Origin of the sequence: Kutzneria sp. NPDC052558 (assembly GCF_044547355.1) — a bacterium.
In the GTDB taxonomy this organism is placed as follows: Bacteria; Actinomycetota; Actinomycetes; order Mycobacteriales; family Pseudonocardiaceae; genus Kutzneria.
Map to the genome: position 1 here is coordinate 88,080 of NZ_JBIUAG010000013.1, position 55,277 is coordinate 143,356.

56 protein-coding genes and 1 pseudogene (1 of these 57 only partly in view) are annotated in these 55,277 nt (G+C 70.2%); 28 read left to right on the forward strand and 29 right to left on the reverse strand.

Going from position 1 to position 55,277, the window contains the following annotated elements:
* Positions 1–194: 194 nt before the first annotated feature.
* The gene (locus tag ACIG5F_RS23760; protein WP_396520839.1) at positions 195–704 is read right to left on the reverse strand and encodes a hypothetical protein; all 510 of its coding nucleotides are present in this window, start codon (positions 702–704) and stop codon (positions 195–197) included.
* 55 nt (positions 705–759) lie between these two features.
* Positions 760–1,602 (reverse strand): hypothetical protein, encoded by an 843-nt coding sequence (locus ACIG5F_RS23765; protein WP_396520841.1) that lies wholly within the window; start codon positions 1,600–1,602, stop codon positions 760–762.
* A gap of 196 nt (positions 1,603–1,798) precedes the next feature.
* On the opposite strand from ACIG5F_RS23765, the gene ACIG5F_RS23770 reads away from it, so the two are divergent.
* On the forward strand, positions 1,799–2,302 hold the full coding sequence (locus ACIG5F_RS23770) for a hypothetical protein (RefSeq protein WP_396520843.1): 504 nt from the start codon (positions 1,799–1,801) through the stop codon (positions 2,300–2,302).
* 141 nt (positions 2,303–2,443) lie between these two features.
* Complete coding sequence (locus ACIG5F_RS23775) at positions 2,444–3,535, forward strand: HoxN/HupN/NixA family nickel/cobalt transporter (protein ID WP_396520845.1); 1,092 nt, start codon at positions 2,444–2,446, stop codon at positions 3,533–3,535.
* Here ACIG5F_RS23775 and ACIG5F_RS23780 read toward each other — a convergent pair.
* Positions 3,532–4,614, reverse strand: coding sequence for an NAD(P)/FAD-dependent oxidoreductase (locus ACIG5F_RS23780; RefSeq protein WP_396520847.1), 1,083 nt, complete (start codon positions 4,612–4,614; stop codon positions 3,532–3,534). The genes ACIG5F_RS23775 and ACIG5F_RS23780 overlap by 4 nt on opposite strands.
* 67 nt (positions 4,615–4,681) lie before the next feature.
* Positions 4,682–5,557 carry an RNA polymerase sigma-70 factor gene (locus ACIG5F_RS23785; RefSeq protein WP_396520849.1) on the reverse strand — a complete coding sequence of 292 codons (876 nt, stop codon included), beginning with the start codon at positions 5,555–5,557 and terminating at the stop codon, positions 4,682–4,684.
* A 59-nt stretch (positions 5,558–5,616) separates the two neighbouring features.
* Between ACIG5F_RS23785 and ACIG5F_RS23790 the strand changes: the two genes are divergently transcribed.
* From ACIG5F_RS23790 to ACIG5F_RS23815, 6 genes are all read left to right on the forward strand, one after another.
* Positions 5,617–6,372, forward strand: coding sequence for a MerR family transcriptional regulator (locus ACIG5F_RS23790; RefSeq protein WP_396520851.1), 756 nt, complete (start codon positions 5,617–5,619; stop codon positions 6,370–6,372).
* A gap of 131 nt (positions 6,373–6,503) precedes the next feature.
* Entirely contained in the window at positions 6,504–7,289 is a 786-nt protein-coding gene (locus ACIG5F_RS23795) for a hypothetical protein (RefSeq protein ID WP_396520853.1), read from the forward strand.
* Positions 7,290–7,315: 26 nt separating this feature from the next.
* Positions 7,316–7,876, forward strand: a complete 561-nt coding sequence (locus tag ACIG5F_RS23800) for a hypothetical protein (protein WP_396520855.1) — start codon at positions 7,316–7,318, stop codon at positions 7,874–7,876.
* The gene (locus ACIG5F_RS23805; protein ID WP_396520857.1) at positions 7,809–8,450 is read left to right on the forward strand and encodes a hypothetical protein; all 642 of its coding nucleotides are present in this window, start codon (positions 7,809–7,811) and stop codon (positions 8,448–8,450) included. The genes ACIG5F_RS23800 and ACIG5F_RS23805 overlap by 68 nt, the downstream gene beginning before the upstream one ends.
* 32 nt (positions 8,451–8,482) lie before the next feature.
* On the forward strand, positions 8,483–9,808 hold the full coding sequence (locus ACIG5F_RS23810) for a hypothetical protein (protein WP_396520859.1): 1,326 nt from the start codon (positions 8,483–8,485) through the stop codon (positions 9,806–9,808).
* Complete coding sequence (locus tag ACIG5F_RS23815) at positions 9,805–10,509, forward strand: hypothetical protein (protein ID WP_396520860.1); 705 nt, start codon at positions 9,805–9,807, stop codon at positions 10,507–10,509. The genes ACIG5F_RS23810 and ACIG5F_RS23815 overlap by 4 nt, the downstream gene beginning before the upstream one ends.
* A 76-nt stretch (positions 10,510–10,585) precedes the next feature.
* On the opposite strand, the gene ACIG5F_RS23820 is transcribed toward ACIG5F_RS23815, so the two are convergent.
* Positions 10,586–11,149, reverse strand: a complete 564-nt coding sequence (locus tag ACIG5F_RS23820) for a TetR/AcrR family transcriptional regulator (protein ID WP_396520862.1) — start codon at positions 11,147–11,149, stop codon at positions 10,586–10,588.
* An 81-nt stretch (positions 11,150–11,230) separates the two neighbouring features.
* Here ACIG5F_RS23820 and ACIG5F_RS23825 point away from each other — a divergent pair, with 81 nt between their 5' ends.
* The gene (locus ACIG5F_RS23825; protein ID WP_396520864.1) at positions 11,231–12,391 is read left to right on the forward strand and encodes an FAD-dependent oxidoreductase; all 1,161 of its coding nucleotides are present in this window, start codon (positions 11,231–11,233) and stop codon (positions 12,389–12,391) included.
* Positions 12,392–12,455: 64 nt separating this feature from the next.
* On the opposite strand, the gene ACIG5F_RS23830 is transcribed toward ACIG5F_RS23825, so the two are convergent.
* Positions 12,456–13,034, reverse strand: a complete 579-nt coding sequence (locus ACIG5F_RS23830) for a TetR/AcrR family transcriptional regulator (RefSeq protein ID WP_396520866.1) — start codon at positions 13,032–13,034, stop codon at positions 12,456–12,458.
* 187 nt (positions 13,035–13,221) lie between these two features.
* Here ACIG5F_RS23830 and ACIG5F_RS23835 point away from each other — a divergent pair, with 187 nt between their 5' ends.
* The 4 genes from ACIG5F_RS23835 (at position 13,222) to ACIG5F_RS23850 (ending at position 18,833) form a co-directional block, all read left to right on the forward strand.
* Entirely contained in the window at positions 13,222–14,010 is a 789-nt protein-coding gene (locus tag ACIG5F_RS23835) for an SGNH/GDSL hydrolase family protein (RefSeq protein WP_396520868.1), read from the forward strand.
* Positions 14,011–14,089: 79 nt separating this feature from the next.
* Positions 14,090–15,694, forward strand: a complete 1,605-nt coding sequence (locus ACIG5F_RS23840; protein WP_396520869.1) for a carboxyl transferase domain-containing protein — start codon at positions 14,090–14,092, stop codon at positions 15,692–15,694.
* Positions 15,695–15,729: 35 nt separating this feature from the next.
* A complete protein-coding gene (locus ACIG5F_RS23845) occupies positions 15,730–17,679 on the forward strand; it encodes a biotin carboxylase N-terminal domain-containing protein (protein ID WP_396520871.1) in 1,950 nt (649 codons plus the stop codon).
* 5 nt (positions 17,680–17,684) lie between these two features.
* The gene (locus ACIG5F_RS23850) at positions 17,685–18,833 is read left to right on the forward strand and encodes an acyl-CoA dehydrogenase family protein (RefSeq protein ID WP_396520873.1); all 1,149 of its coding nucleotides are present in this window, start codon (positions 17,685–17,687) and stop codon (positions 18,831–18,833) included.
* 235 nt (positions 18,834–19,068) lie between these two features.
* On the opposite strand, the gene ACIG5F_RS23855 is transcribed toward ACIG5F_RS23850, so the two are convergent.
* The gene (locus tag ACIG5F_RS23855; protein WP_396520875.1) at positions 19,069–19,854 is read right to left on the reverse strand and encodes a hypothetical protein; all 786 of its coding nucleotides are present in this window, start codon (positions 19,852–19,854) and stop codon (positions 19,069–19,071) included.
* A gap of 209 nt (positions 19,855–20,063) precedes the next feature.
* Here ACIG5F_RS23855 and ACIG5F_RS23860 point away from each other — a divergent pair, with 209 nt between their 5' ends.
* A complete protein-coding gene (locus ACIG5F_RS23860) occupies positions 20,064–20,732 on the forward strand; it encodes a lysophospholipid acyltransferase family protein (RefSeq protein WP_396520877.1) in 669 nt (222 codons plus the stop codon).
* Positions 20,733–20,918: 186 nt separating this feature from the next.
* Here the strand turns inward: ACIG5F_RS23860 and ACIG5F_RS23865 are convergent, their stop codons facing one another.
* The 5 genes from ACIG5F_RS23865 to ACIG5F_RS23885 are packed head-to-tail and all read right to left on the reverse strand — an operon-like array spanning position 20,919 to position 24,916.
* Positions 20,919–21,569, reverse strand: a complete 651-nt coding sequence (locus ACIG5F_RS23865) for a heme oxygenase (biliverdin-producing) (RefSeq protein WP_396520879.1) — start codon at positions 21,567–21,569, stop codon at positions 20,919–20,921.
* A gap of 33 nt (positions 21,570–21,602) precedes the next feature.
* On the reverse strand, positions 21,603–22,220 hold the full coding sequence (locus ACIG5F_RS23870) for a TetR/AcrR family transcriptional regulator (RefSeq protein WP_396520881.1): 618 nt from the start codon (positions 22,218–22,220) through the stop codon (positions 21,603–21,605).
* A gap of 10 nt (positions 22,221–22,230) precedes the next feature.
* A complete protein-coding gene (locus ACIG5F_RS23875) occupies positions 22,231–22,803 on the reverse strand; it encodes a hypothetical protein (protein ID WP_396520883.1) in 573 nt (190 codons plus the stop codon).
* Positions 22,800–24,245: an ATP-binding protein gene (locus tag ACIG5F_RS23880; RefSeq protein WP_396520885.1), complete on the reverse strand. Its 1,446-nt coding sequence runs from the start codon at positions 24,243–24,245 to the stop codon at positions 22,800–22,802. The genes ACIG5F_RS23875 and ACIG5F_RS23880 overlap by 4 nt, the downstream gene beginning before the upstream one ends.
* A complete protein-coding gene (locus ACIG5F_RS23885) occupies positions 24,242–24,916 on the reverse strand; it encodes a response regulator (protein WP_396520887.1) in 675 nt (224 codons plus the stop codon). Before ACIG5F_RS23885 ends, ACIG5F_RS23880 begins: the two co-directional genes overlap by 4 nt.
* A gap of 390 nt (positions 24,917–25,306) precedes the next feature.
* On the opposite strand from ACIG5F_RS23885, the gene ACIG5F_RS23890 reads away from it, so the two are divergent.
* The gene (locus tag ACIG5F_RS23890) at positions 25,307–25,855 is read left to right on the forward strand and encodes an RNA polymerase sigma factor (RefSeq protein WP_396520889.1); all 549 of its coding nucleotides are present in this window, start codon (positions 25,307–25,309) and stop codon (positions 25,853–25,855) included.
* Positions 25,856–25,911: 56 nt separating this feature from the next.
* Here the strand turns inward: ACIG5F_RS23890 and ACIG5F_RS23895 are convergent, their stop codons facing one another.
* The 5 genes from ACIG5F_RS23895 to ACIG5F_RS23915 are packed head-to-tail and all read right to left on the reverse strand — an operon-like array spanning position 25,912 to position 31,532.
* Positions 25,912–26,718, reverse strand: coding sequence for an SAM-dependent methyltransferase (locus ACIG5F_RS23895; protein ID WP_396520891.1), 807 nt, complete (start codon positions 26,716–26,718; stop codon positions 25,912–25,914).
* Between the two features lie 36 nt (positions 26,719–26,754).
* Positions 26,755–28,524, reverse strand: a complete 1,770-nt coding sequence (locus ACIG5F_RS23900; protein ID WP_396520893.1) for a fatty acyl-AMP ligase — start codon at positions 28,522–28,524, stop codon at positions 26,755–26,757.
* A gap of 49 nt (positions 28,525–28,573) precedes the next feature.
* Positions 28,574–29,425: a carbohydrate ABC transporter permease gene (locus ACIG5F_RS23905; RefSeq protein WP_396520895.1), complete on the reverse strand. Its 852-nt coding sequence runs from the start codon at positions 29,423–29,425 to the stop codon at positions 28,574–28,576.
* 2 nt (positions 29,426–29,427) lie between these two features.
* Positions 29,428–30,315 carry a carbohydrate ABC transporter permease gene (locus tag ACIG5F_RS23910; RefSeq protein ID WP_396520897.1) on the reverse strand — a complete coding sequence of 296 codons (888 nt, stop codon included), beginning with the start codon at positions 30,313–30,315 and terminating at the stop codon, positions 29,428–29,430.
* Positions 30,312–31,532: an ABC transporter substrate-binding protein gene (locus ACIG5F_RS23915; protein WP_396521205.1), complete on the reverse strand. Its 1,221-nt coding sequence runs from the start codon at positions 31,530–31,532 to the stop codon at positions 30,312–30,314. Before ACIG5F_RS23915 ends, ACIG5F_RS23910 begins: the two co-directional genes overlap by 4 nt.
* A 299-nt stretch (positions 31,533–31,831) precedes the next feature.
* On the opposite strand from ACIG5F_RS23915, the gene ACIG5F_RS23920 reads away from it, so the two are divergent.
* A complete protein-coding gene (locus ACIG5F_RS23920; protein WP_396520899.1) occupies positions 31,832–32,098 on the forward strand; it encodes a hypothetical protein in 267 nt (88 codons plus the stop codon).
* Positions 32,099–32,113: 15 nt separating this feature from the next.
* On the opposite strand, the gene ACIG5F_RS23925 is transcribed toward ACIG5F_RS23920, so the two are convergent.
* From ACIG5F_RS23925 to ACIG5F_RS23950, 6 genes are all read right to left on the reverse strand, one after another.
* Entirely contained in the window at positions 32,114–33,037 is a 924-nt protein-coding gene (locus tag ACIG5F_RS23925) for an ABC transporter permease (protein ID WP_396520901.1), read from the reverse strand.
* Entirely contained in the window at positions 33,034–33,978 is a 945-nt protein-coding gene (locus ACIG5F_RS23930; RefSeq protein WP_396520903.1) for an ABC transporter permease, read from the reverse strand. Before ACIG5F_RS23930 ends, ACIG5F_RS23925 begins: the two co-directional genes overlap by 4 nt.
* Positions 33,968–35,461 (reverse strand): sugar ABC transporter ATP-binding protein, encoded by a 1,494-nt coding sequence (locus ACIG5F_RS23935; RefSeq protein ID WP_396520905.1) that lies wholly within the window; start codon positions 35,459–35,461, stop codon positions 33,968–33,970. Before ACIG5F_RS23935 ends, ACIG5F_RS23930 begins: the two co-directional genes overlap by 11 nt.
* A gap of 72 nt (positions 35,462–35,533) precedes the next feature.
* A complete protein-coding gene (locus ACIG5F_RS23940) occupies positions 35,534–36,592 on the reverse strand; it encodes an ABC transporter substrate-binding protein (RefSeq protein WP_396520907.1) in 1,059 nt (352 codons plus the stop codon).
* A gap of 83 nt (positions 36,593–36,675) precedes the next feature.
* Entirely contained in the window at positions 36,676–39,129 is a 2,454-nt protein-coding gene (locus tag ACIG5F_RS23945) for a LamG-like jellyroll fold domain-containing protein (RefSeq protein ID WP_396520909.1), read from the reverse strand.
* 584 nt (positions 39,130–39,713) lie between these two features.
* A complete protein-coding gene (locus ACIG5F_RS23950; RefSeq protein WP_396520910.1) occupies positions 39,714–39,854 on the reverse strand; it encodes a hypothetical protein in 141 nt (46 codons plus the stop codon).
* Here ACIG5F_RS23950 and ACIG5F_RS23955 point away from each other — a divergent pair.
* Complete coding sequence (locus ACIG5F_RS23955) at positions 39,847–41,253, forward strand: LCP family protein (RefSeq protein WP_396520912.1); 1,407 nt, start codon at positions 39,847–39,849, stop codon at positions 41,251–41,253. The genes ACIG5F_RS23950 and ACIG5F_RS23955 overlap by 8 nt on opposite strands.
* Positions 41,254–41,302: 49 nt before the next feature.
* Here the strand turns inward: ACIG5F_RS23955 and ACIG5F_RS23960 are convergent, their stop codons facing one another.
* Positions 41,303–41,641 (reverse strand): hypothetical protein, encoded by a 339-nt coding sequence (locus ACIG5F_RS23960; protein WP_396520914.1) that lies wholly within the window; start codon positions 41,639–41,641, stop codon positions 41,303–41,305.
* A 16-nt stretch (positions 41,642–41,657) separates the two neighbouring features.
* Complete coding sequence (locus tag ACIG5F_RS23965) at positions 41,658–42,068, reverse strand: hypothetical protein (protein WP_396520916.1); 411 nt, start codon at positions 42,066–42,068, stop codon at positions 41,658–41,660.
* A 133-nt stretch (positions 42,069–42,201) separates the two neighbouring features.
* Between ACIG5F_RS23965 and ACIG5F_RS23970 the strand changes: the two genes are divergently transcribed.
* From ACIG5F_RS23970 to ACIG5F_RS23980, 3 genes are all read left to right on the forward strand, one after another.
* Positions 42,202–43,740 carry an alpha/beta hydrolase gene (locus ACIG5F_RS23970; RefSeq protein ID WP_396520918.1) on the forward strand — a complete coding sequence of 513 codons (1,539 nt, stop codon included), beginning with the start codon at positions 42,202–42,204 and terminating at the stop codon, positions 43,738–43,740.
* A gap of 187 nt (positions 43,741–43,927) precedes the next feature.
* Complete coding sequence (locus ACIG5F_RS23975; protein WP_396520920.1) at positions 43,928–44,038, forward strand: FAD-dependent oxidoreductase; 111 nt, start codon at positions 43,928–43,930, stop codon at positions 44,036–44,038.
* Between the two features lie 47 nt (positions 44,039–44,085).
* A complete protein-coding gene (locus ACIG5F_RS23980; protein ID WP_396520922.1) occupies positions 44,086–44,793 on the forward strand; it encodes an FAD-dependent monooxygenase in 708 nt (235 codons plus the stop codon).
* Positions 44,794–44,795: 2 nt separating this feature from the next.
* Here the strand turns inward: ACIG5F_RS23980 and ACIG5F_RS23985 are convergent, their stop codons facing one another.
* On the reverse strand, positions 44,796–45,020 hold the full coding sequence (locus ACIG5F_RS23985) for a hypothetical protein (RefSeq protein ID WP_396520924.1): 225 nt from the start codon (positions 45,018–45,020) through the stop codon (positions 44,796–44,798).
* Between the two features lie 92 nt (positions 45,021–45,112).
* On the opposite strand from ACIG5F_RS23985, the gene ACIG5F_RS23990 reads away from it, so the two are divergent.
* Positions 45,113–46,033 (forward strand): helix-turn-helix domain-containing protein, encoded by a 921-nt coding sequence (locus ACIG5F_RS23990; RefSeq protein WP_396520926.1) that lies wholly within the window; start codon positions 45,113–45,115, stop codon positions 46,031–46,033.
* Here ACIG5F_RS23990 and ACIG5F_RS23995 read toward each other — a convergent pair.
* Positions 46,018–46,353, reverse strand: a complete 336-nt coding sequence (locus ACIG5F_RS23995; protein ID WP_396520927.1) for a hypothetical protein — start codon at positions 46,351–46,353, stop codon at positions 46,018–46,020. The genes ACIG5F_RS23990 and ACIG5F_RS23995 overlap by 16 nt on opposite strands.
* A gap of 151 nt (positions 46,354–46,504) precedes the next feature.
* Between ACIG5F_RS23995 and rarD the strand changes: the two genes are divergently transcribed.
* From rarD to mtnC, 6 genes and pseudogenes are all read left to right on the forward strand, one after another.
* Complete coding sequence (rarD, locus tag ACIG5F_RS24000) at positions 46,505–47,449, forward strand: EamA family transporter RarD (RefSeq protein ID WP_396520929.1); 945 nt, start codon at positions 46,505–46,507, stop codon at positions 47,447–47,449.
* A 4-nt stretch (positions 47,450–47,453) separates the two neighbouring features.
* Positions 47,454–48,287: an LLM class F420-dependent oxidoreductase gene (locus ACIG5F_RS24005; protein WP_396520931.1), complete on the forward strand. Its 834-nt coding sequence runs from the start codon at positions 47,454–47,456 to the stop codon at positions 48,285–48,287.
* Positions 48,288–48,530: 243 nt separating this feature from the next.
* Positions 48,531–49,517: pseudogene (gene mtnA / locus ACIG5F_RS24010) on the forward strand (S-methyl-5-thioribose-1-phosphate isomerase); the annotation flags it as partial.
* Positions 49,494–50,087 (forward strand): methylthioribulose 1-phosphate dehydratase, encoded by a 594-nt coding sequence (mtnB, locus tag ACIG5F_RS24015; protein WP_396521207.1) that lies wholly within the window; start codon positions 49,494–49,496, stop codon positions 50,085–50,087. The pseudogene mtnA and the gene mtnB, both read left to right, overlap by 24 nt.
* Positions 50,088–50,097: 10 nt before the next feature.
* A complete protein-coding gene (locus ACIG5F_RS24020) occupies positions 50,098–50,661 on the forward strand; it encodes a 1,2-dihydroxy-3-keto-5-methylthiopentene dioxygenase (protein ID WP_396520932.1) in 564 nt (187 codons plus the stop codon).
* Entirely contained in the window at positions 50,658–51,293 is a 636-nt protein-coding gene (gene mtnC / locus ACIG5F_RS24025) for an acireductone synthase (protein WP_396520934.1), read from the forward strand. Before ACIG5F_RS24020 ends, mtnC begins: the two co-directional genes overlap by 4 nt.
* Positions 51,294–51,454: 161 nt before the next feature.
* Here the strand turns inward: mtnC and ACIG5F_RS24030 are convergent, their stop codons facing one another.
* Positions 51,455–53,632, reverse strand: a complete 2,178-nt coding sequence (locus ACIG5F_RS24030) for a 3-hydroxyacyl-CoA dehydrogenase NAD-binding domain-containing protein (protein ID WP_396520936.1) — start codon at positions 53,630–53,632, stop codon at positions 51,455–51,457.
* A gap of 11 nt (positions 53,633–53,643) precedes the next feature.
* The gene (locus ACIG5F_RS24035) at positions 53,644–54,858 is read right to left on the reverse strand and encodes an acetyl-CoA C-acetyltransferase (protein WP_396520938.1); all 1,215 of its coding nucleotides are present in this window, start codon (positions 54,856–54,858) and stop codon (positions 53,644–53,646) included.
* A gap of 131 nt (positions 54,859–54,989) precedes the next feature.
* On the opposite strand from ACIG5F_RS24035, the gene ACIG5F_RS24040 reads away from it, so the two are divergent.
* On the forward strand, positions 54,990–55,277 hold the start of the coding sequence (locus tag ACIG5F_RS24040) for a GNAT family N-acetyltransferase (RefSeq protein ID WP_396520940.1). It continues 462 nt past the right edge of the window; the window shows 288 of its 750 coding nt (coding positions 1–288); it begins with the start codon at positions 54,990–54,992; the stop codon falls past the right edge of the window.

Genomic DNA, 55,277 nt, shown 5'->3' on the forward strand with positions numbered 1-55,277 from the left:
TGAGTGGAGGAGAGCCCCCTTCCTGCACTTGGAGTGGAGGAGAGCCCCCTTCCTGCACTTGGAGTGGAGGAGAGCCCCCTTCCTGCACTTGGAGTGGAGGAGAGCCCCCTTCCTGCACTTGGAGTGGAGGAAAGCCCCCTTCCTGCACTGGGGGGTGGAGGAAGGGGCTGGGGGTGGGGTGGCCTGGGGGTGGGTCAGGTGTCCTCGTCGGCGTCGAGGGAGTCGGAGATCCAGGCGGCGACCGGGAGGTCGCGGTTGGCGCATTCGGTGGCCAGCCGGATGGTCCAGCGCAGGGCCTGCATGACCACCGCCGCCACCTCGCTGGGGGCGGCGGTGCTCAGCGCGATGTCGATCTGGGCGCGGGCCGCGTCCTGGTCGCCGTGGACCTCGGCGAGCAGGGTGCGGACCGCGGTGCGCACCGGCGGGTCGGCGTCGTCGATGGAGACTTCCTGGCCGTCGGCGTCGTAGACCTGCATCTTGACCGGGGTGGCCCCGCCGGAGCCGAGCGCGGCGACCATCTCGCTGCACTCGCGGAACAGCATCAGCACGAGTTCCTTGCCGTCGACGTCGCCGGCCGGCGAGGTGTCGACGAAGGTGGTCAGCAGGCTGATCGCGGCGCCGTCGTCGCCCGCCTGGGCGGCGGCGAGCGCCTCGCCGGCCGTGCTGACCATGCGCTGTCGTCGCTCCGGATCCTGTGGGTCCACCGGCCCATCTTGCAACACAACCGGGACCGGCGGTGATCCAATCGGCCGTCCGGGTTCAGGAGTGCTTGAAACGCCAGGTCTTCGAGTCGGTGAGCACGCAGAACCCGGGCGACATCACGATCACCCGCAGGGTTGCGTCCCGCATGTCGTAGTCCATGCCCTCGACCTCGAACGTGCCGGTGCACGAGCTCTGCAGCGGCAGCTGGCCGAGAGCGCTCACATGGGCCGACACGTCGGAGCCGCCGAGCGCGCCGGCGAGATCCAGTTGCAGCAACGGCTTCGTGACGCCGAACAGCGACCCCTCGGGGTCGTCGGAGGCGCACAGCAGCTGGGCCGACGAGGTGAAGTCGCAGCCCTGCACGTCGCGGACCGGGTGGTCCAGCCGGATCGCGAAGGCGTACGGCAGGTTCTGGCTCGGGGTGGTGAACCGGATGCCGGGCATCGGGTACACCAGCAGGCGGTCCATGGTGCCGTACTCGCCGGCCACCAGCCACTGCCCGTCCGGCGAGACCGCGGCGAACGAGTTGTTCAACGCCTCCCAGGACTCCAGCTTGTGGGTGTACTCGGCCCAGCTGCCGTCGGGCGACTGGACGCGGAACATCTTGGCCCCGTTGTTGTCGCTCTGGTACGGCTCGATGTAGTAGCCCAGCCGCGAACCCGGGTCGCCGACGTGGTTCCAGCCCTTGACCGAGTCGGCGACCGGGATGGTCGAGATGCCGGTGTACTGGATGAAGCTGGAGTTGGGCCGCACCACCGTGGCCAGGCCCTGGCTCTCGTCCAGCGCCCGGGCGTGGTCGGAGCCCTGGATCACCCAGGCCCCGGTGTCGGCGTGCGCGAGACCCGGCGCGATCACGGCGACGGCCACGGCCAGCGCGGCGGCCAGCGTCTTCCTACCCATGTGCACCCCTTCGTCGAGGACGGCCGCGCACAGACGTACCAGTCCCGGGCCAGAATCTGAAGAATTTTCGCGATCGACCGCGTGACGGGCCGGATAACTGTGAACGATCCGGGGCTTCTCGGCGTGGAAGCGCGCCCATACCCTCGGCTGTGTTAGGGAACTTTCCTAATCATATAGGTGAATCCAGGAGGTGTTCATGAAAAGCAAGCTGCTGGTCGCCCTGCTCGGCATCGGCTTGCTGGTCGCGGTCGCCGCCCCTGCCCAGGCTGCCGTCACGCCGCACGCGACCACGTACACGATGTACGTGACGCTGTACGGGGCCCTGGACAACGACCCGCCCGGCACGGCCGCGATCGCCTACCCGCAGATCCACTCGCAGGCGGGCGGCGTCGGCACGTACAGCAACCCGGTCACGTTCGCGACGAGCAAGTCGGAACTGGCCCCCGGCACCAAGGTCTACTACGCGTACCTGAAGAAGTACTTCATCATGGAGGACAGCTGCGCCGCCTGTATCTCCGACTGGAACAGCGGCAAGCGCCACATCGACCTGTGGGCCGGCAACTCGACCAACTCGGCGATCATCGCCTGTGAGAACAAGCTGACCCGCAGCGGCTCGGTGATCGTGAACCCGGCGTCCAACCTGGCCGTGGACACGACGCCGATCTTCAACACCAGCAGCCACGTCTGCTACTCGCCGTGATCGCACGGTGACGCAGCGGTCCGGTAACGCCGCGCCGGGCCGCCCGATGTGAGAATTCTCCGCTGACCAGCGCTGTCGCCAAAGGGTTGCAGGTACCACAATCTTGCCTGTTGTTTCCCCCAGCTCGAAAGAGGCGGCGACATGGTGGACACCCTGCGTCCCGAGCGCGCCCGGCCGCTCAGCCGGCCGGAGTGGCTCAGCATCGGCGGCATGGCCGCGTTCGTGCTGGCCCTGCACGTGATCGGCTGGGGTTCCCTGATCTTCCTCATCTCGCCGGCCAACTACCAGATCGGCAACGGCCAGGTCTTCGGCATCGGCCTGGGCCTGACCGCCTACACCCTCGGCCTGCGGCACGCCTTCGACGCCGACCACATCGCGGCCATCGACAACACCACGCGCAAGCTGATGTCCGAGGGCAAGCGGCCGCTGTCGGTGGGATTCTGGTTCTCCCTCGGCCACTCCAGCGTGGTGTTCGGCCTGTGCGTGCTGCTCGCGCTGGGCGTGCGGGCGCTGGCCGGCGAGGTCGCCGACGACAGCTCGGGCCTGCACAGCTGGACCGGCCTGGTCGGCACGCTGGTGTCCGGCACCTTCCTGGTGCTCATCGGCGTGATCAACCTGGTGGTGATGGCCCACATCATCACGGTGTTCCGCAAGATGCGCGGCGGCGAGTTCGACGAGGCCGAGCTGGAGCGCCGGCTGGACGAGCGCGGCTTCATGAACCGGATCCTGCGCGGGCTGACCAAGGCGATCAGCCGGCCGTGGCAGATGTACCCGACCGGCCTGCTGTTCGGCCTCGGCTTCGACACCGCCACCGAGGTGTCGCTGCTCGTGCTCGCCGGCGGCGCCGCCGCGTTCTCCCTTCCCTGGTACGCCATTCTGACGCTGCCGGTGCTGTTCGCCGCCGGCATGAGCCTGTTCGACTCGATCGACGGCTGCTTCATGAACTTCGCCTACGGCTGGGCCTTCGCCAAGCCGGTGCGCAAGGTCTTCTACAACATCACCGTCACCGGCCTGTCGGTCGTGGTCGCCCTGGTGATCGGCGTGGTCGAGCTGCTCCAGCTGCTGGCCGAGAAGCTCGACGTCAGCACCGGCCTGCTCGGCTGGATCAGCGGGCTGGACCTGAACCTGGTCGGCTACGTCATCGTCGGCCTGTTCGTGGTGACCTGGCTGGTGGCGCTGGCGGTGTGGCGGTTCGGCCGCATCGAGGAACGCTGGGAGGTCAAGGCTTCCTAGCGGCGCAACGCCGACCATCCCGCCCCACGCACGATGCCCTCCTTCACCAGCGCCGCGACCCGGCCGGTGATCACTGTCTCCTTGGGACGGTCGTGCGCGTCGACCAGTTGCACCAGGCCGTCCTTGCGGCCCAGGCTGATGCACTGGAGGAAGTAGCGGTAGCTGAACGGTTTCGGCTCCTCGCCGCGGAGCCGGGTGGCGATCGCCCTGGCGGCGTACTCCGCCATCGGTTCGGCGGTCGCGCAGGCCATGCGCAGCTCCTGGCCGTCGATTTGGACCGCGGCGCTGTCGCCGACCGCGTAGATGTCGGGGTGCGACACCGACCGCAGCGTCGCGTCGACCACGATCCGTCCACTGTGGGCGGTCCGGACGCCGGCCTGCGTGGCCAGCGGTGACACCCGGAACCCGGTCGCCCAGACGGTGATGTCGCTCGCCAGCTCCTCGCTGTCGGTCAGCACCACGCTGTCCGCCAACACCTTGGCCACCCGCGCGCCGGTGCGGACCTCGATGCCCAGCCGGTCGAACACCCGACCCAGGTGCCTACGCGCCTTGACCGACAGGCCGCTGCCCGGCGCGTGACCGGCGACCATCCGGACGTGCAGATCCGGATGCTGTTCGGCCAGCTCGGTCGCCGCTTCAATCCCGGTCAGGCTGCCGCCGACGATCGTCACGGTTGCCTTGGCCGGCACCAGGTCCCGCAGCCTCGTGGCCTCGGCGAGGCCGGCCACCGGGTAGGCGTTCTCGGCGACGCCCGGAATCCCGTGGTCGTCCGAGACGCTGCCGAGTGCGTACACCAGCGTGTCGTAGCCGATCCCGCGGCCGTCGACGTCGATCTCCTTGGTGGCCGGGTCGATCGCCCGCACCCGGCCGACGACCAGCTCGATTCCCGTGCCTCGCACCGCTTCGGCCAGCGGCCGCACCCGCAGGTCCTCGCCGGCCGCGTGCTGGTGCAGCCGGATCCGCTCGACGAAGTCCGGCGCGGCATTGACCAGGGTGACGTGCGCGGTGGCCCGCCGGGCCAGCCGGCGTGCGACGGTGAGGCCCGCGTAGCCGGCGCCGATGACGACGATGTTCGTCATGTCCAGGTCCCTTCCCTTGTGGTGACGGGACCTGAACCGGGCAGCCGCGCGATTCCTGACAGGCCGGCTATGTGTCCTGCGTCACCTGCCTGGTCAGGTAGGCCAGCTTGTCCGGGTTGACGATCGCGCGGAAGTCGGTGATCAGGCCGTCCACGATCTGGAGGTTGATCACCACTGACAGCTCGCCGTGGATGAACGCCAGCACGGCCGGCTCGCCGTTGACCTCGTCCAGCCGGATCTCCAGGCCGTCGATGTCGCCGGCCAGCCAGTTGAGGTAGACCGCCGCCCGCTGCCGGCCGCGGATCGGCTTGCGCGCGGCGGTCGTCCGGCCGCCGCCGTCGGCCCAGGCCACCACGTCCTCGGCCAGCATGCCCTCCAGCGCCGCCATGTTCCCGCTGCGCGCGGCGACCAGGAAGTTCTTGGTGATGCGCAGTTTCTCCTCGCCGTCGGCGTCGAACCGGCGGCGGTCCTGGGCCACCCGCTGCCTGGCCCGGTGGTAGAGCTGCTGGCAGTTGGCCTCGCTCAGGTCGAGCACGTCGGCGATCTCACGGTGGCTGTACTCGAAGGCCTCGCGCAGCACGAACACCGCCCGCTCGGCCGGCGTGAGCCGTTCGATCAGCAGCAGGAACGCCATCGTCACCGACTCGCGCAGCTCGGCTGTGTCCAGCGGGGTGCGCGCGGTCAGCACCGGCTCCGGCAGCCAGGGGCCGACGTAGCTCTCGCGGCGGGCCCGCGCCGAGGTCAGCCGGTTCAGGCACAGGTTGGTGAGGACCTTGGTCAGCCAGGCCGCCGGCTCGTGGATCTCGGTCCGATCGGCGGCGTGCCAGCGCAGGTAGGTGTCCTGCACCGCGTCCTCGGCCTCGGCCGCCGAGCCGAGCAGGCGGTAGGCGACCGCGAACAGCCGCGGCCGGTGCCGCTCGAAGTCCGCCGCTGCGAGATCCATCGGGCCGAGTCTAGGCGGGGCTTGCCCCTCTCGTAGCGAGAACTCCTAGCGTGGTCGCCATGAGTTGGTCGATCAGCGAACTGGCCCGGATGGCCGGGGTGACGGCCCGGGCACTGCGGCACTACGACGAGATCGGGGTGCTGCGCCCGGCCCGGGTCGGCCCCAGCGGCCACCGCTGGTACGAGCGGGAGCAGTTGTTGCGGCTACAGGAGATCCTGCTGATGCGGCAGCTGGACATGGACCTGCCGACCATCGCCCGGATCCTGGACGGCGAGCACGACCGGCTCGCCGCCCTGCGCGACCACCGCGAACGGCTGCGGGCCCGGCACGACCGCCTCGAACGGCTGGTCCGCACGATCAACCGAACCATCGCCGATCTGGAAGGAGGCACTGTTGTGCCCGACCACGAGCTGTTCGACGGCTTCGAGCTCAGCCCGGCCGCGCTGGACGAGCTGGAGGCCAAGTCGCCCGAGTCGTCCAAGCCGTACTTCGACGAGGTGCGGGCCGGCATCGCCGGCTGGACCGAGGCCGACTTCGCCGCCGCCAACGAGAAGGCCGCCGAGTGGGAGCGCCGGCTGCTCGCCCTGATGCTGGCCGACGTCCCGGCCGACGATCCCCGGACCCTCGACCTGGTGGCCGAGGAGCACGCCGCGCAGCGGGAGGTGCTCAGCCTGGACAAGGCCGACTACTGCAAGCTGGCCGAGGCCTTCGCCGCCACGCCCGAGCTGCGCGCCCACCTCGACGCCCGCCACCCGCGGCTGGCCGAGTACCTGCGCGACGCGATGCTGGCCTACGCCGCCGCCCGGCTGAGCTGAGCGCCCCCGATCGGGGCAATTAGGCAATTCCATCCGTCTGAATACACTCGAACGGGCGATCCGGCACTGTTGATAAACGGGGCGTGCCGCTATCCTCCGAAGTCGGACCGATTCCGGCCGGGGGTGCCGCCATGAACGCTGACGTCGATCATTGGCTCGCCCGTGAGTTGCCGGCCGAACTGGCTCGTCGCCCCGGATTCGCGGGGCTGGCGATCGGCGGCTCCCATGGCGTGGGGGCGGCCGACGAGCATTCCGATCTGGATCTGTTCGTTCTGGTGGCCGAGGATCGCCTGGCCGACGCGTTGCGCGGCGATATCGATCTGGCGCCGGAGACGATCGGGGTGGATCAGGTCCGCTATCTCCCTGAATTCGGTGTCCGGGCGGCGGTGCTCAGCGCGCGGCTGGGTCTGGTCGAATTCTTCTTCCTGACGCCGTCGACGATTGTGCCCACGCCGCTGCGGGCCAAGAACCGTATTCTGTGGGACCCGGACGGCCGGTTCGCGGAACTGCTCGAATCCTCGCTTCGGGCGGCCCGCGATCCGGCCGTCGTGCGTCGGCATCGAAACGCGGCCGCAGTGGATTTCCTCATCGGCTACACCTCGGCCGTGAAAAGCCTCCGCCGCGGCCATTACGGGGCCTGCCTCACCCGGCTGGACCGGGCCCGCAACCTCGTCTTCAGCGCCCTGGTCGCGCCCGACCGCTGGTGGCCCAGCCACGGCGTGCCGACCCAGCAGGCGCTGGCCGCCGTCGGCCTGTGGACCACGTTCCTGGACACCGTGCCGACGGCCGACCCGGCGTCGGCGCGGTGGGCGTTGCTCGTGCTCGGCCGCCTCGGCCGGGACCTCATCACCAACGATCCGTGGTGCGCCGAGGCCGTCCGCTGCTATGCCGCCGAGGTCCTCGGGGACGTGCCGTGATCCCGCATGGCCTGGTCAATGCGGCCTTGAGCAGGTCATTCGCCGAGTTCTGGGGCCCGGTGGAGGTGCGCGCCGAGGTGCTGCCGCTCGCCGCGCTGCGGTCGACGATCCGTTCGGTGCGGCGTGCGCGCTTGAGCAATGCGCACGCATTGCTCGAACGCGAACGCGCTGCTGGACTGCGTCCGTACACCTCGACGCGGTACGCGCCGGACCGCGTCGCCCTCGGCGTGATCGCCGAGTCGTACGGCGCGACGGCGGTGTTGCTCGACGGCACCAACCGAGCAGTGGCGGCGCTGCGCCACGGCTGCGAGGCGATTGCCGTGACGGTGATCCGACCTCGGGTTCGAAAGCCGCCGGCGGCCGAAGTCATACCGCTGGGGGACGTGACCGTCTGGGCCGGAAATGGGCCCAGAACCGATTTGTTCCGCAGCCTGGACGAGCGGCTGTTCCGGCCGATGCCGGACATTCTCGACCGGGCCGAACGGGAAGTGTTGGCGATAGTGGCCGAGGAGGACGGGAATGGCCCTGAAGGACTACACCTGGGACGAGTTGGACGACTGGGCGCGGTCGACGAGGTTGGACCGTGACGAGATACCGGGGCGGGTGGCGCTGACCGCTCCGCTGTTGGTCACCGACGCCGATGACCCGGGGCGAATTCTGCTGGTCGATCCGCATCCGCCGGGAACATGGGAGACCTGGATGTTCCCCTATGCCTCCCTGGTGCTTTCCGCGGCCGACATCCGGCGGCGGTGTGGGGAGGAGGTGGAGTTCCTCCGGCTGGCCGCCGGGGACAGTCTGGCCCGAGTGTCCGAATCGCTGGTGGAGCTGCGCGATCGGCTGAGCCTGGAGTACCGGCGGGCGTTGTCCGTCGGCTACAACAACGTTCTCCCTCATTTGCGGGATTCGTGGGGCGGCGACCCGGTCTACCGGAACTTTTCGCTCAAGTTCTCCAACACCTCGGACAGCTACACGGCCTACGTCTTCGACTACCACCGGACCGAGCTGCCGGCCGGCCGCCGGCTGTCGGTGCCACACGTCTGGGTGCGCGTCGACGAGTTCGCCGGCCGCCGGGTGGACGGCCACTTCCGGTTCCAGGACCGCAAGATCTCCTCGAACGTGCCGGAGGTGCTCGACCGGATGGCCGGCGCCTTTCCGCTCTGACCGTGACCACGACGACCTGATGTGAGCCGGCGGTGACCTACGAGATCCTCGACAGCGGGACGCCCGACCGGCGCCTGATGGAGGCGCCGGTGCAGGTGTGGGTGATCGCCACCCTGGAGATCACCGTGCACCAGGAGGCGGGCCACCCGCACCTGCTGCTGACCTATCCGAGCTATCCGCTGGGCACCGGCAGCGCCCACGACGAGGGCTACTGGGCCACGCCGTTCATGGCCTACCCGGTGAGCATGGGCTACGGGCCGCCGACCAAGGTCAGCTCGCTGTTCCGGCTGATCGACCAGACCATGGCGGCCAAGACCCCGGAGGCCGACATCAACCAGCTGGCCTACCTGCTGGGCCTGCGCGACACCACGGTGCGGCCGCTGGGGGAGTTCCTGGAGCTCAAGGTCTCGCCGCGGACCCCGGGCCTGGTCAAGGCGTTCAAGATCGTGCGATACCAGCTGTCCACTGTGGACGACGCATGCCTGCGCAACATCGCCGACCCGGATCTGCGGCGGGGCTACGTGTTCCTGCCGCTGCAACCGGACGGCGAGCACCTGCGCGAGCGCTACAGCGCCGCCCACAAGCGGGAGGAGCAGTGGTTCCTGGGCAAGCCGCTGATGAGCAACATCCAGCACGTGATGGCCACGCCCGGCCTGCGGGCCCGGCTCGGCTCGGCCAGCATTCCCTTGCCCCGCACCCTGTTCACCCGTCATGAGCAGGGCCTGCTGGTGGCGGTGGACCTCGCCGGCTACGGCACGGCGCTGAAGTACGCGCGGGAGCAGATGCACAGCTTCGGCTCGGACGCCGAGTCGATCCAGGCGGTGTTCCGCAAGTCCATCGGCACCCACTTCGACCGGATGCTGGGGCGGCTGGGCGCGATGCAGGTGCAGACCGCCGGCGACGGCTTCGTCGCGGCCTTCCCGTCCCGCGTGTTCTACGACCTGCCCGGGCTGGTGGCCGACCTGCTGGCCCGGTGGCGGCAGTTCGTCGGCGAGATCGGCCGGCTGAACCTGGAGATCCGCGAGGAGGGGCTGCGGGTCGGCTCCCGGATGGCGCTGCACTTCGGCGAGTACGAGTACGGCCGCATCGGCGGCATCGCCAGCTATGTGCCGGCCTTCGACGGAGCGTCCATTGTGGAGGTTGCCCGGCTGGAGCAGGGCTTGGCCGGCGCGATGCGCGGGCGGCATGAGGGCCTGGAGCCCAAACGGCACTACGTCGCCGTGAGCCAGGCCCTGCGTTACGTGCTCGGCGAGGGCTGGTCGGCGGCCGACGGGCTGGCCGGCCGGGTCGGGGTCCTCGACCTGGAGGCCAAGGAGTTCCGGGATCGGGCCGAGGTGTGGGAGGTGCGATCGCAGTGATCGGCACGGTGATCGAGGCCGCGGACATCGGCCTGGCGCTGCGGGACGGGGCCGACCGGGTGCACGCCACCGCCTGCGCCCTGGTGGCCGACCTGGCCGCCGCCTGCGCCGACGGCGCCGTCCGCGAGCGCCTGGCCGGCCGGGCGACCGTGCACCACAACGGGTTCGTGAAGCTGGTCGTGGTCGACACCGACGAGTGGGATTCCCCGCCGCTCAAGGGATATCGGCTGGTGCTGCACGTATGGGACCCGGCCGTGGCCCCGCACAGCGTCGAGGAGATCCACAACCACCGGTGGCGGTTCGCCAGCGTGCTGCTGCGTGGCGCGCTGAAGTGGGAGCACTTCCACGAGTACGACGGCGAGGACGAGCCGATCCCCTGCCTGGAGTACGAGTACCGCAGCCCCGGCCGCGACACCGGCTACCGCCTGCGTCCCCGCGGGCCGGTCACCCTGGCCCGCCAGTTCGTCGCCCTGGCCGGCGTCGGCGCCCGCTCGATGATGACCGTCAGCCAGATCCACCGCGTCGAGCCGGTCGCCGACACCCTGTCGGCGACCCTGTTCCTCCAGTTCCCGGTGGAACGCACTTCGACCCGGGTCTTCGTGGAGTCCTGGCGGCCGGCCTCGACCGCCCCGCGCCGCCTCCGCCGCCCCGCCCCGGCCGAACTGGCGGCCTGTCTGCGAAGGCTGGCGGCGGGGTTGTAGGAGGTTGTAGGAGAAGGGGGCCGGGGATTCGCGGCCCAGCTCCACCGGCCTGGTGGTGGGATGTGGCGTTCGGGGGCTAGAAGGGCCAGCCGTTCTCCAGCAGATCGAAGATCGGGTCCAGCAGGTCCGGGTTGTCGCCGTGGCGGTGGGCGAGCTGGCTGGCTTCGAGGGCGAAGCGGGCGAGGGCGGCGCAGCGGATGTCGTCGGCGGGCGCGCCGACTTCGGCGGCGATGGCGTGGGCGAGGGCGGTCTCGTGCCGGCGCCACATGCGTTCGGCGTAGTCGCCGAGGGCGGGGTTCTGGGCGATGACCCGGGCGAAGTCGCCGATCTCGGGATCGGTGGGGCGCTTGGACATCCGCCGGTGAAGGTGGTCGCGCAGGGCCTGGGGGACGGAGCGGCCGTCGCGGTCCCGGACCGAGGCGACGAGGGCGGCCTCGACGTCCGAGTCCTGGTCGAAGACCAGGGACTCCTTGCTGGGGAAGTACTTGAACAGCGTGGTCACCGACACGTCGGCGGCGTCGGCCACCTCCTTGACGCTGACCTGGTCGTAGCCGCGCGCGGCGAACAGCTCCAGGGCGGCGTCGGCCAGGGCCTGGCGGGTCTGGGCCTTCTTGCGCTCACGGCGTCCGAGCTGCTCCATGGGCCCATCCTACGACAAGGGTGCAACGACTTAAAAGATTGAGTCGTTGCACTTATTGAGTCAGTGTGGTTTTCTGGGGGCATGAACACAGCACGCATCGCCGTCATCGGCGCCGGCCCCGGCGGTCTCGCCGCGGCCCGCGGCCTGCAGATCAACGGTTTCGACGTCACGGTCATCGAGCGCGAGGCCTCGGCCTCCGCCCGATGGCAGGGCGGCATGCTCGACCTGCATGCCCCCACCGGCCAGGAGGCCATGCGCGCCCTCGGCCTGTACGAGCAGTTCCGCGCGGTGGCCCGGGCCGACGCCCAGGAGGTGCGGATGGTCAACGCCACCAGCGGCGAGCTGGTCAACCACCAGCAGCCCGGCGAGGACGAGTACTACGCCCCGGAGATCGACCGCGGCCAGCTGCGCGAGCTGCTGCTGAACTCCCTCAAGCCGAGCACCGTCCGCTGGGGCAGCCCGATCGAGGGCGTGAGCGCCGAGGCCGGCATCGCCACCGTGCGCTTCACCGACGGCGCAACGGAACAGTTCGACCTGGTGGTCGGGGCCGACGGCGCATGGTCGCGCACCCGCCCGGCCGTCTCGTCGGTCGCCCCGGTCTACACCGGCGCCGCCCTGGTCGAGACGTACCTGGACGACGTCGACAACCGCCACCCCGAGCTGGCCGAGCTGATCGGCCCGGGCAACCTGGTCGTCGGGGCCGGCACCGCCGGGATGCTGGCGGCGCAGCGCAACAGCGGCGGCCACGTCCGCGTGTACGCCGAGCTGGAGGACATCCCGCTGGACTGGGCCGGCGAGGCCGGCATCGACATGGCCGACACCGACGCCGTGCGCCGGTACCTGATGGGCCGCTTCGAGGGCTGGCACGACCGTGTGCTCGACCTCATCCGCGAGAACGACGGCGGCTTCATCAACCGCCCGCTGTACGTGCTGCCGACCGGTCACAGCTGGGCGCACGTCCCCGGGGTGACGCTGCTCGGCGATGCCGCGCATCTGCTGCCGCCGCATGGGATCGGCGCGAACCTGGCCCTGATCGACGGCAGCGACCTGGCCGCCGCGATCGCCGCCCACACCGATCTGGACCAGGGTGTCCGGGCCTATGAGGCGATCATGCTGCCGCGGGCCAAGGCGGCCGGCGAGGCCGACGAGGAGATCGCCGCGCTGATGGAGAACGCGGAGGCGCAGAACGTCAACGAGGTCCGGCAGCTGCTCAACGAGCGGATGCTCAACCCGGCCAAGTGAAGGTCGACGGAGGGGCCGAGGCCGGCGGGGGATGGTCTGTGGGAGAGAGAAGGCCGATGGCCGGTCAGGTGATGGAGTGCACGGCCGCGTAGGCCATGGCGGCCAGCAGGTCGGCCATCTGGTCCCGGTCCAGGTGGGCGGAGTGCGGAGTGGAGTTGATCAGCCCGAACAGGGCGTGCGCGCCGGCTCGGGCGGCGGGCTCGCCGACCTCGGGGCGGGCCCGGCGGATGGTGCTGACCCAGACCTCGACGTAGCGGCGTTGCAGGGTGCGCACGCGCTGGCGGTCGGCGTCGGCGAGATTGCCGAGGTCCCGCTCCTGCACGGTGATCAGCGCCGGGTTGTCCAGGGCGAAGTCGACCTGCCAGCGGATCAGCACCCGGATCGACTCGGCCGGGTCGGCGGCCTCGCGCACCCGGCTCTGGGCCCCGGCCAGCAGCAGCTCGCTGATCGAGGTGAGCATCTCCCCGAGCACGGAGTCCTTGCTGCGGAAGTGCCGGTACAGGGCGGGGCCGGAGATGCCGACGGCGGCGCCGATGTCGTTGATGCCCACGCCGTGGAAGCCGTGCCGGGCGAACAGCTCCGCGGCGGCGGCGAGGATCTGCTGGCGCCGGGTCGGGGGCGCGGTCGGCTCGGCGAACGGCACGCCACCGATGGTAGTCGAGTGAGTTAACGAACGCTAACCCCGGTATCGAACGGTGGAGTGACCGGGTGGGTTTCGCACCCATCAGGCGAATGATCCATCAACTCTTGACGCATCTCTTCCGGCGGAAACCGAGTCACTGCAACGATTATCAGGTCTTGGCACTACTTCAGCGGAGAGGTTCCCTGCCATGCGCCTGTCTCGCGCCCTGCTAGCCACGGCGGCCACGGCCGCCGTCGCACTGTCCACAACAGCCACCGCCTTCGCGGCCCCGGCCGCCGTGAACTACGCGGCGGTCGGCGACTCCTACGCTGCCGGCGTCGGCACGCAGAGTTCGTACGACAACAGCTGCGACCGCAGCGCCAAGGGCTACCCAAGCCTGTGGGCGGCCGCGCACTCGGTGTCCGCTTTCACGAATGTCGCCTGCACGGGCGCGAAGACCAGTGACGTGATCAACAGTCAGGTTGGCTCGCTGAGCGCGGCCAACACGGTGGTGACGGTGACCATCGGCGGCAACGACGCCGGCTTCACCAACACCATGGAGTCCTGCATCCTCGGCGGCGACTCCGGCTGCAACACCGCGGTCAACAATGCCAAGGCCTTCGTCGGCAGCACCCTGCCCGGCCTGCTGGACAACACCTACAACGCGATCCGCGGCCACGCTCCGAACGCGACGGTCTATGTGGTCGGCTACCCGCGCTTCTATCAGATCGGCGGCTCGTGCAGCGTCGGCCTGAGCGACACCTCCCGCGGCTACATCAACAGCGGCGCGGACGCCCTGGACTCAGCCATCTCGGCCGCGGCGAGCCGGCACGGCTTCCGGTTCGTCGACGTCCGCACCGCGTTCACCAACCATGGCATCTGCTCGTCGTCCTCGTGGCTGAACAGCGTGACCCTGCCGGTGGTGAACTCCTACCACCCGAACTCCTCGGGCTACGCCAGCGGCTACCTGCCCACGCTGACCGCCGTGACCGGCTGAGGGACCTGACTGGACGAAGCGGTTAGCGACCGTTAACCTGGAGCCTGGGGTTAACGGTCGCTAACAGCTGAGGAGCGTCATGGTCGCGCCGGCACTGGCCAGCGCCGCGGATCCGACCGATCCGGGCTATCAGCGTAACGCCAAGGAGCATGCCGAGCTGGTCGCGCAGCTGCGGGCCAAGCTGGCCGAGACCGCTCTTGGCGGGCCCGAGAAGTCGCGCATCCGGCATGTGGAACGGGGCAAGCTGCTGCCCCGGGACCGGGTGGACCACCTGCTCGACCCCGGCTCGCCGTTCCTGGAGCTGTCTGCGCTGGCCGCCAACGGCATGTACGACGACCAGGCCCCGGCCGCCGGCATCATCACCGGCGTCGGCCGGGTCGAGGGCCGCGAGTGCGTGATCGTGGCCAACGACGCCACGGTCAAGGGCGGCACCTACTACCCGATCACCGTCAAGAAGCACCTGCGCGCCCAGGAAGTGGCGCTGCACAACAACCTTCCGTGCCTGTACCTGGTCGACTCGGGCGGCGCGTTCCTGCCCCGGCAGGACGACGTGTTCCCGGACCGCGAGCACTTCGGCCGGATCTTCTTCAACCAGGCCACCATGTCGGCCCGGGGCATCCCGCAGATCGCCGCCGTGCTGGGCTCGTGCACGGCCGGCGGCGCGTACGTGCCGGCCATGAGCGACGAGGCGATCATCGTGCGCGGCCAGGGCACGATCTTCCTGGGCGGCCCGCCGCTGGTGAAGGCGGCCACCGGCGAGATCGTCACGGCCGAGGAGCTGGGCGGCGGCGAACTGCACTCGCGCACCTCCGGCGTCACCGACCACCTGGCCGAGGACGACGAGCACGCGCTGCGCATCATGCGCCAGATCGTCGGCACCTTCGGGCCCCGCGCGCCGAGGCCGTGGGAGGTCGAGCCGACCGAGGAGCCGGCCGTCGACCCCGACCAGCTCTACGGCGTGGTCCCGATCGACACCCGCACGCCCTACGACGTGCGCGAGGTGATCGCGCGGCTCGTCGACGGCAGCCGGTTCGCCGAGTTCAAGGCCGAGTACGGCACGACCCTGGTCACCGGCTTCGCCCGGATCCACGGCCACCCGGTCGGCATCGTGGCCAACAACGGCATCCTGTTCGGCGAGTCGGCGGTCAAGGGCGCCCACTTCATCGAGCTGTGCGACCAGCGCGGCGTGCCCGTGCTGTTCCTGCAGAACATCTCCGGCTTCATGGTCGGCCGCGAGTACGAGGCGGCCGGCATCGCCAAGCACGGGGCCAAGATGGTCACCGCCGTGGCCTGCGCCCGGGTGCCCAAGTTCACGGTGGTCATCGGCGGCTCGTTCGGGGCCGGCAACTACTCGATGTGCGGCCGGGCCTACTCGCCGCGGTTCCTGTGGATGTGGCCCAACGCCCGGATCTCGGTGATGGGCGGCGAGCAGGCCGCCTCGGTGCTGGCCACGGTCCGCCGGGACCAGCTGGGCGACGAATGGTCCACGCAGGACGAAGAGGCGTTCAAGCAGCCGATCCGGGACCAGTACGAGAGCCAGGGCAACCCCTACTACTCGACCGCCCGGCTGTGGGACGACGGCGTGATCGACCCCAAGGACACCCGGACCGTGGTCGGTCTGGCCCTGTCCGCCGCGGCCAACGAGCCGCTGCCTCCCGTCCGCTACGGCGTCTTCAGGATGTGACTGTGATGATGCTCGACCCTGCAAGCAGGTCTTCGATGTTCGACACAGTCCTGGTGGCCAACCGCGGCGAGATCGCCGTCCGCGTCGCGACAACGTTGCGGCGCATGGGGATTCGCAGCGTCGCCGTGCACAGTGACGCCGACGAGGGCGCTCGGCACGTGCGCGAGGCCGACGTGGCCGTGCGCATCGGGCCGGCCGCCGCCCGCGAGAGCTACCTGTCGATCGAGCGGATCATCGACGCCGCGCTGAAGACCGGCGCGCAGGCCGTGCACCCCGGGTATGGCTTCCTGGCCGAGAACGCGGCGTTCGCGCGGGCCTGCGCCGAGGCCGGGCTGGTGTTCGTGGGCCCGCCGCCGGCGGCGATCGACGCCATGGGCGACAAGATCCGGGCCAAGCAGACCGTGACCGCCGCCGGGGTGCCGGTGGTGCCGGGCGCGTTCGGCGCGGACATCGAGCACGCCGTGGCCGAGATCGGTTTTCCGGTGCTGCTCAAGCCGTCCGCCGGCGGTGGCGGCAAGGGCATGCGGCTGGTGCACTCGATCGACGAGCTGCCGGCGGCCATCGAGTCGGCCCAGCGCGAGGCCCGCAACTCCTTCGGCGACGACACGCTGCTGGCCGAGCGGTTCGTGCTGAACCCCCGGCACATCGAGATCCAGGTGCTGGCCGACGCCCACGGCACGGTGCTGCACCTGGGCGAGCGGGAGTGCAGCCTCCAGCGCCGGCACCAGAAGATCATCGAAGAGGCCCCGTCGCCGCTGCTCGACGACAAAACCCGTGCCCGCATGGGGAAGTCGGCCGCCGACGCCGCCGCGTCGGTCGGCTACACCGGGGCCGGCACCGTGGAGTTCATCGTCTCCGCCGACCGTCCCGACGAGTTCTTCTTCATGGAGATGAACACGCGTCTGCAGGTCGAGCACCCGGTGACCGAGCTGGTGACCGGCGTCGATCTCGTCGAGCAGCAGCTGCGGGTCGCGGCGGGGGAGAAGCTTTCTCTTACCCAGGACGACATCCGGCTCACCGGGCACGCCGTCGAGGCCCGCATCTACGCCGAGGACCCGGCCCACGGCTTCCTGCCCACCGGCGGCACGCTGCTGGCGTTGGACGAGCCGACCGACCGGATCCGGATCGACTCCGGGGTTTGCGAGGGCTCGGTGGTCGGCAGCGACTACGACCCCATGCTGGCCAAGCACATCGCCTATGCGTCCACACGCGACGATGCGTTGCGCAAGCTTCGGTCGGCGCTGGGCGAGGTCACGGTCCAGGGCGTGACCACGAACATCCCGTTCCTGCGGGCCCTGCTGGGCGACGAGGACGTGGTCGCCGGACGGCTGGACACCGGCCTGGTGGAGCGCAAGCTCGACGCCCTGGTCGCCAACCCGATGCCCGAGGACGTGCTGGTCGCGGCGGCCCTTGAGCGGGCCCTTGCGTTGGAGCCCGCGGGGAAAACCGTTGACCCGTGGGACATTCCCGGCGGGTGGCGGGTCGGCCAGCCGGCCTGGACGTCCTGGCTGATCGGCGCGCCCGGCGACGAGCCGACCAAGGTTCGCCTGCGTGGCCGGGCCGCCAGCGCGGAAGTCGTTGTCGGCGAAGGGGAACCGGTCACGGCCGCCGCGTGGCGTGAGGGCGATCGCCTCTACGTCCGCAGCGCGGGCATCACCCGGTCCTACCGGCACGCCCGCGACGGCGAGATCACCTGGATCGGCAACTGGCCGCTCCAGGAGCCCGAACAGCTGTCCCGCAAGGGCTCCGCCGGCGCGGCCGGCGGCGCGGTCAGCAGCCCGATGCCCGGCACGGTGCTGCTGCTCAAGGTCGCCGCCGGGGAACGGGTCACGGCCGGCCAGCCGCTGCTGGTCGTCGAGGCCATGAAGATGGAACACACGGTCGTAGCGCCCATCGACGGCGCGGTCGCGGAGCTGGCGGTGCATGCGGGCCAACAGGTCCGGCTGGGCCAGCAGCTCGCGGTGGTTGCACCCCTACAGGAGTGACGGACATGGACACCAGGATCAGCCCCGAGCACGAGGCGCTGCGCAAGACCGTCGAGGAGTTCGCCCGCCAGGAGGTCGCGCCGGTCATCGGCGACTTCTACGAGCGGGAGGAGTTCCCGTACGACATCGTGGCCAAGATGGGCCGCATGGGCCTGTTCGGCCTGCCCTTCCCCGAGGAGCACGGCGGCATGGGCGGCGACTACTTCGCCCTGTGCCTGGCCCTGGAGGAGCTGGCCCGGGTCGACTCCTCGGTCGCGGTCACGCTGGAGGCCGGCATCTCGCTGGGCGCGATGCCGATCTACCGGTTCGGCACCGAGGAGCAGAAGCGGCAGTGGCTGCCCCGGCTGACCTCGGGCGAGGCGCTGGCCGGCTTCGGCCTGACCGAGGCCGGCGGCGGCTCCGACGCCGGCGCCACCCGCACCACCGCCCGGCTGGACGGCGACAGCTGGGTGATCAACGGGTCCAAGTGCTTCATCACCAACTCGGGCACCGACATCACCGCCGCCGTCACGGTCACCGCCGTGACCGGGCAGAAGGCCGACGGCGGCAAGGAGATCTCGGCGATCATCGTGCCGTCCGGGACGCCCGGCTTCACCGTGTCGAAGAAGTACTCGAAGGTGGGCTGGAACGCCTCCGACACCCGCGAGCTGTCGTTCACCGACGTGCGGGTGCCGGCCGAGAACCTGCTCGGCGAGCGCGGCCGCGGCTACGCCCAGTTCCTGCGCATCCTGGACGAGGGCCGCATCGCCATCGCCGCGCTGGGCGTCGGCCTGGCCCAGGGCTGCGTGGACGAGTGCCTGCGCTACGTGAAGGAGCGCGAGGCCTTCGGCCACAAGATCGGCACGTACCAGGCCATCCAGTTCAAGATCGCCGACATGGAGGTCCGGGCCCACACCGCCCGGCTGGCCTACTACCACGCCGCCGACAAGATGCTGCGCGGCGAGCCGTTCAAGCGCGAGGCGTCGATCGCCAAGCTGGTCTCGTCCAACGCGGCCATGGACAACTCGCGGGACGCCACCCAGATCTTCGGCGGCTACGGCTTCATGAACGAGTACCCGGTCGGGCGGTTCTACCGGGACGCCAAGATCCTGGAGGTCGGCGAGGGCACCAGCGAGGTCCAGCGCATGTTGATCGCCCGCGATCTGGGCCTGTAGATCGGGCCTGTAGTCGATCGACTACAATTGGCGACGCCGAAGGGTTTCGGCGGACCGAACCTGGGTACTACAGTGAGGTCGCGAACAAGCTCCCGCCGTGTTCCTCCCCCCTCGACATGGCGGGTTACCCCGGCGCCCCCGCTCACCCCCGTGCGGGGGCGCCGGCCTTTCTCTCAACGTCATGAAGGGCCCCTTACTGACGCTGGACGTCAGTAAGGGGCCCTTCATGACGTTTCTACTGTCCGGTCACGGCCTTTTCTGAATCTTTTTCACGATTCTCCGCCGGTTCGATCTCGGGCAGGTCGTGCCGGCCCGAGATGAACTCCTGGAACCGGATCTTGGCCAGGATCAGCGGCTGCCGGTAGCGGGCCTCGCGGCGGATCGCCGTGGTCAGCTCCCACGAGCCGGGCCGGTAGCGCCAGCGGGCCCACGGCGAGTTCGGGCGAGCCAGCCGCATCGCGCCGACCTCGGCCAGCGGCGGCAGGAACAGGCCGAGCAGCCCGGTCCAGATCTTGCCCTTGAGCAGGGTGACCACCGCGAACCCCAGGTCGACAAGGGCGATCAGCCCGCCGGCCACGTGCGGCGGCAGGCCGAAGTCGGGCAGCAGGCCGTAGTCCAGCGGCTTGGCCCCCAGCAGTAAGAGCCCGGTCACGCCCACGGCCAGGAACACCGCGTCCACCGACAGCCGGCCCGACTGCGTCCAGTACACGTCCCGCAGGTGCAGGATCAGCGCGAACTCGTCGAGCACCAGCGCCGTGCCCACGCCGAACAGGGCCGCCGACCACCGCCGCCAATCGCCGGCGTCGTCCGGCACGGCCAGGCCGATCACCCCGCCGAGCATCATCGCCACCACGCCGAACACCACGTGGTGGATGTGCATGCCGCCGGGCGTCACGTTGCCCGGCCACCAGCGCACCTTGGCCCTGATCAGCCGCACGCTGATCCTGATCAGCACGAACGCGACCACCAGGCCGAGGAAGAAGTACAGCAGCCGCTCGTGTCCGGGATCCCAGTGGCCCATGTCGCCCGACCACCCTTCGCCGAGTGCCTTGTCTGCGCAGGTTACGCCGGACGGGTCTGTTCGGTTGCCGGTTTGCTCACACCCAGGGGTGGTTCGGCGGCCGGTACTGGGGTACCCCGTGACGGACAGCACGGGCACGGGGATGCCGACTCAAGCGTTGTACGTGACAAAATCCAAGGCGGCATCTTGGGCGGCGCGGAGGTCGGGTTTTGCTCTACTGGTTCATGAAACGGGTTGCGGGACGGCTCGGGCAGGCGGTCTACCGCCCCAACGTGGAGGGCCTGGAGAACATCCCGGCCACCGGTCCGGTGATGCTGGCGAGCAACCACCTGGCGTTCGTGGACAGCATCGTCATCCCCATGGTCGTGCCGCGGCGGGTGAACTTCCTGGCCAAGGCCGAGTACTTCGAGGGCAAGGGCGTCAAGGGCGCGCTGATGCGCGGCTTCTTCGGCGGCCTCGGCCACATCCCGGTGCAGCGCGGCAGCGGCCGGGCGGCGCGGGCCGCCCTGGACACCGCCGAGGAGGTGCTCAACAACGGGGGCGCGTTCGCGATCTACCCCGAGGGCACCCGCTCCCTGGACGGCCGCCTCTACCGCGGGCACGCCGGCGTGGCCCGCATCGCCCTGGCCACCGGCGCCCCCGTCGTGCCGGTTGGCCTCATCGGCACCGACAAGGTGCAGAAGAACGGCAAGGGCATGCCGCGCATCCGCCCCATGACCGTGCGCTTCGGCAAGCCGCTGGACTTCTCCCGCTACGAGGGCATGGCCGAGTCCACGATGATCCACCGCGCCGTCACCGACGAGATCATGTACGCCATCCTGGAGCTGACCGGCCAGGAGTACGTGGACAGCTACCGCCCCCACCCAAAAGCCGCGTGACCGACTGAGGTAACCACCACGATTACCTTTGCGCTTGGAAGGGGGCTTTCCTTCACTTGGAGTGGAGGAAAGCCCCCTTCCAAGCGTCAGCCCACCAGGGGCGGGGCTCGGGGTGGCTGTCAGGAAGGGGCCCTTCCTCTCATCCGACGAGAGGAAGGGCCCCTTCCTGGCAGCTGGGGTTGACGGTTAGGAGGCGATGAGGTAATGGGGGAGGTGGCGTTCTAGGTCGCCGAAGACCGCCGAGTTGTGGCGGTAGGCGATCCGGGACTCCTCGATCACCCGCTCGCGTTCGGCCTCGTCCCAGGGGGCGGTGTTGAGCAGATCGTGGTAGCGGGCCTTGAAGGCCTTGCGGTCGGGGATCTGGTCGAACACGTAGAAGCGGGTGCCGGCGTGGTCGACGATGCCGTGCTGACGCTCGGTCATCTTGCCGACGGCCTGGCCGCCGGAGATGTCGCCGAGGTAGCGGGTGTAGTGGTGCGCGACGAAGCCGCCGGGCCAGGTGAAGGCGACCTCGCGCAGACGGTCGGTGTAGGCCACGGTGGCCGGCCCGGGCTCGATGATCGAGGCCCACTCGGGTCCGTACAGGTGAGCCAGGTCGTGTTCCAGCGCCGGCAGCCGGCGCAGCTCGGGACTGGCGAACGGGCCGGCGACGGGGTCGTCGGCCATGGCGTCGGAGGCCTCCTCCAGCACCTTGTAGATGTAGTAGTGCTGGGCCACGAGCGCGGCGAAGCCGGCCAGGCTGAGCCGCCCGTCGAACAGGACACGCACGAATTCGGCGCCGTTGGCGACCTGGTGGTCGGCCATCGTGCCGGCACGGAGAGTCGCGGAGAAGGTCACGTCCCCGAGTCTGCTGTTACCGACACGCTGTCGTCAAGATTGTGACGACAGGTCGTCATAAAAAGCGCCCACGCCGCGTAGCACGAAGCGGACGGTCGACTCCACGGCATGGTCCAGCTCGGCCCCGGACAGCTCGGCCACGGTCCGGCCGCTGATGCAGGCGGTGACCAGCCCGACCAGCGTCTCCACGTCGTCCTCGGGCAGCAGCCCCTCCCGCATCCCGGACACCAGGATGCCGCGCAGGATCAGCTCCAGCGCGCCGACGTGCTCGACCATGTGCCGGTAGCTCTGCTCGGACATCAGCGACCGCAGCGCGGTGCCGGGCGGCAGGTGGTTGCGGGCCACGTGGCGCAGCTGGCTGCGCACGTAGGTGGCCAGCCCGTCCACCGGGTCCCGCACCCCGGCCAGGGCCGTGACCAGCTCGGCCATGTACTGCTCGGTGACGTGCTCGGCGTAGGCCAGCAGCAGCGATTCCTTGTCCGGGAAGTAGTTGTACATCGCGGTGCGGCCCACCTCGGCGGCCGCCGCGATGTCGGCCAGCGAGATGGCGTCGAAGCCGCGCTGGTACATCAGTGTCGACAGCGCCGTGAAGATCCGCTCCCGGGTTCGCTCCCGGTGTTCGCCCAACGACCTGCCGGTGATCTTCGGCACGCCCTCCAGATTACGGGGTCAGCGGGCAGCGCCGCGGCTGCCGCTTGGGGTTGAGCTCGTCGAGCACCTGGACCTGGATGCCGGTGCTGCTCTGGAAGTCGGTGCTGGTGAACGCGGCCGCCACGGTGCAGACGATCTGGTCCACGGCGTGCTCGCTGAGCCCTCTCGCGTCGCTCGTCTTGACGAAGACGCGGAAGACGCTGGCCTCGGCGTCCGACGACATGGAGGCCACCATCCCGGACGGGAGCTCGCTGGTCAGGCCGCCGGCGGCCTCGGTGCCGGTCGGGCCGGCCAGCAGGGCGTCGAGCGAGTCCTGGGCGTAGGGATAGGGGCGGAAGTAATAGGTCCCGGTCCCGTCCTTGGGCAGCGTCGGCGTCGCCGTCGAGGGCAGGGGCCGGTTCACCGCGCGCAGCGTGCCGTGGTCGATCAGGTACACGATCAGGCTGTTCACGGTGCCACGCGGCGCCCCCTGGCCGTGGATGACCGTGCTCGGCCGGATGCCGCAGGACACCACCATGGCCCCGACGACCGCCCCGACCACCAGCATCGACAGCAGGCCGAACAGACCGTTGCGCCCGGTCATGCCGGATCCTCGCCGGCGACCCGGGGCAGGCGGAGGATGAACACCGCGCCTCCTTCCGGACGGTTGGCCGCCTCCAGGCTGCCATGGAGCGCACCGGCGCGGTGCAGGCGCGCGTTCTCCCAAGCGATGGCCAGGCCCAGGCCGCTGCCCTCGGACCGGGTGCGGGCGTACTCGGCCTTGTAGAACCGGTCGAACACGTGCGGCAGCACCTCGGGGGCCAGGCCGGGGCCGTTGTCCATGACCCGCACCTCGACCCAGTTGTGGTCGGCCCACAGCCGCAGGCCCACCGGCGGCGCGCCGTGCTTGAGGGCGTTGCCGACCAGGTTGGCCACGATCACGTCCAGGCGGCGCGGGTCGAGCCGGGCGACGACCCCGGGCGGCAGCTCGGCGTCGACCTTGCCCAGCCAACCCCTGGCCCGCAGCGTCGCGGCGATCGCGCCGGCCAGGTCGATGTCGTCCAGCGCCAGCTTGGCCGCGCCGGCGTCGAACCGGGACACCTCCATCAGGTCCTCGACCAGCCGGGTGAGCTTGCGGGTCTCCTGGCTGACCAGCCGGGCGGCCTGGCCGGCGTCGTCGCCGAGCTGCGGCGCCTCCTCGTCGAGCACATCGGTGACGGCGGTCATCGCGGCCAGCGGCGTGCGCAGCTCGTGCGAGACATCGGCGACAAAGCGCCGCGCGTCGGACTCCATCCGGCGCAGCTCGCCCACGTAGTGCTCCAGGGCGGCGGCGGTGTTGTTGAAGGTCCGGGCCAGCTCGGCCATCTCGTCGTTGCCGCGGACGTTGAGCCGGGCCGACAGGTCGCCCTGGCCCAGCTGGCGGGCGGTCAGCCCGAGCTGGCGAACCGGCCGCAGCACGCCCCGGGCCGCCAGCAGGGCCACGATCAGCGCGAACAGCGCCGCCAGCGCGCCGTACAGCCAGGCGCTGGTGGCCAGCTCCTCGACCGCGTCCTGCTGGTCGGACATGTTGACCATGGCGTAGACCTCGAGACCCGAGGCCTGCCAGGTGGTGTCGGTCTGCCAGGCCAGGGTGGGGATGCCGATGATCATGTACGGCCGGCCCTGGTACTCGACGCGCTGCCAGACGACCGAGTTGCCGGTGCGCATCTCCGCCCGCATGTCCGGCGTGATGGCCGACATGTCGAGATAGCTGTGCTGGGAACGCATGTTCTGGTAGACCGCGATCGAGTTGCCGCCGGCGGCCGCCGCGATGGAGTCCAGCGTGTCCTGGCTGGGCGGCATCCGCAGGTGCGAGAAGTTCTTGACCCGGTCGATCATCGGCAGCACGATCGCGTTGGTGGCGTCGGTCTCGATCGTGCGCCGCGCGGCCACGTAGATCGCGCCGGACGCGGCGGCCGCGCTGATCGCCGCGATCAGCACGAACGACACGACCAGGCGTGGTCGCAGGCCCCACGCCACCCCCATGAACCGCCGCAGCCGGCTCATACCGGGCCGAACCGGTAGCCGAAGCCGCGCACGGTCTGCACGTAGAGCGGGTCGGCCGGATTGTCCTCGATCTTGGACCGCAGCCGCTGCACGCACGCGTCGACCAGGCGGGAGTCGCCCAGGTAGTCGTGCTCCCAGACCGCTTCCAGCAGCTGCTGGCGGCTGAGCACCCGGCCCGGCGTGCCGGACAGCTCCAGCAGCAGCCGCAGCTCGGTCGGGGTGAGGCTGATCGGCACGCCGTCCTTGCTGATCACCAGCGCCGCGCGGTCGATGACCAGTTTTCCGTGCTTCTCCTGCTCCGAGCGCTCGGCCCCGGTGCGCCGCAGCACCGCCCGGATGCGGGCGTCCAGCACCCGCGGCTGCACCGGCTTGACCACGTAGTCGTCGGCCCCGGCCTCCAGGCCGCCCACGATGTCGAAGTCGTCGCTGCGCGCGGTCAGCATGATGATCGGGATGTCGCCGCTGGCCCGGATCCGGCGACACACCTCGAAGCCGTCGATGCCCGGCAGCATCAGGTCGAGCACGACGATGTCGGGCACGTCGGCCCGCAGCCGGGTGAGGCCCTCCTCGCCCGACTCGGCGGCCTGAATGGTGTGGCCCTGCCGGCGCAGCGCCAGTTGCAGGCCCTCGCGCACCGCGCGGTCGTCCTCTATCAGCAGCACCCTGGACACGGTCGAAGATTATTCGGTCACGGACGACCCGATGCCGGTCGTCCGGCCCGGCCGCGGGCTCTTGTAGCGAAACCATGACGTGTCCAGGACGCGCAGGTGACGTGCCCGCCGAATCACCGCCCGCGTCAACGAGTCGCGGCCTGTCGTTGGGCTCATCGGCCTCACCTCCGTCGACCGAATGTACGCCGACCGCCGAAAAACGTTCGACGACACGGTGCGCATCACGCCGAGGACTGCTCGGATACGTCGGCCGATCGGTCCTCACCTGCGGTGATAACCATGGTGCACGGAGGTTCCATCGGATTTCTGTGATCTTGTCCTTAGCCTCTGTGACACGTCTGTGACACAGTCAGCATGGGATGCGGAAATCTCTCGGACATCGTTTGGGCCATGCAGCAAACGCAGCTCAGGTCCGTTCCCACCACTCCCAAGCCGCTGACGCTGGAAGACCTCTACCGGCAGCACCGCGTCCGCCTGCTCGGGCTGGCCCGCAAGCTCGTCGACGACATGGCCAGCGCCGAGGACGTCGTCCAGGACGCGTTCGCGGCCCTGCACCGCAACTGGGGCGGCCTGCGCGACGAGTCCGCCGCGGCCGCCTACCTGTCGGCCGCGGTCGTCAACGGCAGCCGCTCGATGCTCCGCCGCCGCAAGCGCGCCCGCGACTACGTGCCGCCGCACGAGGCGCCGGCCCGCTCGGCCGAGTCGCTGGCCCTGCTCACCACCGACCAGCAGGCCGTGATGGACGCGCTGGCCCAGCTGGCCCCGCGCCAGCGCGAGGTGCTGGTGCTGCGCTACTACGGCGGCATGACCGAGGCCGAGATCGCCCGCGCCACCAGCATCTCCCAGGGCGCCGTGAAGTCGACCGCCAGCCGCGCCCTGGACAAGCTGGAGCGCCTGATGGCCGATCACCGCCCCGCCCACTACCGCCAGTCCGCCTGACCGGGTGGGAGAGAGAAGAGGGGCCGGTTGCGGATCGCTCGGGCGCGAACCGGGCCTCAGGGTTTGAACGCCACCAAGGCGTAGGTGCTGGACCGCTCCGGGTGGTCCTCGACTTCTTCCGGCGAGTCCGGGTGCCAGGACGGCAGGTAGACCACCCCGGGCTCGACCAGCTCCAGCCCCTCGGCCAGCCCGGCGACCTGCGCGCGGTTGCGCGGATGGAGGGGGTTGTCGGCGCGGGTGTAGAGCCGTTCCACCTGCTTGCCCCGCTCCCCGACGTGCTCATGGGTGCCGTGGGACACGACGAGATAGCTCCCGGAGGCCACGGCCCCGAGATAGCCGCGCACGGTCTGTTCCACGTGCGAGTCGTCGTCGACGAAGTGCAGCACGGCGAACATCAGCACGGCCACCGGCTGCGACAGGTCCAGCAGGCCGGTGACGGCGTCGGAGGCCAGCACGGACTCGTGGTCGCGCATGTCGGCCAGCAGCACGGACGCGTTCTGGTTGCCCTCCAGCATGACCTGGCTGTGGGCGACGGCGACGGGGTCCTTGTCCACGTACACGACCCGGCACTCGGGCGCGGCGGCCTGCGCGATCTCGTGCACGTTGCCGACGGTGGGGATGCCGGAGCCGAGGTCGAGGAACTGTCGGATCCCCCGGCCGACCAGGTAGCGCACCGATCGCCGCAGGAAGGCCCGGTTGGTCCGCATGATCAGCGGCAGCTCGGGCATGGCCTGCATGGCCTGCTCGGCGAACTCACGGTCCACGGCGAGGTTGTGGTACCCGCCGAGGTAGTAGTCGTAGACCCGGGCGGCGCTGGGCCGTTCCAGGTCGACCTCGCCGGGCGCCCATGTCGGCCGCTCCATCTGCCCGCCTCCCGATGCTCACCTGACCGAGTGACACTAATGCAGAGTGGAGACGGCGATGGTGGTCGGCTCGCCGTGCACGAGCCCCGAAACGTAGGCCTCGCGGCACGCCTGCCGGCGCACCTTGCCGCTGGTGGTCTTGCGCACCAGGCCGGTCAGGCCCAGCACCACGGTGTGCACGGCCAGCCGGTGGTCGGAGTAGACGGCCCGCCGCACGGCCCGCGCGACCTCGTCGACCACGCCCTCGCCCGGCCGCCGCTGCCGCAGCTCGACGAACAGCACCAGGCGTTCGCCGGTGGGCTCGTGCTCGCCGGTGCTCACCGCGAACGCGGCCACGCCGCCGGCCCGGACCGCCGCGTGGCAGCCGCGCACGCTGTCCTCGATGTCCTGGGGGTAGTGGTTCAGCCCGTGCACGATGATCAGGTCCTTGAGCCGCCCGGTGACGAACAGCTCGCCGCCGTGCAGGAAGCCGAGGTCGCCGGTGCGCAGGAACCGGTTCGCGCGGCCGTCGGCCAGTTCGGCGTCGAAGACCGTCCGGGTCTCCTCGGGCAGCCCGTAGTAGCCCAGGGCCTTGCTGGGCCCGTCCACCCAGATCTCGCCGACCCGGTTCGGCTCGCACGGCAGCCGGGTCTCCGGATCGACGATCAGCAGCGTGGTGTCGGGCTTGGTGACGGGACCGGAGGCGGCGTAGCGGGTGCTGCGGGCCACCGTGCCCTCGGCCACCGGCACCACCCGGTTGGAATCCAGGGCGTCGCGGTCCACGCACAGCATGTGCCGGCCGCCCATGGCGACGCTGCCGCTGTGCTCGGCCAGCCCGTACGCCGGGTAGAACGCCTGCGGCTGGAAGCCGGACACGGCGAAGGCCTTCACGAAGGCGTCCACAGTGGACGCTCGGATCGGCTCGGCCGCGCACATCGCCACCCGCAGCCGCGACAGGTCCCAGGCCGCCCGCTGCTGCTCGGTGGTCTTGCGCACGATCAGGTCATAGGCGAAGTTCGGGGCGGCGGTGTGGGTGGCCCCGACCCGCGACAGCACGTCGAACCAGACCGTCGGCCGGTGCAGGAAAGCCGTGGGGGACATCATGTACACGTGCCCGTTGCCGACCAGCGCGCCCAGCGTCATGGAGATCAGGCCTTGGTCGTGGAAATGCGGCAGCCACGACACGGCCCGGGTGTCCGGCCCGCGCAGATCGGTGTCGACCAGGTTCTGGGCCAGCTCGGAATGCAGGTTGCGGTGGGAGACCAGGACTCCGCGCGGCGAGCCGGTGGAGCCCGATGTGTAGGTGAGCAGCGCCGGTTCGTCCAGTGTGGACGGTTGCGGCCACGAGTCGACGCGGCCGGCGTCGGGTCTGTCCCGGTCGGTGCGGTACCACGGCACCGACGGCCACAGCTGCCCGGTGCCGACGGTCGTGCGGATCCGGTCGTACGCGCCGTGGGTGAGCACCACCCGCGCACGGGAACTGCTGGCGACCGCGCCGAAAGCCTCCAGGTCGTGCCGCATGGTGAACGGGTTGGGCGGCGCCACCGGCACCGGCACCACGCCGGCGGCCAGGCAACCCAACAGGGCGATCGCGAAGTCGGGCGAGGGCAGGTAGACCAGCAGCGCCCGGTCGCCGGCCTGGAGACCGCGGGCGTCCAGTTCGGCCACCACCCGGTCGGCCTGGTCGCCCAGTTGCCCCGCCGTCAACGTCACGTCGTCGCTGCCGTCGTCCTTGACGTAGCTGACGATCGGCTGCTCCGGGTGCTCGCGGCGGACCCGGTCGAAGGCGGCCGCCACCGTCTCGGGGGAGTCGATCCTCATCGTCATGGTGCTCACCGGCTTTCGCGCTGACGCCGCCGGTTCCTACTCTGCCACGTCAGCCTTTGATTCCGGTCTCGGCAACGCCACGAACCAGGAACCGCTGCAAGATCACAAAAACCAGCACCAGCGGCAGGATCGCGACGGCGGCGGCCACGAAAAGCTCATGGATGTTGACGTTCTGTGCGGTGAGGAACGTGGACATGGCCACTTGGACGGTCCACGCGTCCTCGTCCTGGCCGATCACCAGCGGCCAAAGGAAGGAGTTCCAGCTGCCGATGAACTGAATCACCGCGACCGCCGCGAAGAAGCCGCCCGAGTTGGGCGCCACGATCCGCCAGAACGTGCCCCAGTGTCCGAGGCCGTCGATCCGCGCCGCCTCCTCCAGTTCGCGCGGGAACGACAGGAAGTACTGCCGGAACATGAACGCGGTGAAGCCGGCGAACAGGCCGGGGATCACCAGGCCCCGCAGCGAGCTGACCCAGCCCAGGGAGGACACCAGCACGAAGCTGGGCACGAACGTGACCGCCGCCGGCACCATCAGCGTGGCCACGATCACGTAGAAGACCTTGTTCGCATGCTTGAACGGAATGCGGGCCAGCCCGTAGCCGCACAGCGAGCCCAGCAGCAGCTGGCCGGCGGTCTGCGCCACGGCGATCACCAACGAGTTCCACAGCGCGTGGGCCATCGGCACGCTCGGGTCGGTGAACAGCTCGGTGATGTTCTCCCAGTGCAGCGAGCTCGGGAACAGCGACCACTCGGGCGAGGTGATCTCGGCCTCTGTGGACAGTCCATTTCGGACGATCAGGTAGAACGGCAGCAGGAACACCAGCGCCGCCACGGTCAGCGCGGCGTAGCGCAGCGTCGTGCCGATAACGCCAGGACGCAGGCCGACGGGTCGGTTGTCCATCCTCACGCCTCCCGTCGTCCGAGGCCGAGCAGCCGGCCCTGCACCAAGGTCACCAGGGCGATCAGCAGCGCCAGGATCAGCGCGCCGGCGCTGCCGTGCCCGTAGTCCTGGGTCTGCCCGAGGGCCAGGTAGTACAGGTAGACCAGCGGCGGCCGGCCGAAGTCGGGATAGCCGCGGGCGGTGCCGAGCAGGTTGTAGAACTCGTCGAACGCCTGGTAGGCGGCGATCAGGCTGAGCAGCAGCACCGCGATCGAGGTCGGCCGCAGCTGCGGGAAGGTGATGTGCCGGAAGACCTGCCAGCCCGGCTTGGCCCCGTCCACGTACGCCGCCTCGTAGAGCGAGTCCGGAATCCGTTGCAGGCCGGCGATGAACAGGATCATGTAGAAGCCGACCTGCAACCACAGCCGGGCGGTCACCAGCACCACCCAGTACCAGGGCGGGTCCGGATTGGACAGCCAGGCCACCGGGTCCCGGCCGAACCAGTCCAGCACGGTGTTGGCCAGTCCGAACCGGACCCCGCTGAACAGCGACAGCTTCCACACCATGGCCGCCACCACGTACGAGCACGCGGTGGGCAGGAAGAACACCGAGCGGAAGAACGCGCGGGCGAACCGGATCCGGTTCACCGCGACGGCCAGCCCCAGCGCCAGCGCGAAGGTCAGCGGCACGATGAACACCGCGAACACGCTGAAGGTCAGCAGGCTCTGGGCGAACGGCCCGGACAGCATGTCGGCGTAGTTCTGGAAGCCGACGAAGGTGTCCGGGGTGACCGTGCCCTGCGCGTCGAAGAAGCTGAGGTAGGCGCTCCAGCCGATCGGGATGTAGTTGAAGATCAGCAACCCGAGCAGGAACGGGCCCACGAACAGCCAGAACGCCCCAACCCTGCTCATCCGTACAGTCGCTTCAGCTCGGTCTGCACCGACGTCGACGCGGTCTTCAACTCGGCCGTGGCGTCCCCGCCGCTGCGCACGATCTTGTTCAGGGCGTCGCTCATCGCCAGCTGCATCTTGGCCGTCCACGGCGGCGGGTTCTGCGGCTTGCCGAGGTCCTGCACGAAGCGCACGGCATCGGCGGCCGGGCCGGACTTCAGCTTGTCGGCCTTGGCGGCCAGGCTCTTGCGGGCCGGGATGTGGAAGCCGTAGCTGAGGTCGAAGTCCTGCTGGTAGTCGCCGCGCTCGACCCACAGCCACTGCACGTAGGCCTTGGCCGCGTCGATCTTCTTGCTCTTGGCGTTGACCATCGAGCCATACGCCCCGAACGGCACCGAGGCCTTGCCGGCCCCGTTCAGCGCCGGCCACGGCAGCACGCCGAAGTCGTCGCCCAGCGCCTTCTGCACCGCCGGCACCGTCCACAAACCGGTCCACTGCATGGCGGTCAGGCCCTGGATGAAGGCCGACGGGTCCGACCAGTCGGCCGGCGCGCCGAGCAGCAAGCTGTTGCTGGTGAACAGCTGCCGCAGCTTGCCCGCCGACTCGGCGGCCAGCGGGTCGTCGAAGCCGACCTTGTGGTCGGGGGTCAGGTAGTCCAGTCCGGCCGACCACAGCAGCGGCCCGGCCAGCACGCCGACGCCGCCGTCGTTGCCCAGGAACAGGCCCTTCACCTTGGTGGTGGTCAGCTTCCGGGCGGCGTCGATCAGCTCGTCCACGCTGCTCGGCGGCTGCACGCCGGCCTTCTGGAGCAGGCTCTTGCGGTAGAACAGCATCTGCATGTCCACCGACTGGGGAATGCCGTAGACCTGCCCGTCCACGGTGTGGCTGGCCAGCACCGACTCGGTGAAGTCGCTGCGGGCGTCGCCGAGCAGGTCGTCCAGCGACACGATCTGCTTGCTGCGCACCATGTCCACCCGCAGGGTGGACTCGAACACGTCCGGCCCGTTGCTGGCCGCCAGCGCGCTGGCGATCTTGGAGTCGTAGTCGCCCGGGTTCCACTGCACGTGCACGGTCGCCTTGTCGTACGCCTTGGCGTAGCGCTCGACCGCCTGCTGCACGCCGGCTTCGCCGTAGGCGTGGTACCACTGCTCGATCGTGTCGCCGCCGCCACTGCTGCTGCGTCCGGTGTTGGAGCCGCAGGCCGCGAGCAGACCGGCCGCCGTCACGCTGCCCGCCATCCCGAGGAATCCCCGCCGGCTGTACGCGTTGTTCACGCCACACCCCTTCCGTCGGCACACTGTGCGTGACTACCCCATCACGCGGACCGGGAGTCCGCACCTGTTCCCTGCATGTGGGCACGGATCGCGTCGTGGGCACAGTGATTTACTGCATGTTTTGGCCCATGACGGCCGAACGGCCGTATCGTGGAGGTCGCACCAAGACCCCCGCCGCTCCCTCCCCCCTGAGCGGCGGGCCTCGTGCCGGAGCCCCGCTCACCCCCGTGCGGGGCTCCGGTCATTTCTGAGGGAGTCATGTGATGGCGACCACCTTCCACGAAGCGGCCGAGGCGGCCGATCGCGTGGTGGACCTGCTGCTCGAAGCGACAGCGTTGAATTCCTTTGGACCCGAGGACGAGGGCACCGCCGAGAGCCGCATCGAGCTGCTCAACGGCCTGGCCCTGGCGGCCGAGGCGCTGCGCGCCGCCGGCCGCGGCGAGCAGGGGCTGGCCGACGAGCTGGGCCGCTCCGCGAGCGCCAACTTCGATCGGGTCGACCCGATCGAGCTGATGCTGCTGCGCGGCTGAATCCGACACAGGCTCTTATTTCCGGGCCCTCGACAGCAGGGTCTGGATCACCACGACGACCACCAGCACCGCGCCGCTGACCACGGCCTGCATGTTCGAGTTGAACCGGCCGACCTGGTTGATCAGCTCCTGGATCACGAACAGCAGGGCCACGCCGGCCAGCGTGCCGCTGACCGCGCCGCTGCCGCCGGTCAACATGGTGCCGCCGATCACCACCGCGGCGATCGCGTTCAGCTCCAGCCCGATGCCGATCACGGTGACGCCGGAGCCCAGCTGCGCGGCCGACATCACCCCGGCGAAACCGGCCAGCAGACCGGACAGCACGTAGACGCTGATCTTGGTGCGGGCCACCGGCAGGCCCATCAGCGAGGCCGCGTCCTCGTTGCCGCCCACCGCGAACAGCCGCATGCCGAACGGTGTGCGTTGCAGCACAACGCCTCCGACCAGATAGGCCAGCACCGCGATCACCACCAGCACGGTGCCATCGCCCAGCAACCGGAAGGCCGAGCCGGCCGGCACCAGATAGGTGGTCGAGCCCTCGCTGGTGATCAGCTGGAGCAGGCCGCGGGCGAACAGCTGCCCGCACAGGGTCACGATGAACGGCGCCATCCGCCAGCGCGCGATCAGCGTGCCCTGCACCAGCCCGATCAGCCCGCTGGCCACCAGCGGCAGGATCAGCGCGCCGGCCACCCCCCACTTCGTCGATCCGTACGCCGCGAGCACGCCGGCCAGCGCGTACACCGAGCCGACGGACAGGTCGATGCCGCCGCTGATGATCACCATCGTCATGCCGAGCGCGATCATCGCCAGGAAGCTGGCCTGCACGGCCAGGTTGCCCAGGGTGTAGGCGGTCAGGAAGGTGCGGAACATCAGGCCGCCGGCGACCAGCAGCACGATCAGGACGACCAGCGCGCCCTGGCGTTGGATCCGGGCGATCACTTCCCGGTCCTCCTCTCCCGTTGCAGGAGGACCGCGGCGGCGATCAGGGCCGCCTCCAGCATCTGCGTCACCGAGGCCGGCACGTCGTGCTTGATCAGGGTGGCCGCGATCAGCTGCATCAGCAGCGCGCCGGCCACGGTGCCGATCACCCGGACCCGGCCGCCGGTCAGCGGCGTGCCGCCGACCACCACCGCGGTGATCGCCGACAGCTCGATCAGCAGGCCGAGGCTGGACGGGTCGCTGGCGGTGAGCCGAGCGCTGGCCAGCACGCCGGCGATCGCCGCGAACACCCCGGACAGCACGTAGACCGTGAGCAGCGTGCGCTTCACCGGCAGGCCGGCGAACTCGGCGGCCCGGCGGTTGCCGCCCACCGCCACCAGCTGCCGGCCGAAGGTCGTGCGCTCCACCAGCAGCGCCACCACGATCACCAGCACCAGCGCGACCAGCACGGTCAGTGGGATGCCGAGCACCGAGGACGTGCCCAGGGCCAGCAGATCGGGGTTGTAGAGCTGCTTCAGCTGCCCGTCGGCGATCACCAGGGCCAGCCCTCGGCCGCCGACCAGCAGCGCCAGTGTGGCGACGATCGGTTGCACGCCGGCGAATGTGACCAGTGAGCCGCTCAGCAGCCCGGCCAGCGCGCCGGCCAGCAGGCAGACCAGGATCGACGCCACCACGCCGTAGCCGAGATAGAGCGGCAGCAGCGCGGCGGCGATGGCCATCACCGAGCCGACCGACAGGTCGATGCCCTCGGTGCCGATCACCAGCGCCATGCCCAGCGCCACCACCAGCACCGGCACCACCTGCACCAGCTGGGTGCGGAGGTTGTCGGTGGTCAGGAAGTTCGGCGTGATCACGACGTTGACGACGATCAGCACCAGCAGGGCGAGATAGACGCCGTAGTCCCGGATCGCGGTGCGCCGCAACAGAGTGCTACTGCTCATCGGCGATCACCGCCATCACGCCGTCCACGGTCACCTGGTCGCCGGTCAGCTCGGCCACCGACGCCCCCTCCCGCAGCACCACCACCCGGTCCGCGCCCTCCACCAGCTCCTCCAGGTCGCTGGACACCATCACGATGCCCAGGCCCTGCGACGCCAGCTCGTCCACCAGCGCCTGCACCTCGGCCTTGGCCCCGACGTCGATGCCGCGCGTCGGCTCGTCCAGCAGCAGCACCTTGGGGCTCATGGCCAGCCATCGGGCCAGCATCACCTTCTGCTGGTTGCCGCCGGACAGCTCGCTCACCTTCTGCTCCGGGCCGGCCGCCTTGATCCGCAGCCGGCGCATGAAGGTGTCCACGATCTCGCGCTGTTTCCGTTTGGAGACCACGCCGGCGACCGAGAGCCGGGGCAGCGCGGCCAGCACGATGTTCTCCCGCACGGACAGGTTGGGGATGATGCCCTCGGCCTTGCGGTCCTCCGGCACCAGCACCAGGCCGGCGCGGATGGCGGCCGGGGTCGAGCCGGCGCGGATCCGCTTGCCGGCCACCTCGATCTCGCCCTCGTCCAGCGGTTGCAGGCCGACCAGCGCCTTCATCGTCTCGGTGCGGCCGGAGCCCAGCAGGCCGCCGAGGCCGACGACCTCGCCCGGGTGCACGGTCAGGTCCACGCCCTCCAGCACCGTGCGGCGGCGCAAACCCTTGCCCCGCAACACGGTCTGCGCGGCGCTGTCGTGTTCGCCGACGAACGCGGTGCGGTCGCTCTCGCTGGACAGGGTGCGGCCCAGCATGGTCGCCACCAGCTCCAGCCGGCCGATCTCGGCCAACGGTCCACTGTGGACGACCTGGCCGTCGCGCAGCACGGTGACCGTGTCGCAGATCTGGTACAGCTCCTCCAGCCGGTGGCTGACGTAGAGGACGGCCACGTCCCGCTCGTGCAGCCGGCGGATCACCTCGAAAAGCGTTTCCACCTCACGGGGTTCCAGCGAGGAGCTGGGCTCGTCCATGATCACGACCTTGGCCCTGGCCCGCACCGACCGGGCCACCGCGATCATCTGCTGCACGCCCAGCCCGAGCGTGCGCAGCTGCCGACGCGGGTCCACGGTGATGCCCAGTTCGCCCAGCAGTTCCCGGGCCTGGGCCTGCATCCTCGGGAAGTCGATGAGCCGCAGGCGGTTGCGGGGCTCGTCGCCCAGGAACAGGTTCTGCGCCACCGACATCGACGGCACCAGGTTGACCTCCTGGTACACCGTGCTGATGCCGGCCGCCTGCGCGTCCAGCGGACGGCCGAACGACACCGGCTCGCCGTCCAGCAGCAGCCGGCCGCCGTCGGGCTGGTACACGCCGGTCAGCACCTTGATCAGGGTGGACTTGCCGGCGCCGTTCTCGCCGACCAGCGTGTGCACCTGACCCGCGCGCAGCTCGAAGTCCACCTCCCGCAGCGCCTGCACGCCGGCGAAGTGCTTGTTCACGCCGACCGCTTGCAGCAACCAGACCTCCCGATGGAGAAAGGAAACACGGCTCGACCGGCGCGCACTGCCGGTCGAGCCGTGCGTCGTGGCTCAGTAGGCGTTGTTGACCTGAGCGGCGGCGTTGGAGCTGTCGTACTCCTGGTCCTGGATGGTGATCGTCTGCGGCACGGCCTTGCCGTCCATGAAGTCCTTGAGGGCGCCGAGAGCCAGCGGGCCGAACCGCGGGTTGGACTCGACGTCGCCGTTGATCTGGCCGGCGACGATGCCCTGCACCACGTTGCGGGTGCCGTCCACCGAGAACACCTTGATGTCGGCGCCGGGCTTCTTGCCGGCGCCGCTGATCGCGGTGACCGCGCCCAGCGCCATCTCGTCGTTCTCGGCGTAGATCGCGGTGATCTCCGGGTGGGCCTGCAACAGCTGCTCGGTCACCGACTGGCCCTTCTCCCGGGTGAAGTCGCCGGTCTGCTGGGCGACGACCTGCACGTTCGGGGCGTTGGCCTTGAGGTAGTCGGTGAAGCCGCTGGTGCGGTCGGTGGTCACGTTGTTGCCGGTGGAGCCGAGCAGGATGGCCACCTTGGCGCTGCCGCCCGTGGCCTTCACCAGCTGGGTCGCGGCCCGCTTGCCCTGGGTCACGAAGTCCGAGCCGATGAACGTGAGGTAGTCCTTGCAGGCGGTGGCCGAGGACAGCTTGCGGTCGATGGTCACGACCGGGACCTTCTTGTCTCTGGCCGCCTGCAGCGCCGGTTCGAGGCCCTCGGAGTTCAGCGGGGCCACGATGAGCAGGTTCGCCCCCTGGGCCAGCAGACCCTGGATGTCGGAGATCTGCTGGCTCAGGTTGGAGTTGGCGTTGCGCTTGAGCAGCTGCACGCCCAGCTTCTGGGCCTCGTCGGTGATCGACTGGGTCTCGGTGATGCGGAACGGGTTGGCCTCGGCCTCGGACTGCGAGAAGCCGACGATCGCCTTGCTGAAGTCCACCTTGGCGGCGCCGTAGGCGTCGAGTGTGCAGGTGGGCCCGGACGCGTTGGACGCGGTCTGCTGGCCGCCGCCACTGGACGGCGTGGATCCGCCGCCGCTGCTCTCCGGGTTGGCGCACCCGGTGACCACCAGCAGCGCGACCACCGCTGCGGCCGCCCCAAGGGAAGACTTCATCGTCATCACCCTCCTACCCGCTTCGGACCAAACTAACGGAATACTTCGTTTCGCTGTCAAGCGGTCACGCAAGGTTTGTCCGATCAGGTGTCCGACCGGTACAGCTGATCGATCTCGGCCGCCGTGAGAGCGCGATCATAGACATGCACCTGATCCAGCGCGCCAGCCCAGAAATCCACCTGCGCGCCGTTGTAGAGGGCCCGTCCGATGACCGTATGGCCGGTCGCCGCGTGACCGGGGCAGTAGGTGGACGTGCCGGCCAGCTGCCCGTTCACGTACAGCCTGACCTGCGACGTCACCGAGTCGTACTCGCCGACCATGTGGTACCAGACGCCCGGCTGCGGCGCCGGCCCCAGCGCCCGGGTGGTCGGCGTGCTGAAGGCCAGCCGGTTGTCGGCGGCCGAGTACTGGAGGAAGAACTCGCTCACGCCGTCGGAGCGGTCCTGGCTGACCGCGGTGGCGAACCGCCCGGTGTGGTCCAGCCGGACCCACGCGGCCACCGAGTAGTCGGTCGTGGTGTCCAGAATGGACGCTCGACTGTCGGCCCATTGGTTGACCCCGTTGAACTGCAGCGCCTGACCGACGTGGCCGTCCGTCCACATCGGACCGTTCTGGAGCGCGACCGAGTGCCCGTGGCCGGAGCTGTCGTCGGTGACGTCGTCCAGCTCCCAGGCCCCGACCCCGGTCAGCCCGGGCGTGCCCGGCGGTGGCGGCGTCGGGTGCTCGGCCTGCCCGGAGGCGGCGATCACCGCCAGGTTCACCGCCCGGACCTGGGCCGCGTCCGCCTTGACCACCTTGCGGTCGTAGGTGAGCAGGCCGTTGACCTCGTTCTCCACGTCGGTGGCCTGGGTGTAGATCGCCGCCGACAGGCCGCACTTCACCTCGCAGTCCTTGACCTGGTTGAGGATCTGCACGTAACGACTGGTCAGCGTGGCCTTGTCCGGCTCCATCTCGTAGCTGCCGCCCTTGCCGGGCTGCCACTCGTGGCCGGCGACGATGAGCCCCAGGCCGCCGAACTCGCCGTCCACCGCGGCCCGGGTGTCGCTGGGCACCGGGGTGCCGGGGCCGACGTAGGTGTGGTTGTCGTAGACGTCGCCGTTGCCGCCGTCGAAGGAGTAGCAGCAGTTCAGGCCGCTGTTGTTGTTCACCAGCCGGCTCGGGTCCCAGGCCTTGACCTGGTCGGTGACCGCGGCCGGGGAGAACTCGCCCCAGCCCTCGTTGAACGGCACCCACTCCACGATCGACGGGTGGCTGACGTGCTGAGTGACCATACTGTGCAGCTCGGTCATGAACTGCTGCTCGGCCGCCGGGGTCGGCCGCGGCGTGCTGGGCGAGTTCGGGCTGAAGTCCACGTTCATCGACGGCATGTCCTGCCACACCATCAGGCCCAGCCGGTCGGCCCAGTAGTACCAGCGGTCCGGCTCCACCTTGATGTGCTTGCGAACCGTGTTGAAGCCAAGGGCCTTCTGCTCGGCCAGGTCGTAGCGCAGCGCGGAATCCGTTGGGGCGGTGTAGATCCCGTCCGGCCAGAAGCCCTGGTCCAGGGTGCCGAGGCTGAAGGTGAACTGGCCGTTGAGCAGCGTGCGCAACCTGCCGTCGGGACCCTTGCCGACGGAGATCGACCGCATGCCGAAGTAGCTGGTCACCTTGTCGCCGCCGGCCACCCGCACCGACAGGTCGTAGAGGAACGGGTCGTCCGGGCTCCACAGGTGCGGATGCGGGATCGGCACGGACAGCTGGGTGTCGGCGGCGCCGGTCGTGCGCGCCACCACGCGACCGTGATCACTGGCCACGACCTCGACGCTCTGGCCCGGCTTGCCGGTGGTGTGCACGGTCAGCTTCAGCGAATTGGTGGCCAGGTCGGGCACGGAGTCCAGGGCGGTCACATGCGTCGTCGGGACCGGCTCCAGCCACACCGACTGCCAGATGCCGGACGTCGGCGTGTACACGATGCTGTTGACCGGGTTGGCCCGCTGCTTGCCGATCGGCTGGCCGCCGTCCTCGGTCGGATCCTGCACGCCGACCACCAGCTCCTGGTCGCCGTGCCGGGTCAGCGCGTCGGTCACGTCCACGCTGAACGCGTCGTAGCCGCCCTGGTGCGTGGTCAGCTCACGGCCGTTGACCCACACCGTGGCCTGGTAGTCGACGGCGCCGAAGTTGAGCACCACACGCTGGCCGCGCCAGTCCTGCGGCACGGTGAAGGTGCGGCGGTACCACATGGTGCTTTCGTGTCGCATGATCCCGGACAGGGCGGATTCCACCGGGTACGGCACGAGAATCCGCTCGGGCAGCGAATGTCCGGCCGGGGCCGTGACGCCGAACTGCCAGACCCCGTTCAGGCTCAGCCAGTCCCGGCGGACCAGCTGCGGGCGGGGGTACTCGGGCAGGGCGTTGTCCGGTCCGACCTGGTCGGTCCACGGTGTCGCCAACGGCGGGGCCTTGCGCTGCCAGCCGTTGTCCGGGGCGGCCGCGGCCGGCAGCGTGAAGACCGACAAAGCGGCCAGCACGACGGCGAACACACTTGCGAATCTGCGCATCGGCACTCCTTAGACGCGGGTGCTGGGTGCGCGTTCCCGGGTGGGACCAGCCGTCGTCACGCAGGATGCTAGGGCCGGCACGCTAGGTCATCAACCGCCGTTCGTGCCCCCTGGTGTCCGGTCCGGTGGGCGAACTGGGTTACCGTACGGCCGGACATGGCTGGCTGGGGGAGCGCCGGCATCGACAAAATCCTGAGTAGTGCGGCCAGGGGTGAGCCCTGACGATCGCCGGGAGGTGGACGCCCCGTGGACGGCAACTTCGACAACCAGCCGGCCCGACGCCCAGGACCCCAGGGCGGGCGACCGCAGCCGCCCCGCCAGCCCGGCCCCGCCGGCCCCCGGCAGCAGCCGCCGCGCGCGCCCGGGCAGCAACCGCCGCCGCGCGGCCAGGGCCCCCGTCCGTCCGGTCCGCCGTCCGGTCCGCCGCAGGGACCCTCGGGTCCGCAGCCGGTGCCGAGGCCTGCTCAGCAGCGTCCGGCCCAACCCGGAACAAGTCGGCCGAAGGCCGCCCAATCCGCATCGGCCCAGTCCGCATCGGCTCAGTCGGACCCGGCCCTGCCGAAGCCGTCACAAACCAAGGCGGTTCAGTCGAAGCCGGGGCCGGCGGCCAAGTCCGCCGCCGAGAAGCCGCCCGCCGGCAAGCCGGCGTTCAGCCGCGCCACCGTGGCCAAGCGGGCCGGCATGACGGCGCTCGCGCTGACCTCGACCGTCGTGTTAGTGCTCACCGGCTACGCCTGGACGACCCTCACCAGCCTCACCGACGGCCTGACCACAGACAACGTGATCAAGGCCGAGAAGCCGGCCGACGGCGCGGTCGACGTGCTGCTGGTCGGCCTGGACAGCCGGACCGACGCGCACGGCAACCCGCTGGACCCGAAGCTGCTGGCCCAGCTCAACGCCGGCCCGGACGACGGCGAGCTGAACACCGACACGCTGATCCTGGTGCACATCCCCAATGACACCAGCAAGCCGGCGGCGCTGCTGTCCATCCCGCGCGACTCCTACGTCGACATCCCCGGCGGCTACGGCAAACACAAGATCAACTCGGCCTACGCCCGGGCCATGAACGACAAGGCCGCCGAGCTGCGCAAGCAGGGCGCCGGCGACGCCAAGCAGATCGTCCAGCAGTCCCAGTCGGCCGGCCGGGAGGAGCTGATCACCACCATCGAGCAGCTCACCGGGGCCAGCATCGACCACTACGCCGAGATCAACCTGTTCGGCTTCAGCGAGATCACCCAGGCCATCGGCGGCGTCAAGGTGTGCCTCAAGCAGGCCACCAAGGACAAGCTGTCCGGGGCCGACTTCCCGGCCGGCGAGCAGACCATCTCCGGCGTGAACGCGCTGAAGTTCGTGCGGCAGCGCCACGAGCTGCCCAACGGCGACCTGGACCGCATCCGCCGGCAGCAGGTGTTCATGGCCGGCCTGGCCAGCAACGTGCTGTCCGGCGGCACCCTGACCAACCCGGGCAAGCTCAGCAGCCTGATCGGCGCCATCAAGAACGCCGTCGTGCTCGACCAGGGCTGGGACCTGCTGGGCTTCGCCGGCCAGCTCAAGGGCATGACCGGCGGCGGGCTGCACTTCCAGACCATTCCCACCGGCCGCCCCGACTTGCCCACGCCCAACGACGGCCAGGCCGTGGAGGTGATTCCCTCGCAGGTCAAGGCGTTCGTGCAGCAGCTGACCGGGATCACCCCCAGCACCACCGCGCCGTCGGGCGGCTCCTCGTCCACCCCCGCCGGCATCACCGTCGAGGTCCGCAACGCCAACGGCAAGTCCGGCCTGGCCGGCAGCGTGATGGCCGCGCTGGTGGCCAAGGGCTTCATCGAGGGCGACACCGACGTCGCGACCAAGCGCTCCCAGTCGGTCATCCGCTACCCCAGCGGCGGCGCAGCCAACGCGCAGAAGGTCTCCGCGGCGCTCGGCGGCGGCTACGACACGGAAGAGGACAACTCCGTCCCCGCCGGCCACGTGCGGATCTTCGTGTCCACCGCCTACAACGGCCCCGGCGCCCAGGGCTTCACCGGCCCCGCCGCCTACGCCCTCGCCCCCACCACCGCCGCCCCCACCACCTCGGCCCCGGCCGGCGACACCATCACCGCCGACGGCGTCACCTGCATCAACTGAGATGTCATGAAGGGCCCCTTCCTGACGTTCAACGTCAGGAAGGGGCCCTTCATGACATCGGTTGGGAACCGGACTGGTGTTCCTGGCCGGTGTCGAAGAAGGCGTCGAGGTAGGGCTCGGGCTTGAGGTCGCTGTCCCGTAACAGGGAGAACACCTCGGTGCCCTGGGTGATCCGGTCCTCCGACAGGGCGTAGGCCTGGGCGAAGCGCAGGTGCTCGACGCCGTTGTCGCGGGCGTAGTCACGGGCCTCGCGGCCGGCGAGCTCGATCGCCTGGGCGGCCGATGCCGCGCGCCACAAGGTGATCCGCTCCTCATACGGCTGGTTGCCGTGGTGGTTCCAGCGGAACACGCAGCGCACCCCGTACCAGCCGAGCCCGTCGTCGGTCACGGCTCGATTGTCCCAGTCACTCGACCAGATCCGCGTGAAGCTGCTCGCGCAGCGACTCCAGCTGCCGGTAGGACCACAGGTCGCGGAAGGCGGTCAGCCGGCGGCCGTCGGCGTCGAGCACGAAGTGCGTGCCCCGGCGGGCCATGGTGATCGCCCGGATCCGCTCCCGGTCCACCTTGCTGGACGGGCCGATCAGCACGTGCACCCGCAGCTGCCGGTCGTCCAGCTCCAGCCGGGTGCGCCGCAGGTAGGCCGCCGGGATCAGCGCGAACACCGCCACGATCAGCAGCCACACGATGATCTGCACGAGGTCGAGCGTGCCGATCGAGGTGATTCCGGCGATCAGCGTGGCCAGCGACAACAGTCCCATCAGGACGATCACGGACAACACGCGCGGATTGGTCGGCGAGCAGCGGAGCACCAGCATGAGTGCATGCCAACACGAAAATGACCCGATCGGGGATAACGCTTTCGTAACGCGCGGCTCGTCGCGCTGGGGCGGCGGCCCGGGTTCGCGGTGGACTGCCCCGTCGGTCGCGAGAAAGCGAGGGGACCTCACTGTGAAATCGACCCTGGCGGGCGTCTGTGCCGTTGTTGCCCTGGTCGCCGGCGCCGCGCCGGCAGCGGCCGGGACACCGACCTCCGTGCCGCGGCCCGCCGCGTCCGACAAGGTGTTCACCCACGTCTGCGAGGGGCAGCCGCGCTACGAGTGCGGCACGGTCAGTGTGCCCCTGGACTACGCGCGGCCGGCCGGCGCCAAGATCACCATCGCCGTCTCCCGGTTCAAGGCCACCGGAACCCGGCAGGGCGTGATCCTGTTCAACCCCGGCGGTCCCGGCGGCAGCGGCCTGTTCGCCGCCGGCGCGGTGCCGGCCAGCGTGCGCGCCGCCTACGACTTCATCGGCTTCGACCCCCGCGGTGTCGGCAAGAGCAGTCCGATCAGCTGCGTCGACCCGTCCTTCTTCGCCACCCCGGCGGCCGACCCCAACCCCGCGTCCGAGGCCGACAAGGTCCCGTTCATCAAGCGGGCCAAGTCCTATGCGGACGGTTGCGCCGCTCGCTCCCGGGCCGAACTGCCCTACATCAACACCCTGAACACCGCGCGGGACATCGACTCCGTCCGCGAGGCGCTGGGCGAGAGCCAGGTCAGCTACTTCGGCGTGTCCTACGGGACCTACCTGGGCACCGTGTACGGGCAGCTGTTCCCGCAGCGGGTGCGCCGGATGGTGTTGGACAGCAACATCAACGCCGATCCGTCGTCGGTGTGGTACCAGGCCAACCTCGACCAGGACCGCGCCTTCCAGGTGCGCAGCGACATCTGGTTCGACTGGATCGGCCGACACGACAGCGTGTTCCATCTCGGGACCGGTCACGACGCCGTATACGCCAACTACCTCAAGGCCCGTTCATCGCTGGCGGCCAAGGCGGCCGGCCCGGTCGGACCGGCCGAGCTCGACGCCGTCGTCGTCAACTCCGCGTACTACGACATCAACTGGGTCGGCAACGCCCGGGCGCTGAGCGACTACGCGGCCAAGGGCGACGCCGCCGCGCTCGTCTCGTACACCCAGGACAACGACCCGGCCACCGCCGCCGGCGAGAACAGCAACGCCGTCTACAACGCCGTCGAGTGCAACGACGCCCGGTGGCCGCGCAGCTGGTCGGTGTGGAACCACGACAACACCGAGGTGGCCCGGCAGGCCCCCATCGAGACCTGGGCCAACGCCTGGATGAACCTGCCGTGCGCCTTCTGGCCGCTGCCCCAGCCGCTGTCCGCCCCGCGCATCACCGGCGCCGGCCTGCCGCCGATCCTGATGGTCCAGGGCACCCTCGACGCCGCCACCCCGTACCAGGGCGCGCTGCGCACCCACCAGCTCCTGCCCAGCTCCCGGATGATCATCGAGCAGGGCGGCGGCTCGCACGGCGTCTACAACACGCCCTGGGTGCACAACACCTGCGTCGACCAGCCCGTCACCGCCTACCTGCTCACCGGAGCCGTGCCGCCGGCCGACGTCACCTGCGCCGGCCACAGCCTCCCTGACCCCACGGCGGCCTCCCGCTCCCTGCCCGACCCGCTCGCCCGCGCCCTACCCCGCCGCTGATTTTCCACGTGAGTGGCTTACTTCGCCTGGAACGCCACCTGAGCCACTCACGTGGCACCGTGAGTTTTCACGTGAGTGGCTTAGGTGGCTCTGGGGGCGAAATGAGCCACTCACGTAGCTGGTAATGGCTTGACCGTCGAGTATCTCTGTGGCTAAGTTGCCGCCCGGGTGATTGGGGGCGGTGGCCATGGGGGCACGGGGGTCGGTGCTGGTTGTCGGGGCGGGGTTGGCCGGGTTGGCCAGCGCGGCGTTCCTGGCCCGGCGGGGTGTGGACGTGCTGCTGGTGGAGCGGAGCTGATCCGGCTGATCACCGAGCGGCCCGGTCTCCGGCCCGAGATCCGGGCGGTGCGGCCGTGGGAGATGGCGGCGCTGGTGGCGGACCGGTTCCGGGTCGGGCGGGTGCTGCTGGCCGGTGACGCGGCCAAGGTGACCCCGCCCAGCGGTGGATTCGGCGGCAACACGGCGATCGGCGACGCCTACGACCTGGCGTGGAAGCTGGCCCTGGTGCTGGACGGCACGGCCGGGCCGGGCCTATTGGACAGCTATGACGCCGAGCGGCGGCCGATCGCCGATCGGGTGGTGGCCGAGGCGCAGCGGCTGGCGGCCAGCCGGGGGCCGGGCGCGGACACCGAGGACACCAGGACCGAGCAGCAGCGGGCGATCGAGCTCACGCTCGGGTTCCGTTACCGCTCCCGCGCGGTTGTGATCGACGACGAGGATCCGGCCGACGCCGAGGACCCGCGCGATCCGTCCGGCCGCCCGGGTTTCCGCGCGCCGCACGTGTGGTTGCCGGGGCGACTGTCCACCGTGGACCTGTTCGGTGACGGCTTCGTGTTGTTGTCGGGTCGGGACGGTGAATTCTGGTCGGACTGCGCCGCCGGGGTGCGGGTCCACACCGTCGAGGGCGAGGAGTTCCTTGCCCGGTACGGAATCGGCGCCTCGGGGGCGAGCCTGGTCCGCCCGGACGGCGTGGTGGCCTGGCGGACGGTCGAGGCCCCGGATGAGCCGTCGTCGGTTCTGCGCGAGGCGCTGGCGGCCCTGCTGGGCCGCTAGGTTCACCTGATAGGGGTAGCCCGGGCGGGGGATTCGGGGCAGCCGACCAGCAGCACGCAGCGGAAGCACCGCATGCCCTCGGCGCTGTCGATGATCAGGTCGCGGTGCGCGGTGTGATCGCAGCGGGCGGCCAGGATGCCCCGCCCCACCTGGGTGATCTGCGCCAGCGGGAAGGCGTGCACCTGGTCGTCGTAGTGACTGTGCCACCAGATGAACGGACCGGTCATGCCGGCAAAGCTAGGGCGGGGCCGGGTTTCCGCCTCGCCATCGGGCGCATGTCACCTCGCCATCGCACGCACGGATCGCTAGCGTTGCGACAGTGCAGCGCAACGAGCGCCTGGAAGCGATGCAGCAGGCCGCGTCGTCGGCCTTCGCCCCGCTGCGGATGACCACCGAGGACTTCGACTTCGACGGGGGCATCCGCTATGCCAGCGCGGGCGGCCTGCTGGTGGCCGACATCACCGGAAACCCGGGCGGCGTCTGGCGTCCGCAGCGGCTGATCACCTCCACCGACAGCGAGCTCTACAAGTTCTCCCTGCACCTGAGCGGATCCTGCATGCTGGGCCAGGACGGCCGGCACACCGTGGTCAATCCCGGCGACCTCGTGGTGTACGACACGACCCGCCCGTACGGCCTGGTCTACGGCACCACCTACCGCACGGTGGTGGTCGGCGTGCCGAGGGAGCGGCTGGCCGGCCACGCTTCCGCGCTGCGCCAGGCGATCGCGCGGCCGACCGCGACCGACAGCGGCCTGCGCCGGGTGGTCGCCGGCATGCTCAACGGCCTGGCCGGCGATCTCGACGCCACGGTGGCCGAGGGCGGCACGCAACTGGCCGACGCGCTGCTTTCCCTGCTGGGCAAGGTCTTTGCCGGCGACGCCCGGCTGACCGATCCCCGCACGTCCATGCGGGAACGGGTGGTGGCCTACTGCGAGGCCAACCTGGGCGACCCCGACCTGTCGGTCGAGTCCATCGCCCAGGCGCACGGCATCTCCCCGCGGTACCTGCACAAGCTGTTCGCCGGCAGTGGCGTCACCATCGCCGCCCTGATCAGAACCCGCCGCCTGCAACGCATCCGTGACGACCTCGCCGACCCGACGCAGGCGACGGCGCCGGTGGCCGTGATCGCCGCCCGCTGGGGCGTGCTCGACCCGACCCACGTGAGCCGGCTGTTCCGCGCGGCGTACGGGACCTCGCCGATCGGCTACCGGCGGCAGCTACAGGATCAGTTCCCCCGCTGAGTCGGCATCCAGGCGGCGGCCTGCACCCGGGCCAGCCCGCTGCGGACGGCGGCGGCGAAGCGCTGCGCCTGCTCGAAAGGAATGCCGGTGCAGCGCAGTTCGGTGTGCTCGGCCCGGATCGACAGCGCGCCGCCGGACAGCGAGTTGCCGGCGGTGGCCACGGAGACGACCTCGGTCAGCGGGATGTGCGAGTCCTCGGCCAGCACCCGGAAGTCGGTGGCCACCAGCGTGCCGGTGGGGCCGGAGAGCACGGCGCGCACCTGCTCGGTCGGACCGAGCCGGTCGGTGAACTCGGCGGAAAGCTCGATGAGGTCGGCCATCGGCCCAGGATCCTGGCGGCGGGCGGCCACCGTCACTAGCCCGTCGGGGTGAGGACGGCGGTCACGCAGCGTAAAACCGTGTAGCTGTACTTCAAGGACCGTGCAGAAATAGTAAATAGAAGTTCGGTGTGGTCCGAGGTTAGCTGAGTCCGTGGCCGTTTCCCAGTCAAGCCAGGTCGAGGTCCCCGCCCCAGCCGACCGGTCCCGGGAGGGCCTGTGGCTGGCGATCGCCGCCTACGGCATGTGGGGCCTGTTCCCGCTCTACTTTCCCGTCCTCGAACCGGCCGGCGCGGTCGAGATCCTGGCCCACCGCATGGTGTGGTCGCTGGTCGTGCTGGTGGCCGTGCTGCTGGTCCGCCGGCGCTGGGCCTGGATCGGACAGCTGTTACGGCAGCCGGCCCGGCTCGGCATGCTGGCGCTGGCGGCGGTGGCCATCGCCGTCAACTGGGGCACCTACATCTACGGCGTGAACGCCGGCGACGTGGTGGAGACCTCGCTCGGCTACTTCATCAACCCGCTGCTGACCATCGCGCTCGGCGTGGTGGTGCTGCGCGAACGGCTGGGCGCGGCCCAGTGGGTGGCGGTCGGCATCGGCGTCGTCGCGGTCGGGGTGCTCACGGTCGGTTACGGCCGGCCGCCGTGGATCGCGCTCATCCTGGCTGTCGCCTTCGCGGTCTACGGTTTTCTGAAGAAGCGGGTCGACCTGCCGGCCGTCGAGGGGCTCGCGGCCGAGACGGCGGTGCTGTTCGTGCCGGCCACCGTGTACCTGGTGGTGATCGAGGTGATCGGCGTCGGCACGTTCCTCGGCCACGGCGCGGGTCACTCGGCGCTGCTGGTCGGCGCGGGCCTGATCACGGTCGTGCCGCTGGTGTGCTTCGGCGCGTCGGCGATCCGGCTGCCGCTGTCGACGCTGGGGCTGGTGCAGTACCTGGCGCCGGTGTTCCAGTTCCTGGTCGGCGTGCTGATCGACCACGAGCAGATGAACACCACCCGGTGGGTCGGGTTCGGCCTGGTCTGGCTGGCGCTGGCCGTGCTCGTGGCGGACGCCGGCCGACGGTTATACGATTCTGGTCGTACAAGTCGACCGGGAGGATGACGCAGTGGCACTGGGACGGGTAGGCATCTGGGGGCACGACATCGCCGACGACACGCCGCGGTCCCGCGAGGCCGCCGCCGAGCTGGACGAGCTCGGCTACGGCGCGATCTGGGTCGGCGGCAGCCCGTCGGTGGCGCGGGCCGAGAACGTGCTCGCGGCGACCGAGCGGCTCACCGTGGCCACCGGCATCCTCAATATCTGGGAGCACGCGGCCGCCGACGTGGCCGTGCAGGCCAAGGCGGCCAACGAGAAGTATCACGGCCGTTTCCTGCTGGGCCTGGGCGCGAGCCACGGCAAGCTGGTCAAGGACTACGCCAAGCCGCTGTCGGCGATGCGGGAGTTCCTGGCCGGGCTGACCGCCGCCGGCCACGCCAAGCAGGACCGGGTGCTCGCCGCCCTCGGCCCGAAGATGCTGGAGCTGTCGGCCACCGAGGCCGCCGGCGCGCACCCGTACCTCGTCACGCCCGAGCACACCGCCCGGGCCCGGGGGATCCTCGGCGCCGGCCCGGTCCTGGCGCCCGAGCTCAAGGCCGTGCTGACCAACGACGTGGCCAAGGGTCGGGAGATCGCCCGCGGCCACCTCCGGTTCTACTTCCAGCTGCCGAACTACACCAACAGCCTGCGCAGCCTCGGCTTCACCGACGACGACTTCGCCGACGGCGGCAGCGACCGGCTGGTCGACGCCACCGTGGCCGTCGGCGACGAGACCGTCATCAGCGACCGGCTGCGGCAGCACTTCGACGGCGGCGCCGACCACGTCTGCATCCAGGTGCTCAACGACCCGCTGCCGGTGGCCGAGTGGCGGACGCTCTCCGGGTTGATCCAGGGGCATTCCTGAGCCGAGGCCGGCTCGCCGCGCCCGTGCGCGGGTTCGGCGGAGGGTGGGGGCCGCCAGCTCAGGAGGTGCGAGGCATCGGCTACCCGGGGGCCGAGCCGCGACGCCGAAGGCGGCGCCATAAGCACGGCCGACACGGTTGGTGACGGCCGTCAAGCCTTCCCGTCAGCCGGGAGACGGCTAACACCTCGGGCGACAAGCGTGCAGACTGGGGAACGTTTGTCACCGTCGGCCCGAGGGGGACCATTGGAGCGGACACTGGCCTGGGACGGGGCCGCGGTCGTGGCCGTCGACCAGTGCGCGCTGCCGCACGAGCGAACCGTGCTGCGCCTGACGACACCCGACGAGGTCATCGACGCCATCAAGCGGCTGGCCATTCGCGGCGCCCCGGCGATCGGCGTGGCCGGCGCGCTGGCGGTCGCGTTGTCGGCGCAGCTCAGCGACGGTGACGACCAGGCCGTGCGGGAGGACGCCGAACGCATCGCCAACGCCCGGCCGACCGCGGTCAACCTGAGCTGGGCGGTGCGCCGGGTCCTGACGAAACTCCCCGGCGGCGCGCGGGCCGTGCTGGACGAGGCGCTGGCCATGCTGGAGGAGGACGAGCGGACCAATCAGGCCATGGCGGCCCGCGCCGCCGACGCCGTGCTCGGGCTGACCAGCCGGCGGCCGCTGCGGATCCTCACCCACTGCAACACCGGCGCGCTGGCCACCGTCGCGGTCGGCACCGCGCTGGGCGGCATCAGGGAACTGGCCGAACGGGGCCTGGTCGAAGAGGTGCTGGCCGGCGAGACCCGACCACTGCTGCAAGGGGCGCGGCTGACGGCGTGGGAGCTGACCCAGGCCGGCATCCCGTTCCGGCTGTGCGTGGACTCCGCCGGCCCGGCGGCGATCGCCGCCGGACTGGTCGACGTGGTGATGGTGGGCGCGGACCGGATCACCGCGAGCGGCGACGTGGCCAACAAGGTCGGCACCTACTCGCTGGCCGTGGCCGCCGCCCGCAGCGGCATCCCGTTCGTGGTGGTGGCGCCCGAGTCCACTGTGGATGAGTCCATTTCGGACGGTTCGCAGATCGTCATCGAGCAGCGGCACGCCGACGAGGTGATCGCCTTCCACGGGCACCGGGTGGCGCTGCCGGACACGCCGGTGTTCAACCCCGCATTCGACGTCACGCCCAACGATCTCGTGACCGCGATCGTCACCGAGGACCGCGTGTGGCCGCAGCGGCCGGCCGGACAGCTGGCGGAGATCGCCAGGGGCCTGTACCAGCGCGGCTGGCTGGACGGCACCGCCGGCAACCTGTCCGTGCGCATCGGCTCCCAGGCCTTGATCACCGCCAGCGGCCGCAGCAAGGGCGAGCTGACGCCGGGCGACGTCGTGGTGGTGGAGGCGGAGACCGGGCAACGGATCTCCGGCCCCAAGCCGTCGGCCGAGACCTCCATCCACGCCGCCATCTACAAGGCGTTCCCGGACTGCGGCGCGGTGGTGCACGCGCACCCGCCGTACGCGACAGCGGTGGCGGCCAAGGCGATGGCGGCCGGCCAGAACTCCGTCCGCTTCACCGATTTCGAGATCATCAAGGGCTTCGGCGTGGCCGACCCGAGCTCGCTGGACGTGCCCCTGTTCACCAACTGGTCGGACGTGCCGCGCATCGCCGCCGAGGTCGGCGAGCGCCTCGACGGCTCGGTCCCGGTGCTGCTGATCGGCCACCACGGCGTCACAGCTTGGGGACCTACCCTGGAGATCGCCCGCAACCGGGTGGAGTGCATCGAGGCACTCTGCCGGCTGCACCTGCTCACGAACTAGGAGAACATCGATGACGCTGTTGCAGGTCATGGCCGACGGCGACCGCGACGAGGTGTTGCTGCGCACCACCGACCTCGCGACCATCGCCGCCGAGCTGGCCCCGTTCAACATCACTCTTGAGCAGTGGGACACCGTCGAGCTGTCCGACTCCGCCGGCCAGGAGGAGGTCCTGGAGGCGTACAAGGCTGACGTCGAGAAGGTGGCCAAGCAGGGCGACTACCGGCTGGTCGACGTCGTCCGGATGAAGCCGTCGGACGACCCCGAGTGGCCGGCGTTGGCCAAGGGCGCCAGGGAGAAGTTCCTCAACGAGCACACCCACGACGAGGACGAGGTCCGCTTTTTCGTCGAGGGCAAGGGCTGCTTCTACCTGCACCTGTCCGGCAAGGTCTACGCCGTGGTGTGCGAGCGCGGCGACCTGATGTCGGTGCCGGCCGGCACCACGCACTGGTTCGACATGGGTTCCACCCCGGAGTTCTGCGCGATCCGCTTCTTCCAGGAGGAGGACGGCTGGGTCGCCGGCTTCACCGGCGACGGCATCTCGTCGCGGATGCCGACGCTGGACGAACTGGTGTGATCGTCACCGACATCGAGGGCACCACCAGCGCCATCGCCCACGTGCACGACGTGCTCTTCCCGTACTCGCGCTCGCGCATCCAGGACTGGGTGCGCCGGCCCGAGGCCGCTTCCGTCGTGCGCGAGGTCGCGGCCGACCCGGACCAGGCGGCGTCGATCCTGATCGGCTGGATCGACGCCGACGTCAAGGCCACGCCGCTGAAGACGTTGCAGGGCTTGATCTGGGCCGAGGGCTACGCCTGCGGCGAGCTCACCGCGCACGTCTACGACGATGTGCCGCCGGTGCTGCGGCGGTGGTCGGCGCAGGGCGTGCCGGTGTACGTGTACTCGTCGGGATCCGAACTGGCGCAACGGTTGTGGTTCCGGCACACCCAGCACGGGGATCTGCTCGGCCACTTCGCCGGGCACTACGACACCGTGTCGGCCGGCCCGAAGCGGGAAGTCGGCTCGTACCAGGTGATCGCCAAGTCGATCGGGGTCGACCCGGCGGAGCTGACGTTCCTGTCCGACGTCGCCGCCGAACTCGACGCGGCCGCCGAGGCCGGCTGGCACACCATCGGCGTGTCCCGCCCCGAGGACGGCTCCCCCGACACCGGCTCGCACCCCCGCATCACCACCTTCGCCGAGCTCTGACCCGATGCTAGGAAGGGGGCTTTCCTCCACTCAGAGTGGAGGAAAGCCCCCTTCCTAGCATCGGTAGCTGCCCGAAACCTACATTCGGTGTGACGCCGAGCGGGACTCGCCGGGGTGGTGAAACCCCCGGCGAGTCCCGCTCGGCGTCAGTGCGAGTTGCGTTATTCGAAGGTCTCGCCGGCGGCGGCCTTCTTGCGCAGCAGCTCCGGCGGGGTGAAGCGGTCGCCGTAGCGTTCGGCCAGTTCCTCGGCCCGGGCGATGAAGCCGTTGAGGCCGCCGTCGTAGCCGTTGATGTACTGGAGCACGCCGCCGGTCCAGGCCGGGAAGCCGATGCCGAAGATGGAGCCGATGTTGGCGTCGGCCACGGCGGTGATCACGCCCTCCTCGACGCACTTCACCGTCTCGATGGCCTCGGCGAACAGCATCCGCTCCTTCATGTCGCGGAACGGGATGTCGTCGCCCTCGCGGATGATCACGCCGGGCTGGCCGAAGTGCTCGGCCAGGCCCGGCCACAGGCCGGCGCGCTTGCCGTCGACGTAGTCGTAGAAACCCTTGCCGTAGCTGCGGCCGCCGCGGTCGAACTCCACCACCATGCGGTCGATGACCTGCTCGGCCGGGTGCCCGGCCCAGGTGCCGCCGGCCGCCTCGACCGCCTTGCGGGACTCGTCGCGGATCTTGCGCGGCAGCGTCAGGGTCAGCTCGTCCATCAGCGACAGCACCGGCGCCGGGTAGCCGGCCTGGGTGCTGGCCTGCTCGATCGACGGGGCCGGCAGGCCCTCGCCGAGCATGGCCACGCCCTCGTTGATGAACGTGCCGATGACGCGGCTGGTGAAGAAGCCGCGGCTGTCGTTGACCACGATCGGCGTCTTCTTCAGCTGCAACACCACGTCGAACGCCTTGGCCAGGGCCTCGTCGCTGGTGTTGGCGCCGCGGATGATCTCCACCAGCGGCATCTTGTCCACCGGGGAGAAGAAGTGCAGGCCCACGAAGTCGCTCTGCCGCTTCACGCCCTCGGCCAGGCCGGTGATCGGCAGCGTCGAGGTGTTGGAGCACAGCAGCGCGTCCGGCTCGACGACGTTCTCGATCTCGGCGAACACCTGGTGCTTGAGCTCGGGGTTCTCGAAGACGGCCTCGATCACCAGGTCGCAGCCGGCCAGGTCGGCCACATCGGCGGTGGGCGTGATGCGGGCCAGGATCTCGTCCCGCTTCTCCTGGGTCGTCCTGCCGCGGCTGAGCGCCTTGTCCAGCAGGCCGACCGAGTAGTTCTTGCCCTTCTCGGCCGCCTCCACCGAGACGTCCTTGAGCAGGACCTGCATGCCGGAGCGGGCCGCCGAGTAGGCGATGCCCGCGCCCATCATGCCCGCGCCCAGCACCGCGACCTTCTTGGCGGTGTACTGGGGCACGCCCTGCGGACGGCTGCCGCCCTTGTTGATCGACTGGAGGTCGAAGAAGAACGCCTTGATCATGTTCTTCGAGACCTGGCCGGCCGAGAGCTGGAGCATGTAGCGGGACTCGATGCGCAGCGCGTTCTCGAAGTCGACCTGGCTGCCCTCGACCGCGGCCGACAGGATCGCCTTGGGGGCCGGCATCGGCGCGCCCTTGAGCTGCTTGCGCAGGTTGGCCGGGAAGGCCGGCAGGTTGGCCGCGAACTTCGGCGCCGACGGGGTGCCGCCGGGGATCTTGTAGCCCTTGACGTCCCAGGGCTGCACGGCCTCCGGGTTGTCCTTGATCCACTGCTTGGCCCGGGAGACCAGCTCCTCCGGCGTGGCCACGACCTCGTCGACGATGCCGGTCTCCTTGGCCGCCGCCGGGGCCAGCTGCTGGCCCTGCAACAGCAGCTTCAGCAGCGCGTCGGCGATGCCGAGCATGCGGACCGTGCGGACCACGCCGCCGGCGCCGGGCAGCAGGCCCAGGGTCACCTCGGGAAAACCGAAGCGGGCCTTGGGGTTGTCCAGCGCGACCCGGTGGTGGCAGGACAGCGCGATCTCCAGGCCGCCGCCCAGCGCCGAGCCGTTCAGCGCCGCGACCACCGGCCGGCCCAGCGTCTCCAGGCCCCGCAGCGCGGCCTTGGTGCTGACCAGCGTGGCCATGAAGCGCTCGCCGTCGGCCGGCGTCACCTGGCGCAGGTCGTTCAGGTCGCCGCCGGCGAAGAAGGTCTTCTTGGCCGAGGCCACCACCACGCCGGTGATGTCGTCACGCTCGCGCCGCAGCCGCTGCACGACCTCGGTGACCGCGGCGGTGAAATCGTGGTTCATCGTGTTCGCGGACTGGCCGGGCGCGTCCATCGTCAGCGTGACGATGCCGTCGGAGTCCTTGTCCCACTTGAAGTACTCGCTCATGACCTCGTCCCTCAGACGCGCTCGACGATGGTGGCGAGGCCCATGCCGCCGCCGATGCACAGGGTGACCATTCCGCGGCGCAGCTCCCGCCGCTCCAACTCGTCCACGATCGTGCCCAGGATCATCGCGCCGGTCGCGCCCAGCGGGTGGCCCAGCGCGATCGCGCCGCCGTTGACGTTGACCTTCTCCCACGGGATGTCCATGTCGCGCATGAAGCGCAGCACCACCGCGGCGAAGGCCTCGTTCATCTCGACCAGGTCAATGTCGTCGACCGTCAGGTTGGCCTTGGCCAGCGCCTTGCGGCAGGCCGGGGCCGGGCCGGTCAGCATGATCGTCGGGTCCGCGCCGCTGACCGCCGTGGCCACGATGCGGGCCCGCGGCGTCAGGCCGAACTCCTCGCCGATCTGCTCGCTGCCGATGGCCACCAGGGCCGCGCCGTCCACGATGCCCGAGGAGTTGCCCGGCGTGTGCACGTGGTTGATGCGCTCCACCCAGTGGTACTTCTGCAACGCCACCGCGTCGAAGCCGCCCATCTCGCCGATCGCCGCGAACGAGGGCTTCAGCTCGCCCAGGCCCTCCATCGTCGACTGGGGGCGGAGGAACTCGTCGCGCTCCAGCACCGTCAGGCCGTTGCGGTCGCGGACCGGCACCACCGAGCGGTCGAAGTAGCCGTTGCTCTGCGCCTTGGCCGCGCGGGCCTGCGACTCCAGGGCGTAGGCGTCCACGTCCTCGCGGGAGAAGCCCTCGATGGAGGCGATCAGGTCGGCCCCGATGCCCTGCGGCACGAAGCTCGTGTCGTAGGCCGTCTCCGGGTCCATCGCCCAGGCGCCGCCGTCCGAGCCCATCGGGACCCGGGACATCGACTCCACGCCGCCGGCCAGGATCAGGTCGTCCCAGCCCGAGCGCACCTTCTGCGCCGCGATGTTCACCGCCTCAAGGCCCGAGGCGCAGAACCGGTTCAGCTGGAAGCCGGCCACCGTGTTGGGCAGGCCCGCGGCCAGCGCGGCCGTCTTGGCGATGTCGGCGCCCTGGTCGCCGACCGGGGTCACGCAGCCCAGCACCACATCGTCGATGCGGGCCGGGTCCAGGTTCGGGTTGCGGGTGCGCAGCTCGTCGATCAGGCCGACGAGCAGGGATACGGGCTTGACCTCGTGCAGCGACCCGTTCTGCTTGCCCTTACCCCGCGGGGTCCGGACCGCGTCGAACACAAAAGCTTCGGTGCTCATGGCTGTGGCGCCTCCTGACTCGGGCATCACGTCGAAGGTAGCGCCGCCCCAAGTAACAATCAATCCGGCCTGCATGTATCACATACCGGTCGGAATGTGAGTTGGGTCTCTCTCGGCGATACTGTCACCGGATGCGCACCCCCGCCGAGATCGTGGACTTCCTGATCGGGTTCTCCGGTCGGCAGGCGACCGACGTGGTGGCGGTGCCCGGCGGCATCGCGGTGCGACACCGGGACTTCCCGGCCTCGTACAACAACAACCGGGTCCTGGTGCGGGAGGCGGTTGAGCCGGCGAAGCTGCTGGCGGCGGTCGACGAGGTGATGGCCGACCTCGACTACCGGGTGATCGTGTTCCTCGACGACGAGCCGGGCCGGGCCTTCGAGCCGGCGGCGGTGGCCGCCGGGTACACGACGCACGAG

What these genes read in the sequence shown, in the direction of transcription:
- ACIG5F_RS23765 (WP_396520841.1), bottom strand. Translation starts at nt 1,602, where the DNA reads ATGGGTAGGAAGACGCTGGCCGCCGCGCTGGCCGTGGCCGTCGCCGTG.
- ACIG5F_RS23770 (WP_396520843.1), top strand. Translation starts at nt 1,799, where the DNA reads ATGAAAAGCAAGCTGCTGGTCGCCCTGCTCGGCATCGGCTTGCTGGTC.
- ACIG5F_RS23775 (WP_396520845.1), top strand. Translation starts at nt 2,444, where the DNA reads ATGGTGGACACCCTGCGTCCCGAGCGCGCCCGGCCGCTCAGCCGGCCG.
- ACIG5F_RS23780 (WP_396520847.1), bottom strand. Translation starts at nt 4,614, where the DNA reads ATGACGAACATCGTCGTCATCGGCGCCGGCTACGCGGGCCTCACCGTC.
- ACIG5F_RS23785 (WP_396520849.1), bottom strand. Translation starts at nt 5,557, where the DNA reads ATGGATCTCGCAGCGGCGGACTTCGAGCGGCACCGGCCGCGGCTGTTC.
- ACIG5F_RS23790 (WP_396520851.1), top strand. Translation starts at nt 5,617, where the DNA reads ATGAGTTGGTCGATCAGCGAACTGGCCCGGATGGCCGGGGTGACGGCC.
- ACIG5F_RS23795 (WP_396520853.1), top strand. Translation starts at nt 6,504, where the DNA reads ATGAACGCTGACGTCGATCATTGGCTCGCCCGTGAGTTGCCGGCCGAA.
- ACIG5F_RS23805 (WP_396520857.1), top strand. Translation starts at nt 7,809, where the DNA reads ATGGCCCTGAAGGACTACACCTGGGACGAGTTGGACGACTGGGCGCGG.
- ACIG5F_RS23820 (WP_396520862.1), bottom strand. Translation starts at nt 11,149, where the DNA reads ATGGAGCAGCTCGGACGCCGTGAGCGCAAGAAGGCCCAGACCCGCCAG.
- ACIG5F_RS23825 (WP_396520864.1), top strand. Translation starts at nt 11,231, where the DNA reads ATGAACACAGCACGCATCGCCGTCATCGGCGCCGGCCCCGGCGGTCTC.
- ACIG5F_RS23835 (WP_396520868.1), top strand. Translation starts at nt 13,222, where the DNA reads ATGCGCCTGTCTCGCGCCCTGCTAGCCACGGCGGCCACGGCCGCCGTC.
- ACIG5F_RS23840 (WP_396520869.1), top strand. Translation starts at nt 14,090, where the DNA reads ATGGTCGCGCCGGCACTGGCCAGCGCCGCGGATCCGACCGATCCGGGC.
- ACIG5F_RS23845 (WP_396520871.1), top strand. Translation starts at nt 15,730, where the DNA reads ATGTTCGACACAGTCCTGGTGGCCAACCGCGGCGAGATCGCCGTCCGC.
- ACIG5F_RS23850 (WP_396520873.1), top strand. Translation starts at nt 17,685, where the DNA reads ATGGACACCAGGATCAGCCCCGAGCACGAGGCGCTGCGCAAGACCGTC.
- ACIG5F_RS23855 (WP_396520875.1), bottom strand. Translation starts at nt 19,854, where the DNA reads ATGGGCCACTGGGATCCCGGACACGAGCGGCTGCTGTACTTCTTCCTC.
- ACIG5F_RS23875 (WP_396520883.1), bottom strand. Translation starts at nt 22,803, where the DNA reads ATGACCGGGCGCAACGGTCTGTTCGGCCTGCTGTCGATGCTGGTGGTC.
- ACIG5F_RS23880 (WP_396520885.1), bottom strand. Translation starts at nt 24,245, where the DNA reads ATGAGCCGGCTGCGGCGGTTCATGGGGGTGGCGTGGGGCCTGCGACCA.
- ACIG5F_RS23890 (WP_396520889.1), top strand. Translation starts at nt 25,307, where the DNA reads ATGCAGCAAACGCAGCTCAGGTCCGTTCCCACCACTCCCAAGCCGCTG.
- ACIG5F_RS23895 (WP_396520891.1), bottom strand. Translation starts at nt 26,718, where the DNA reads ATGGAGCGGCCGACATGGGCGCCCGGCGAGGTCGACCTGGAACGGCCC.
- ACIG5F_RS23900 (WP_396520893.1), bottom strand. Translation starts at nt 28,524, where the DNA reads ATGACGATGAGGATCGACTCCCCCGAGACGGTGGCGGCCGCCTTCGAC.
- ACIG5F_RS23905 (WP_396520895.1), bottom strand. Translation starts at nt 29,425, where the DNA reads ATGGACAACCGACCCGTCGGCCTGCGTCCTGGCGTTATCGGCACGACG.
- ACIG5F_RS23910 (WP_396520897.1), bottom strand. Translation starts at nt 30,315, where the DNA reads ATGAGCAGGGTTGGGGCGTTCTGGCTGTTCGTGGGCCCGTTCCTGCTC.
- ACIG5F_RS23915 (WP_396521205.1), bottom strand. Translation starts at nt 31,532, where the DNA reads ATGGCGGGCAGCGTGACGGCGGCCGGTCTGCTCGCGGCCTGCGGCTCC.
- ACIG5F_RS23920 (WP_396520899.1), top strand. Translation starts at nt 31,832, where the DNA reads ATGGCGACCACCTTCCACGAAGCGGCCGAGGCGGCCGATCGCGTGGTG.
- ACIG5F_RS23930 (WP_396520903.1), bottom strand. Translation starts at nt 33,978, where the DNA reads ATGAGCAGTAGCACTCTGTTGCGGCGCACCGCGATCCGGGACTACGGC.
- ACIG5F_RS23940 (WP_396520907.1), bottom strand. Translation starts at nt 36,592, where the DNA reads ATGAAGTCTTCCCTTGGGGCGGCCGCAGCGGTGGTCGCGCTGCTGGTG.
- ACIG5F_RS23945 (WP_396520909.1), bottom strand. Translation starts at nt 39,129, where the DNA reads ATGCGCAGATTCGCAAGTGTGTTCGCCGTCGTGCTGGCCGCTTTGTCG.
- ACIG5F_RS23965 (WP_396520916.1), bottom strand. Translation starts at nt 42,068, where the DNA reads ATGCTGGTGCTCCGCTGCTCGCCGACCAATCCGCGCGTGTTGTCCGTG.
- ACIG5F_RS23975 (WP_396520920.1), top strand. Translation starts at nt 43,928, where the DNA reads ATGGGGGCACGGGGGTCGGTGCTGGTTGTCGGGGCGGGGTTGGCCGGG.
- ACIG5F_RS23985 (WP_396520924.1), bottom strand. Translation starts at nt 45,020, where the DNA reads ATGACCGGTCCGTTCATCTGGTGGCACAGTCACTACGACGACCAGGTG.
- ACIG5F_RS23995 (WP_396520927.1), bottom strand. Translation starts at nt 46,353, where the DNA reads ATGGCCGACCTCATCGAGCTTTCCGCCGAGTTCACCGACCGGCTCGGT.
- ACIG5F_RS24020 (WP_396520932.1), top strand. Translation starts at nt 50,098, where the DNA reads ATGACGCTGTTGCAGGTCATGGCCGACGGCGACCGCGACGAGGTGTTG.
- ACIG5F_RS24030 (WP_396520936.1), bottom strand. Translation starts at nt 53,632, where the DNA reads ATGAGCGAGTACTTCAAGTGGGACAAGGACTCCGACGGCATCGTCACG.
- ACIG5F_RS24035 (WP_396520938.1), bottom strand. Translation starts at nt 54,858, where the DNA reads ATGAGCACCGAAGCTTTTGTGTTCGACGCGGTCCGGACCCCGCGGGGT.